Origin of the sequence: Parvularcula marina (genome assembly GCF_003399445.1) — a bacterium.
Classification (GTDB): domain Bacteria; phylum Pseudomonadota; class Alphaproteobacteria; order Caulobacterales; family Parvularculaceae; genus Parvularcula; species Parvularcula marina.
On record NZ_QUQO01000002.1, the window covers coordinates 1 to 57,671 of the forward strand.

General features: G+C 55.6%; 31 protein-coding genes, 1 tRNA gene and 1 pseudogene (1 of these 33 running past the window's edge). 13 read left to right on the forward strand and 20 right to left on the reverse strand.

Annotated features, from left to right (window positions below; genetic code table 11):
- The 6 genes and pseudogenes from DX908_RS16805 to DX908_RS14025 all read left to right on the forward strand — a co-directional run.
- Window positions 1-108: pseudogene (locus DX908_RS16805) on the forward strand (electron transfer flavoprotein subunit alpha/FixB family protein); the annotation flags it as partial.
- A 689-nt stretch (window positions 109-797) separates the two neighbouring features.
- Complete coding sequence (locus DX908_RS14005) at window positions 798-1,892, forward strand: FAD-binding oxidoreductase (RefSeq protein WP_116393118.1); 1,095 nt, start codon at window positions 798-800, stop codon at window positions 1,890-1,892.
- Window positions 1,893-1,990: 98 nt separating this feature from the next.
- Window positions 1,991-4,297, forward strand: a complete 2,307-nt coding sequence (locus DX908_RS14010; protein ID WP_116393119.1) for a TonB-dependent receptor — start codon at window positions 1,991-1,993, stop codon at window positions 4,295-4,297.
- A complete protein-coding gene (locus tag DX908_RS14015; RefSeq protein ID WP_158548822.1) occupies window positions 4,263-4,835 on the forward strand; it encodes a hypothetical protein in 573 nt (190 codons plus the stop codon). The genes DX908_RS14010 and DX908_RS14015 overlap by 35 nt, the downstream gene beginning before the upstream one ends.
- Before the next feature lie 3 nt (window positions 4,836-4,838).
- Entirely contained in the window at window positions 4,839-6,317 is a 1,479-nt protein-coding gene (locus tag DX908_RS14020; protein WP_116393121.1) for a PepSY-associated TM helix domain-containing protein, read from the forward strand.
- A gap of 495 nt (window positions 6,318-6,812) precedes the next feature.
- Window positions 6,813-6,888: transfer RNA gene (locus DX908_RS14025), tRNA-Phe, on the forward strand.
- A gap of 284 nt (window positions 6,889-7,172) precedes the next feature.
- Here DX908_RS14025 and DX908_RS14030 read toward each other — a convergent pair.
- The 3 genes from DX908_RS14030 to DX908_RS14040 are packed head-to-tail and all read right to left on the reverse strand — an operon-like array spanning window position 7,173 to window position 16,578.
- Window positions 7,173-10,460 carry a DEAD/DEAH box helicase gene (locus DX908_RS14030; protein WP_116393122.1) on the reverse strand — a complete coding sequence of 1,096 codons (3,288 nt, stop codon included), beginning with the start codon at window positions 10,458-10,460 and terminating at the stop codon, window positions 7,173-7,175.
- A 3-nt stretch (window positions 10,461-10,463) separates the two neighbouring features.
- Entirely contained in the window at window positions 10,464-13,700 is a 3,237-nt protein-coding gene (locus tag DX908_RS14035) for a DNA methyltransferase (RefSeq protein ID WP_116393123.1), read from the reverse strand.
- A gap of 19 nt (window positions 13,701-13,719) precedes the next feature.
- Window positions 13,720-16,578, reverse strand: coding sequence for an SNF2-related protein (locus tag DX908_RS14040; RefSeq protein WP_116393124.1), 2,859 nt, complete (start codon window positions 16,576-16,578; stop codon window positions 13,720-13,722).
- 199 nt (window positions 16,579-16,777) lie between these two features.
- Between DX908_RS14040 and DX908_RS14045 the strand changes: the two genes are divergently transcribed.
- The gene (locus DX908_RS14045) at window positions 16,778-18,253 is read left to right on the forward strand and encodes a DUF2779 domain-containing protein (protein ID WP_116393125.1); all 1,476 of its coding nucleotides are present in this window, start codon (window positions 16,778-16,780) and stop codon (window positions 18,251-18,253) included.
- 22 nt (window positions 18,254-18,275) lie between these two features.
- Here DX908_RS14045 and DX908_RS14050 read toward each other — a convergent pair whose 3' ends face one another.
- Both DX908_RS14050 and DX908_RS14055 read right to left on the reverse strand, forming a co-directional pair.
- Complete coding sequence (locus DX908_RS14050; RefSeq protein ID WP_116393126.1) at window positions 18,276-18,476, reverse strand: hypothetical protein; 201 nt, start codon at window positions 18,474-18,476, stop codon at window positions 18,276-18,278.
- Window positions 18,477-18,529: 53 nt separating this feature from the next.
- Window positions 18,530-18,862, reverse strand: a complete 333-nt coding sequence (locus DX908_RS14055) for a helix-turn-helix domain-containing protein (RefSeq protein WP_116393127.1) — start codon at window positions 18,860-18,862, stop codon at window positions 18,530-18,532.
- Between the two features lie 95 nt (window positions 18,863-18,957).
- On the opposite strand from DX908_RS14055, the gene DX908_RS14060 reads away from it, so the two are divergent.
- Window positions 18,958-19,344, forward strand: coding sequence for a hypothetical protein (locus tag DX908_RS14060; RefSeq protein ID WP_116393128.1), 387 nt, complete (start codon window positions 18,958-18,960; stop codon window positions 19,342-19,344).
- 333 nt (window positions 19,345-19,677) lie between these two features.
- Here the strand turns inward: DX908_RS14060 and DX908_RS14065 are convergent, their stop codons facing one another.
- From DX908_RS14065 to DX908_RS14095, 7 genes are all read right to left on the reverse strand, one after another.
- On the reverse strand, window positions 19,678-20,574 hold the full coding sequence (locus DX908_RS14065) for an AAA family ATPase (RefSeq protein WP_116393129.1): 897 nt from the start codon (window positions 20,572-20,574) through the stop codon (window positions 19,678-19,680).
- Window positions 20,571-20,717 (reverse strand): AAA family ATPase, encoded by a 147-nt coding sequence (locus DX908_RS16810; protein ID WP_116393130.1) that lies wholly within the window; start codon window positions 20,715-20,717, stop codon window positions 20,571-20,573. The genes DX908_RS14065 and DX908_RS16810 overlap by 4 nt, the downstream gene beginning before the upstream one ends.
- Before the next feature lie 4 nt (window positions 20,718-20,721).
- Window positions 20,722-21,630, reverse strand: coding sequence for a DNA-primase RepB domain-containing protein (locus tag DX908_RS14075; RefSeq protein ID WP_116393131.1), 909 nt, complete (start codon window positions 21,628-21,630; stop codon window positions 20,722-20,724).
- Window positions 21,631-21,645: 15 nt separating this feature from the next.
- Complete coding sequence (locus DX908_RS16815) at window positions 21,646-21,864, reverse strand: helix-turn-helix transcriptional regulator (protein WP_369122917.1); 219 nt, start codon at window positions 21,862-21,864, stop codon at window positions 21,646-21,648.
- Window positions 21,865-21,915: 51 nt separating this feature from the next.
- Window positions 21,916-22,653, reverse strand: coding sequence for a hypothetical protein (locus tag DX908_RS14085; RefSeq protein WP_147303816.1), 738 nt, complete (start codon window positions 22,651-22,653; stop codon window positions 21,916-21,918).
- Window positions 22,607-23,524 (reverse strand): tyrosine-type recombinase/integrase, encoded by a 918-nt coding sequence (locus DX908_RS14090; RefSeq protein ID WP_116393134.1) that lies wholly within the window; start codon window positions 23,522-23,524, stop codon window positions 22,607-22,609. Before DX908_RS14090 ends, DX908_RS14085 begins: the two co-directional genes overlap by 47 nt.
- 665 nt (window positions 23,525-24,189) lie before the next feature.
- The gene (locus tag DX908_RS14095; protein ID WP_116393135.1) at window positions 24,190-27,837 is read right to left on the reverse strand and encodes a hypothetical protein; all 3,648 of its coding nucleotides are present in this window, start codon (window positions 27,835-27,837) and stop codon (window positions 24,190-24,192) included.
- Window positions 27,838-28,122: 285 nt separating this feature from the next.
- Here DX908_RS14095 and DX908_RS14100 point away from each other — a divergent pair, with 285 nt between their 5' ends.
- Genes DX908_RS14100 through DX908_RS14110 form a run of 3 tightly spaced genes read left to right on the forward strand, consistent with a single transcriptional unit; the run spans window position 28,123 to window position 30,267 of the window.
- Complete coding sequence (locus DX908_RS14100) at window positions 28,123-28,521, forward strand: hypothetical protein (RefSeq protein WP_116393136.1); 399 nt, start codon at window positions 28,123-28,125, stop codon at window positions 28,519-28,521.
- 43 nt (window positions 28,522-28,564) lie between these two features.
- Window positions 28,565-28,918 carry a hypothetical protein gene (locus DX908_RS14105; protein ID WP_116393137.1) on the forward strand — a complete coding sequence of 118 codons (354 nt, stop codon included), beginning with the start codon at window positions 28,565-28,567 and terminating at the stop codon, window positions 28,916-28,918.
- 8 nt (window positions 28,919-28,926) lie between these two features.
- Window positions 28,927-30,267, forward strand: coding sequence for an energy transducer TonB (locus DX908_RS14110; protein WP_116393138.1), 1,341 nt, complete (start codon window positions 28,927-28,929; stop codon window positions 30,265-30,267).
- A gap of 504 nt (window positions 30,268-30,771) precedes the next feature.
- On the opposite strand, the gene DX908_RS14115 is transcribed toward DX908_RS14110, so the two are convergent.
- The 4 genes from DX908_RS14115 to DX908_RS14130 form a co-directional block, all read right to left on the reverse strand.
- Complete coding sequence (locus DX908_RS14115; protein ID WP_116393139.1) at window positions 30,772-38,766, reverse strand: beta strand repeat-containing protein; 7,995 nt, start codon at window positions 38,764-38,766, stop codon at window positions 30,772-30,774.
- Window positions 38,767-39,120: 354 nt separating this feature from the next.
- The gene (locus DX908_RS14120) at window positions 39,121-39,858 is read right to left on the reverse strand and encodes a proteasome-type protease (RefSeq protein WP_116393140.1); all 738 of its coding nucleotides are present in this window, start codon (window positions 39,856-39,858) and stop codon (window positions 39,121-39,123) included.
- A 115-nt stretch (window positions 39,859-39,973) separates the two neighbouring features.
- Complete coding sequence (locus tag DX908_RS14125; protein WP_116393141.1) at window positions 39,974-41,005, reverse strand: alpha-E domain-containing protein; 1,032 nt, start codon at window positions 41,003-41,005, stop codon at window positions 39,974-39,976.
- Window position 41,006: 1 nt separating this feature from the next.
- Window positions 41,007-42,428, reverse strand: coding sequence for a circularly permuted type 2 ATP-grasp protein (locus tag DX908_RS14130; RefSeq protein WP_116393142.1), 1,422 nt, complete (start codon window positions 42,426-42,428; stop codon window positions 41,007-41,009).
- A 134-nt stretch (window positions 42,429-42,562) separates the two neighbouring features.
- Here DX908_RS14130 and DX908_RS14135 point away from each other — a divergent pair, with 134 nt between their 5' ends.
- The gene (locus tag DX908_RS14135; RefSeq protein ID WP_116393143.1) at window positions 42,563-45,943 is read left to right on the forward strand and encodes a transglutaminase family protein; all 3,381 of its coding nucleotides are present in this window, start codon (window positions 42,563-42,565) and stop codon (window positions 45,941-45,943) included.
- A 12-nt stretch (window positions 45,944-45,955) separates the two neighbouring features.
- Here the strand turns inward: DX908_RS14135 and DX908_RS14140 are convergent, their stop codons facing one another.
- Window positions 45,956-47,686 (reverse strand): hypothetical protein, encoded by a 1,731-nt coding sequence (locus tag DX908_RS14140; protein WP_116393144.1) that lies wholly within the window; start codon window positions 47,684-47,686, stop codon window positions 45,956-45,958.
- A gap of 92 nt (window positions 47,687-47,778) precedes the next feature.
- The gene (locus DX908_RS14145; protein ID WP_116393145.1) at window positions 47,779-49,110 is read right to left on the reverse strand and encodes an ammonium transporter family protein; all 1,332 of its coding nucleotides are present in this window, start codon (window positions 49,108-49,110) and stop codon (window positions 47,779-47,781) included.
- Window positions 49,111-49,504: 394 nt separating this feature from the next.
- Here DX908_RS14145 and DX908_RS14150 point away from each other — a divergent pair, with 394 nt between their 5' ends.
- Window positions 49,505-50,065, forward strand: a complete 561-nt coding sequence (locus DX908_RS14150; protein ID WP_147303817.1) for a hypothetical protein — start codon at window positions 49,505-49,507, stop codon at window positions 50,063-50,065.
- An 18-nt stretch (window positions 50,066-50,083) separates the two neighbouring features.
- On the opposite strand, the gene DX908_RS14155 is transcribed toward DX908_RS14150, so the two are convergent.
- Complete coding sequence (locus tag DX908_RS14155; RefSeq protein ID WP_116393147.1) at window positions 50,084-55,762, reverse strand: cadherin-like domain-containing protein; 5,679 nt, start codon at window positions 55,760-55,762, stop codon at window positions 50,084-50,086.
- A gap of 200 nt (window positions 55,763-55,962) precedes the next feature.
- Window positions 55,963-57,671: the 3' portion of a CHASE2 domain-containing protein gene (locus DX908_RS14160; protein WP_116393148.1), read on the reverse strand. The gene runs 517 nt beyond the window's last position; the window shows 1,709 of its 2,226 coding nt (coding positions 518-2,226); the start codon falls outside the window, past its right edge — the gene reads right to left on this strand; its stop codon occupies window positions 55,963-55,965.

Below are 57,671 nucleotides of genomic sequence, written 5' to 3' on the forward strand. Positions count from 1 at the left end.
AACAAGGACGAGGAAGCGCCGATCTTCTCCGTCGCCGATTACGGGCTCGTCGCCGATCTGTTCGACGTGCTGCCGGAACTGGAAGGGAAATTGAGCTTGTCACGCTAGATAATCTTCCTACGTACTGCTCCCAAATTTAAGCCACGCAATGAAGTACCGATAAGATCAACTTGAGGTCGTTGATAGTCGGGTTCTATATTCCGCTAGCGCTAGATGTTCGCTATATCCAGTCAGCTGTTTCGGTTGGCTCAGATCCTTGTATCAGCTTTGCTCATTTCAATGAGCTGCAATGAACCAGAAGCCTGCCTAGTAATTGAAGTAAGCTAACTGGGCTAATATCGTCTTTTTTGCTTCTTGTGCTGAAGGACACAAAAACATTTTCCATGGCTCTGAGTCGTGTTTGAGGTAGTGCAATGGCCTGTTCTGAATTGCGACACGGTGTTCCACCTTCATGTTCATTTGTCTGGCAGGAAAGGCCCAGAGTGGCGGTCCCCATGCGGAGGGCTCGGCAAGTCCTTGCGAGGATGTTGTGCCCGATGGCGCGGGCAGCGTCGTACACTCGACGCGCCGAAACTGCAGGTGAGGGGAAGAAAGGCCGGGTATCTGGAGGCATCTATTTTAAAAGCCACGGGGGTTTAGCCGGTCCGTTCTGGCGCAGAGATGCCATTCCAGACGCCCAATTGACAATGAGAGTCGTTCTCAATAACGTCTTTCCGGGATTGGTTTCGGGGCAAAGCCAAAATGCGTTCTTCTATTTCGGTTAGCTGGTTGACCGGCTTCTATAAGGGGCCGTGAAAATGATGATGGTACGTTCACGTCGCCGTCGTCCGACTCGACAATTCCTCGAGCCGGCAAAAACTCCCGTCTCCGAAGAAAATCAGGACACGTACTGGTCCGGCTGTCTGATTGTTGCTGAGATTATCATCGAAAGCCCACAGGTGCGTACGCTGCGCCTCATCTCACCTGAGGGCGGCAGCATCCCGTTCCACTTTCTGCCAGGCCAGTATATCGACGTTGAGGCGGCAATCGATGGCGAGACCTATCATCGCTCCTACTCAATCTCTTCCTCGGCGCGACGAATTGACTGTTTAGATATAACTGTGAAGCGCGAGCCCCATGGGCTTGTCTCACCTTGGTTGTGCGATGCCGTTAAACCTGGCGATAGGCTGAACATCCGTGGCCCATTTGGCCAGTTCACTTTCACCGGAACAGAAGCGCAAAGTGTCGTGTTGGTCGGCGCCGGAGTTGGAATTACGCCATTTGTCAGCATGATCCGTACGCTGTTGGATGATGCCTGGAAAGGGGAGGTTCATGCGCTCTTCGGCTTTCGTAACCGGGAAGAAGCGTTGTTCCTTGAGGAAATGGAGAGCCTTGCTGCCACGTTTCCGACCCTCAACCTGCATCTGACCTGGTCGAAACCAGAAAGCCGCAAGCTACGCCCGAAGGGCCGCATTACGCCGAGACTGATCCGGAAGACCATTCCTCGCTGGCGCGACCGGCTCTACTATCTCTGCGGGCCGCTCGACATGATGGATCATGTTCGGAGCGATCTCGTCTGGCGTGGTGTCCCCGTCGATCGTGTGCTGACAGAGGCCTTCGCCCCACCACCGCGCGATGAGAGCCTCGGGGGTGAATTCAAGATTACGTTCCAGCGCTTCGGTGTCGAAATCACATCTGAGCAGGGCGAATCCCTGCTTGAGACGGCGACCCGCGCTGGCGTCATGATGGATTTTTCCTGTCTCAGCGGCACATGCGGCCTGTGCCAAGCCCGGCTGGTTGAGGGCGATGTTGAGATGATGGCCGATGATGCCCTCAGGCCAGAAGATATTGAGCGCGGGGAAATCCTGACTTGTCAGGCATTTCCCAAATCACCGTGCGTGATTGATGCGTGAAAACAACAAAATCCAGATTCTTTTTGCGAAAGAGTTGCATTCTCACTAATGCTGGAACAAACAGCACATGAGAATTAATCGCAAGTTTGGGGATCGTAATGAGTTTCAAGAAATATGCTGGCGCCGCTAGCATCCTGCCCTTCATGCTCGCCTTTGGTCAGGCCGTCGCACAGACAGACGCTGAACCGGCCAGGCAACGCGACGACGATGTCATTATCGTCACCGGGGAGAAGTTCGACCGATCGCTTCAGGATACGCCGGCTTCCGTGCGTGTCATCGCTGCTGAGGATATCGACAACAACAATATCGACGACCTGCGCGATCTTTATCGCCGTACACCGAATGTCTATGGCGGCGAGAGCACCGGGGATTTCGCCATTCGCGGCATTAATGCGTTCGATGTCTCTGGCGGTGGCTCCAGCTTTCTCGCCTCCGTCTATGTCGATGGGGCTGTCATGCCACGGCGCGGCGTCCTGAATGGTCCGACAGATATCTGGGATATCAGCCAGGTCGAAATTTTGCGCGGCCCGCAATCGACACTTCAGGGCCGCAACGCGCTGGCCGGTGCGATCATTGTCCGCTCCACCGACCCAACTTGGGAATGGGATGCCAAGGCCCGCGTGAAAATCGCCGACTATGATTATCAAGAATATGCCGCCGCAGGCGGTGGCCCGCTCGTCGAGGATGAACTGGCCTTCCGTGTCGCCGTCTCGCACACTGAATTTGGCGGCTATGTCGAGAACACCTTCCTCGATCAGGATTCTGCTTTCAGCGACCGCACCAGCGCTCGCGTGAAGCTATTGTGGGAGCCTGACGCACTGCCAGACTTCCGTGCACTGCTGACCTTTAGCCACAATGATCACTATTATGGGCCTAACCTGTCGCTCATCTCTGCTGGCAGCGATGACCGGGAGCTCAACTTTGATACGCCGACATGGGAATCGATCATTACCAATATCACCACACTGGAGTTGGAATACCGTGTGAACGAGAGCTGGACGCTGGAATCGATCACCTCGCACAACACTGCCGATTACGAGTACCAGTATGATGGTGACTACACCGTGGAACCGCTCGGATCTGTATACGACGTAGAAGACGCCACGACCTTCACCCAGGAACTGCGCGGTCTGTTTGACTACGGTGCATTGACCGGTCTCGTCGGTGCTTATTATTTCGACTCTGATGAGGATGTTTACTATGGCGGCCGCCGTTCGTTGACGCTGCAGGCGCTGGGTGTTCCTCAACTGCTCACCGCCCCGCCTGAATTCGGCGGCCTCGGCTTGCCGCAAGCGCTCGCGGATCAGGTGCTCGGAATCTATGAGCCGGCCAACCCCGTTCTGCTCGATACGTTGACGGAGAACCCGGACAAGGTGATGAGCTATGCACTCTTCACCGATGTGCGTTATGATGTGAATGACAAGCTGACGATCTATGGCGGCGCGCGTTATGACCGGGAAGAGCAGGAAAACTTCTTCTCGAGCCTCATCACAGTTGCCAATATCGACGCGCTGCCGGACCCGGTCTTTTATGGCGCCATCGATCCGCAATTGGGTCAGTTGATCGCAGGGCTCAACGCTCAGCTTCTCGGTCAGGCTGCCGGTGCGTCGGGCGAGGCCCCGGTGGCAGACACTACCTTCGAAGCGTTCCTTCCCAAAGTTGGGGCAACCTGGAATTGGACTGAAGACCTGTCCACCAGCTTCACCGTGCAACAGGGCTATCGCTCTGGCGGTGTCGGCGCCAACATAGCGCGGGCAAGCTCATTCACCTTCGATCCGGAATACACAACGAACTATGAGTTCGCGCTGCGCAGTCAATGGCTCGGCGGAGCGCTGACGGCCAATGCGAACGTCTTCTACATCGACTGGACTGATCAGCAGATTTCGATCCAGCTGTCGGGCAACCAGTTCGACTCAGAGACTGTTAACGCCGGTTCCTCCCACCTTCAGGGTGCGGAATTTGAGGTTTTCTATCGTCCGACAAGTAACCTCGATCTGTTTGGCGGTGTTGGCTATGTGAAGACGGAGTTCGACGAATTTTTCGATGAGCGCAACGGCGTCGTTACCGACCTGTCCGGACGCGAATTTGCCGGCGCACCGAACTGGACAGTGTCCGGCGGCGGCACATGGCGCGGCGCAAACGGCTTGTTCATTCATGCCGATGCCAACTATGTCAGCGAGAGCAATGCGGTAGTAAACCCGGCCGTGTTCAACGTCGATCCCAAGATCGACGCCCGGACGCTTGTGAATGCCATGGTCGGCTGGGAAGGTGAGACGTTCAGCGCCTATCTGTATACGAACAATCTGTTCGACGAGGACTATGTCTATCGTCCGGACTATGATGATGGCCTTGCCACCTACGGGGCGCCGCGTGTCATCGGTGTGCGTTTCGATGTCAGTTACTAGCCTCATCGGTATCGTCGCTATCGGAGCCGGCTGCCTGTCGCTCCGTCGCGGCTGGTCCGGCTCCCATAAATCCACCCTGCGCCGCCTTTGGGTCATCGCAGGGTGGCTGCTCATAGCAGCCGGGCTGTACGTCTACGTCATGCTTTATGGTGCGGAGCGGGGCGCAGCGCTGATGCTTTGCGTGCTCGGCATCGCCGCTTTTGGCGTGGTCGCCTTTTCGTATTCTCGAAAGCCGATCAGGAAGTCGGCAGCGCGTGCGCCGCTGGCGCCATCCATCCGAGGTTCGCGAGTCTGGGCCGGTTTCATCCGCTTCCTTTTGGCTGGACCTGTTTCCTTCATTGCCGCCACCGGTATTGGACTCGCCATCGCAATTCAGGCGCCGATGAATGAAGCTGACAGGCTCATTCTCGGCGGGTCGCTCGTGCCGTTTCTCTGGGGTGGCGGCATGGCATGGACCTTGGCTGATGATAAGGTCATTCGTGCAATGATCGTCCTTCTCGGCGCCGGCGCGGCCGGCTTTGCAATCGCAACGGTGTAACTAATGGCACTCTGGCCGAAAATTCCCTCCGGGTTCGTCCGCTCTGTCCTCGCTGGGCACTCGTCTCTAGGTCTGTTCTTTGCAGGCCTGCTTTATCTTATCTGTCTCTCGGGCACGATCATGGTCTTCCATGAGGAAATGGCCGCATGGGAACAGCCTGGTATGCCCGCCGGGGAGCCAAGCGATTCAGCGGCAATGGCCATGCTGGAGAACGCTCTTGTCGCCGGCGCGGAAAAGACTGGCTCGGAGCTTCATTCGGTCTCGCTGTTCACCCAGTGGCGCGAGGATGGGCACACATCCGCTCATTATTATGCCGATAACGGCGAATACGGATCATGGATCGCGGATCCCGTGACGGGTGAGCTGGTAGCCGATAATCATGCGCCGCTGACGGACTTTATCGAGCAGCTGCATATCTATCTGCGCCTGACCGACTATTATGGCATCTACTTGGTCGGCCTGATCGGCGTTGCCATGTTGTCTCTGGTCATTTCAGGCGTGTTGGCGCATCCGCGTATTTTCCGTGATGCCTTCAACTTCCGGCGCGGCGGTGCCTTGCGCCTGCAAGAGGCCGACGTCCATAATCGGCTTAGCGTCTGGGCACTGCCATTCCACCTGATGGTCTCGTTCACGGGCGCCTTTCTTGGCCTGTCCTTTCTCATCGTCGCGATGCTGGCCTTCGTTGCCTATGACGGCGATCAGGCCGCCGCAGTGCGCGCGGTACTTGGCCCGCAGCCGACGGAAGACCACAGCCCGGCACCGATCCCACCCATGATGGATATTCTCGATGATGCGCGCGAGAGGACAGGACTTGACCGGTTGAACTATATCCAGCTGGAACATCCCGAAACCATGGGCCAGATCGTAACGATCGAGATGGCCGCGCCTGATGAATTGTCTTCCGGTGAGGTCGTCTACTACGATGCCGAGGGCAACTTTATCGAGACGTCGGGGAGCGCGTTCGGCTCGATCGGACCACAAGTGCTGGCAGCAATGGGGCCTCTCCACTTCGGCGCTTTCGGCGGCATGTGGGTGAAAGTGCTCTATATCGTTTTTGGTCTGGCATCGACCGGCGTGACGGTGACAGGGATCAGTATCTGGCTCGCGCGCCGGCGAGAACAGGGACGCCCCGCACCACAGTGGGAACGGATCTGGATCGCGACAGTCTGGGGCGGAGCTATCGCCGCTGTGGCGCCGGGACTGGTGCTTTCAAGAAATGAAAGTCTGGGCGATCCGGTCTTTCTTGCATCGCTCGCCATTGCCCTCATCCTGTCATGGATAATCCGTAGACCGCTACTTCTTTCGGGGACACTAAAGGCAATACTTGCTGCTGTCCTCGTCGCACTCGCGGTCATGAATGTGATGGCTCACGGGGAGCTCGCATTGGGCGGCGCATCGTTGGGTGTCAATCTCACACTTCTGGCCGTAGCGCTCGGACTGGTCGCAAGCCTGTTCATGAGAAAGCCAGCACACGAAATATAGGGAAGCGAACACTCAAGGCCATTCGTGCTTATTCGAGGCGAGGTAGCGGATAAGGTCGATCATTGAGGGCGGTAGGTGTACCGTTCGCGACGTGGGCGAATTTGCGCTTCAGCTTCAGGCACTCACCAGCAAGACCCAGTTCTCAACTTGATCTCCCCCGGCGCGCCATTTCATCAATCCAGAACTTGTTCCCGGGTAAGTATGCTGGGCCCTCTGAGCGGTCAGTTCACATGCTGCTTTACAAAATGCTACGGTGCCGAGAGTGGCCATCTGTCAACAAAAAGGATCCGTCGCTTGACCACCGGAAAGAGCGAGAGAAACGGGTTTCTTCAAGCCATATCTGGTTGTGCTGTAGGGCGATTTGAGGACTGGTGCGTGGTGGAGCAGGCGAGCAGGGCGCCACTCACAAATTTTTGAACCAATCCAACAAGAAATGTGGACAGGGCGCCCATCAGCTATTAAACGCTGCGGCTCTGGTCCTCTTCGGGATCAATTGCCCAGGTAGCTCAGTTGGTAGAGCAGCGGATTGAAAATCCGCGTGTCGGTGGTTCGATTCCGCCCCTGGGCACCATTTAAGCCAAAGAATTCAAACACTTGGAAGCATGTCTCCGTAGGGCTGTGCTTCGTACCTAAGCACAGGGTTCAATTGGGGTTCAACTCGTCGGGTCCTGTCCAAAACCGTGACTGGAACAATGGCAAAGGCCGTATAACCGTATACAGCCACATCAAGCCTTTGGTATGCGCCCGCCCTGAGACTCTAAATCAAATTGGCCCATGAACTTAGGTCAGACGGTCTCGTAGAGGCGGCACGGTCGTTGTATAATTTTCATTGGATGTCCCACACGATTGCTCGCTTCAGGCTGCTGCGAGGACGCCGCTGCTCAGTAGGTGGTCAAAGATGTGGCCAATATAGTCCTCGGCCTGTTCCTCCATGAAATAGACATTCATTTCATTGAGTTGATCGACAGTAAGCCCCCAATTGAGCTTCGCGTGCCGGGTCGGCGTGATGACAAAGCTGCTCAGCGATACGTTGGCATTTCCAAGTCGATCTTCGATCTCCTTGATAGTCTCGTGAAACGATATTTTCTTATGTCCGGGCCCTTCATGTTGAAGTCCGTGGGGCTCGATGAACGCGATACTCTGCTTCTTGCCGTTGACCAGCCACAGCAGAAAGTCGGGATAAAAATTTCCGGCTTCAAAGAATCCCATGCCGCGGCCGCGGCTTTCATTCCGCAAGAGGAATACCTCAGTGCCGTCATGTTTCAGGGACTTCTGTTCGGTGTCTAGATAGATAACCAAATCCTCGACAAACTGAATTTCACTTTCGTTTAGCGAGACGGGAGTGACCTGTATTTTACCGCCTTTGCGCACGTGCAGGATTGGCTCGTAAAGATGTTGGGCGAGAAGACAGCCCTTTAGGTCACCTGAAGTTAGCAGGCCTGGCGTCCCAGCATTAATTTCGGCGCTTAGATTTTGGATGTGAGCAATCAGGGTGTTTTCATCGGCATCGACGATCAGTTGGTAGAATTCCGCGCTCGGAATGTTCGGATCGTCAGCTTCAATCGGGCGCAGTTCCAGCCGAGGCTCGATAAACGCCGCTTTGCGATAATTGTAATATTCCTCAGCATACTTCTGTAGAAGCTCCGCCGCCATTTCCTGCCACAACGCAATGTTTGATGGATCGTCAAAAGTCATCCGACCCGAAGGAACGATAATCTTATACCAAGAGGCATCGGCGAGGAGCGGTTTGAGCTGATCTTTTTGTATATTGAAATTGTGCCAGGTTCTCTCGCGTTTGAAGCGCTCTAAGCGGAAGAAAAGATCGTGCTCATCGAGAAATGCTGCATGCAAACTTGAGAATGTTTGCTCGTTCTTCAATCCGATCGTGTCGCCGCGACGTGATTCCAATGATTGAATTCTTGGATACCAGTCAATTGCGATTATCTTTTCCCGCAATTTATCTGGAACCTCGCCGAACATCGGTACAGCAGCATCGCGTTTGAAGTCGTACTCTTTGCCGTTTGCCTTCTTTCGACGAGGACGGAGGACCATAAGGTTCTGCCCAAAATCATAGGTGACATTGAGCGGGATCTGGAAAACTTCCTTCTTGTCGTTTGAAGGCAATTCTTCCTCTTCCAGAAAAGCCCGAAAGCGCTCCATGAAATCTGCTTCAACGCCAAACACGTTCAGCGTTTCAGCATATTGGATGAAATCTGGCTGATGTGAGGGCGTAGAAAATCCACTCCGCTGCAATGACCAATCGTGTCCCTTTAGGCGTACGCCGCGGCCAAAGAGTTGGATGATCTGTGAGCCTTCGGATTTGCCAACATGCATAAGGCCGAGCGTGCTCACGCGCCAGCAATCCCAACCTTCCACAAACCGCTTTGACCCGATCAGTAGATTGAGTGGCGATGACGATTCATTGATTTGACCGAATAGTGTGTCTGAAAACTCGCTATCCAGTACGGTGACGTTTTCAAAATATCGGTCCGCGATATGGCTGGAAAGGCCTGAAGCGTCGCCAACATTGATAAGGCCAAAGGGCGTTTCTGATTGCCCGACCCGCAGCATAATTTCATTGTCATCGCCTTTGATACGGGCCATTGCCAATTGTCCGCCTGCCGATGACTGAAAAACACGCTGGTGAATGTCTTTAAGTAAGTCTCGCGCAGTCAATCCTTCCGATGTCATCAGTGTGTTCAGATAAGCGAAGCCTCCAGAAAAAATATCGTTTCCGCCCGCATCGAGAAGGCCGGTTTTCTCGCCGTTCCCCGAGATAATATTCTGAATTTCATTTTCGGCGGCTGAACTGTCACTCAAAAATCTCGCTAGAAAAGCGATGATTTTTCCGACGTCCGAAATCGTACCTTCTTCGATTTTTGTCTTCTTACCACCGGTAACGCTCGCGCCGACGAAGACCCAGAGCGGCTTCTCGATATTGTAGTCGGCGAACGCGACCTTCTTGTCCTCATAGAGGCGCAGTTGCTGATAATAAGCGAGCAGGCAGGCGGTCAGGTAAGAAAATTCGACGGCGAGTCGCGCAGCAGGTGATTCCTTGTCCTTCGGCAGGTTGAAGATGCGGTAGTCCTTGCCGTACCCGTCCTCGTAAAAATACCGGTATGAATAATCAAACAGCACCGACTTGGCGTAGGCCGCTGTGATCGCGCTGTTATTGGCGGCGGTGGTCGCTTCCTTGAATGTCGCGGAATACTCGAAAACGAAACCGCGTTCGGCGAGCTTGGCGCGATTGGCGAACCAGCCGCGTTCCTCTGTGCTGCCCATGCCACGATGTGCTTCGTCCACCAGAAGCAAGTTCTGGTCGCCCAGATTGCGCACGGCGATCGTGTTCGGGCCGTCCTGTTCGCCGAGTTTGGTGACTTCGGTGAAGTCCATCTGGCGGAGGCCATTGCGCCCGGTTGAGAGGAGATCGCCGCTATCGGTCATCAGACGCTCGGCGAGGATGCCGCTGGCCTTGAGCTCGCCTGCATGTTGGCGAGACAGGCCCTCATTCGGCGTGATCAGGATGGTTCGCGTCAGATCATCTTTCAGTGCCGACTTACCCGCATAGTGCCGGAATTGCAGGAAATTGACATGCATCAGCAGCGTCTTGCCCGAACCTGTGGCGTTCTGAAGGCAGACCTTGTTCAGCTCGTCGAGCGTGAAGGGTGTGATTCCAGTCTCATACCCTTCGCCTTCCCAATAGGCATTGAACGTCTTCACATAGGCATTCAGATCACGGCGCAGAGCGTGGATGTCGGCGAAATAGCGGTCGAGATAGATCTCCGCGAACAGGAGCGAGAGCCACTGATAATATTTCCAGACAATCGGCCGTGCGCGCTTCTCATTGATCGCCAGCGTATGGCTGACAATGTTCTGCTCATAGCGCAGCAGGTTGGCCTTGGTGATCGCCGCGCCGTCCTGCAGCTCCAGATCGAGATGCTTGTAGAAGCGATGGAGATTGTCCGCATCGAGACCGTCCGCCTTGGTGGCGAGCATGTCCGCGAACGGTTTGAAGGGTTTAAGGCTCTTGTGGCCGCGCTTGTGCTGCAAGAGCGGATCATAGCCGAACAGGCTGACGATCCACTGGTTCAGAACGAGCTTGTGGCCGAAGGGGAGCTGTTTGGGTTTCTTCGCTTTGGCCACGACCTAACCCTCAACATCCCACATGGCCTGGTGGAAGGCTTCTTCGAGGAGGCGGACTTTCCAGCTTTCGCCTTCCTGACGCAGGTTCGGCAGGTTGTTCGAGCCGTTGACAAAGATGACATCAAACTCGGTGTCCTGCGTCGAGAGGCGGTATTTGCGGAACCACTCATCCAGCATCAGATTGTCTTCTTCGAGATTGCCGGTCAGCACGCGCCAGATGACCAGTGTCTTCTCACGCGACGTGTCATCGCCGGGCGTGGTCAGCGTATAGCCCTCCACCTTGCGGAAGCGCCATTTGCCGGCATCACTTTCGGTCAGCTTGCCATCGACGATGAGGCGCGTGGTCTCGTCCTTGGGCAGTTCCGGATCGGGCTCGCGCTTGAATGTGGCGTCAAAGCCGCGCCAGCGATCAAGATGCTCCACATGCAAGCCGATCAGCCAGTTGAGAGTTTCGACCAGATCAATGGCGCGTTCGGTATATTCATCCGTACCCGGTGTTTTGATGTTCAGGCGATAATCGGTCGGGTCGTCAAAGGTCTGGATATTGAGCAGAGACGGGCTGCCCTTGGTCTCAAAATCGAGCCAGTATTTCAGCATATAGTCGCGGCTGAAATCCTCGCCCGCCGCGCCAAGGTCAGGCGACGGCCGCAGCGCGAGATTGTTCAGCGTGTCTTCATAGGATTCGAGGCGGAGATATTTGAAGGCATGGGAGAGGCCGTCGCGAGAGACGGGTTTGCCGTCTTTCCATTCAAGCGAGTAAGCAGCTTTTGTCACACGCGGCCTGGTGACCTTGTCAAAATAGTCTCCCATTTCAGCCAAAACATACTTTCGGGCCCCACCATCGCGGCCATTCAGATCTAGCACTGCTTGTGCGGTCGTTCCTGAGCCAGCAAAAAAATCAAATGTGATGTCTGTTGTCCCTGAAACAGCAAAAATAGAGTCCTTTACGGTATGGACTGATTTTGGAAAGTCGAAAGCCCCCTTTGGAAAGCCCATGTTTGTGAGAACTTTTGTGCCAAAATCACCGGCTATGTATTCATTTCGATCCCAGACAGTTTTGAATTTGTCATGCGTTTTAGGCTTCTTGATCTGAATTATACCCTTTCCGTTGATTTCTACTTTCAAGGTCGGAACAATTCTCCCAACTGTGTCCTGTGCGTAGCGCCACTTCCGCTCCACACCCTCTTTGTCGATTGGATAGACAGCTATCGTGCCGTCCTCCTGTTCAATGTTTGCAGACTCAGGATGAAAGTCATCATCGGACACAGGTCCTACGCCGACAATCTGGTCACCTTTAACAAAAATCGGGTAGAAGCAGTTTCGGGCATCTGTTCTTAGTGACTCTGTCCCCCAGTTTCGCAGATTCGAGTAATCCCAATCCGCCTCGGGAATTTCGGTTTCATTTAATCGGCTGAGCGAAGGGGGCAGAATGAAATACGCAAATTCGTTGTTATATGAAAAGAAGCTGCCTTGAATTCCCTTCTTATTGTGTATCACAGAAACGCAAGTTCGCGCGAAATTAGGAAAGCAGTCATCAATCAAAAGACCGAGGCGCTCAACTTCATTTTCGTCGATAGCGATTACCATCGACCCATCTTCAGACATGACAGACTGAGCGGCGAGCATACGATCGCGCATAAGCGTGACCCAGCTCGAGTGCTTATATGCATTTTTGTAGAGGATCTCGCTGGTCGCTGCGTTGTAAGGCGGGTCTATATATGTGCACTTTACTGTTCGCTTCAGCTTCCGGTCAGCATGGCGTATGGCTTGAAAGTTCTCTGAATGTATAAGCAATCCCCCCAAGCCCGCATCCAGCCCTTGCATTTCGGCCACCATCTGATCCCGGAAGTCCGCGCCGAACAGGGCCGTATCGATCAGCAGCTTGTCATTGGCCTTAAGGAAATCCACCGTCAGCGGCGTTGAATAGCCGTCCAGATCGTCGATGGCGAAGAGGCGCACCCATTCCTCGCGCTGGGCGTCATTTGCGGCGATCTCGGGATAGAAGTCTTCCGGGATACGGTCGAGCGTGATGCAATATTGCGTGTCGGTGACGAATTTTTTCTTCAGCCAGAGCTTTTTCTGGAAGTCCTCCAGCTGGGCGAGGAAGTCGATCAGATGGCGCGCAATGCGGCGCAGCACTTTCACGCGCGCGAGATAGGCCTCCACCTGCGGGGCGTCCGCCGTCTCGATATCATCAAGGCGCATGATCTCGTTCTTGATATAGAAATCGAGCTCACGGCGCAGGAACCCGCCAAGGTCCTTATGGATGAAATAATCCATCGTGTTGCGCGCCGTGTATTGCGCGAGATATTTCTCCAGCAGGGTGCGGTCTTTCTGTTTCTCCGTCGGCGCAGGCGTCATCAGCGCGGCGGTGAAAGCCTCCGCCCCTTCGAGTTTCGGCAGGGCGGCCTTGATGGCCTGGGCGGCTTCCTCCAGCCGCTTTTTCGCCCAGGTGCCGGACTGGCCGGACTTTTTCGGATCGGCGCGATACTCAAACTGCAGGACCAATTCGGGCTCGCCCGCCTCATTGGTTTCGAGCTTTACCGGCTCCGCCTCGTGGATCAAGAAGAAGCGCTCGGTCTGTTCGCTCGCCTTGACATTGTTGTGCTCGCCCTCGCTCGCTGACACGATGCGGGAATGCACGGTCATCGGCTTGGCGGTATCGAGCTTTGGATGCTCCGGCGCCTTCGTCGGATCGAAGGTGAAATTGGTCAGATATTCTGACGTCTTGATGTAATACTGATCGCGGTTCGCCCAGTGCAGATAGACCTCGCGGCCATCATAGGGCACAGCGTAGGGCGCGGCCTTGCCATCCGTCTCGCGCGCGAAGTAGCGCCGCGACATGAAATCCCCGGCATCGTAATAGCGCTCGAAGAAGCGATAGAGATGGTCATAGACATCGCCCTCATGCGTATCGGCATTGCGCACGGCACCGAGCGCGGCCTTGGCTTGTTGCACGGGCTTGAAGTTTTCTATCGCTTCTTCAGGGACGCCATCCGCTTTGGCTTTTTCGCGGGCGTCAGCGTAGGCTTTCTCTGCCGTCTTAAGCGCATCAGTATCGGCCTCACCGAACGCATCCTGAATGATCTTTAGTAGATCATCTTCCAGGAACCGGGACACCTGATCGGCCTTGGCATGCATGATCCGGTAGAGACCGAAATCGAGGTCAGGCTGATCGAGCTGGAACAGCTCTTTCAGGAGGCTGATGAGGCGGGCGCGTTGTTTGTCGTTTTGGGTCATAGTTGTCTTTCAGGCCTGCTCAGATCACTGTCCAGCGGACAGCGAACAGGGCGGTGCGTTCAATGCTTTGTTGAAGGCGCGCTTCGATCTCGGCGATCATCGCGTCGCGTTTTTCGTAAATCTTGTCCTCGACTTCGAAGATGTTCTGGCGAAGCCGGCGTTTGGATTTTTCGATCTCTTGGATTTCGGTCTGGATCTGATGCTGGCGCTGGGGATCGCTTGAGGCGCGCATTTCGCGCTTCAGGTCGCGCTCGCGGTTCTTGGCGTCGACCAGCTCCTTCTCCGCCTGAGCGACAAGATCGTCGGCCCAGCCTTCCAGTTTCTTTGATTCCTCAATCATCCATTCCGATTTGCGCTTCTGCACATCGGCGAGGATGGCCTCTTCGGATGTTGAGACCGCCGTCCGCATGTCGGCTGGTGTCGGTACAGCCTGTTCGGTGATGGTTTTCACCGGCAGGTCAAACAGCCGCCGTGCCGCGGTCTCGGGCAGCACGCGGCCATCATCGGCGCGGGCAACGATAATGATATGGTCCTGATCATCTGATCCCCGCACGGACAGCTTGTGCACCAGTGCCGTACCGCTTGCACCGACAAAGGGCTCCAGCGCCGCCGCCTTGGCAGGCCAGCCGGTATAATCGAGTGTGAGGGACGCACCGTTGAGGCTGCGGCCCGCCGCGCGTTCCAGCACATGCCGCGCAAGGGGATGGCCAAGGCGATAGCGGTGACCTTCGAGGCCTTCCTTGCGCAGGAAGTATCCGCCTACGGGCGCATCTACGCCGTCAATCGCCTGTTTCAGCGTGAAGGTGTGGTGGCCGTCATCAAAGTGCGCCCGCTTGCCGAGCTCATGCTTGGTCAGCGCCCAGAGAATTTTGGTGTAGCGATCGAGATAAGCGCTGGCCTTCTCCATATTCATCTTTAGGCGGTCATGCACCTCAGCGTCGAAATGCTCGAGCAGCTTTTGACGCGTATTGTCCATAGTTTCCGCGATCTGCTCATCCATTTCTGTGCGCAGCGTCTCAAAGGCGGTTTCAATTTCATCAGGCGTGCGACAGCTCTGATAGATTTTCGAGATGCGACGCTCGAAATCGACGCCGGATTCGATTGCGCCAAGGATGTCATCGCTGGCGCCGAACACGCCACTAAATAGTTGGAACTTTTCAGAAAGTAGCTCGAACACACGCTGGTCGGCGGCATTGTTGCGATTGAGAAAATTGACAACGACCACGTCGTGTTTCTGGCCATAACGATGACAGCGGCCTATACGCTGCTCGATCCGCTGCGGATTCCAAGGCAGGTCATAATTCACGACCATGGAGCAGAATTGCAGATTGATGCCTTCCGCTGCCGCCTCCGTCGCGATCATGATCTTCGCGCGATTGCGGAAATGATCCACAAGCGCCGCGCGCATGTCCGCCGTGCGCGACCCCGTCACCTTATCAGTGCCGGCATGCTCCGCTTTCCAGGCCTCGTAGATTGCCTTGGACTGCGCGTCCGCATTCGATCCGTTGAACAGGACCAGGTCTTCGGCATATCCGTTTTCGGACAGTAGTCGGACGAGATAATCCTGCGTGCGGCGGGACTCGGTGAAGATGATTGCCTTTTGCGTCGCACCTAGTTCATCGGCTTTGTCAAAACCGGCAGTGAGCGCGGTTAGCAGTGATTTGCCTTTAGCGTTTTCCGAGATGGACACTGCCAGTTCCTGAAAGCGCCTTAACTCAGAAATTTCGTCCTTGATGGCTGTAATATCATCGTCGGTGAGGAGTTCAGGCGGCGTCTCGTCATCGATCCATTCTTCCGCCGTTTCCTGAAATCCGTCATAATCCTCTTCGAGGTCTTCGGTGATCTCTTCTTCAAGATTATTCTTGACTGCTGCATCGTCTTTCAATTGCCGTTCCAGCCTGTTGGCAAGGGTGTTTAGAGCGCCCGCAATAGCAAAGGTCGATGAGGCCAGCAGCTTTCGAAGGATCAGCGTCATCAGTGTGCGCTGACTTGACGGCAAGGCAGCTAGGGTCGGCCGTCTCAGATAGTCGGAGACATGATCATAGAGCTGTTGCTCTTCATGACCGGGGGTGAATTCCTGCGTGATCGGGATACGGTTCGTGTAGCGAATATATTCGAGCACTTGCCGCCGAAGCGTGCGGTGGCAGATCGGCTCTAGCCGGGCTTTCAGCTCATCGAACTGTCCATCGCCAAGTCGGGCATATTGTGCGCGGAAACTCTTCGCGTCGCCGAAGGTGTAATCGTCGATAATGCTGACTAGGCCATAAAGCTCCATCAGAGAGTTCTGGAGCGGCGTGGCGGTCAACAGGATTTTAGGGACATTGCCGAATGCCGTCTTGAGTGCACGTCCGACCTTGTTGTCCGGCCGGTATACATTCCGCAGGCGATGTGCTTCGTCGATGACGACGAGGTCCCAAGGCGTCACCATGAGCTCGTCGGCATGACGCGCCGCAAACTGGAATGAGCAGATCACAATAGCAGGCTGCTCGAACGGCCGGCTTCCGCCATTCTTGATGATCTTGTTGTAGTTTCGGGTTTCAATGATGAAGCTCGGGAGAAAGAATTTTTCCTCGATTTCCTGCGCCCATTGTTTTCGCAGGCTTGCCGGTCCGACAATCAGTATCCGTCTTTTGCCTTCGGTCCATTTCTGCGACAGCACAAGACCGGCTTCGATCGTCTTTCCGAGCCCAACCTCGTCGGCGAGGATCGCGCCTTTTGAGAGCGGCGACTTGAACGCGAAAAGCGCTGCTTCGACCTGATGGGGGTTGAGGTCTACCTGTGCGTCAAACAGGGTCCCGGCCATCTTCTCGGCATCGGCCACCGAATGGCGACGCGACAGCTCATGAGCGAACAGTTTAGAATGATAGTTTGTAGTCACGTCGCGCCTTTATCCTCGTTTGCTTTCCGAGACAGCACAATACCTTCGGCGGCGCGACCTCATCCTTTTAGTCGGCACTTCTAATTGAGCTATCTCTAGCGCGACTACCCAACATGCGTAGCGCGAGTCATCGCTTGTGGACAGCCGAGAGTTGCCCGGTCAGGATTGGGTTGGGGAAGGAATAGGCAGGAGGGGACCTGTGCAGCTGACCAAATCGCTGATCGCGGCCTACGATCAATGTCCGAAACGGCTGTGGCTGGAAGTGAACGAGGGAACGCCGGATCGCGACGACCCGCAGGGCGACCTTCGCAAGGCGGAAGGCGAACGGGTCGGGGCCATCGCACGTTCGCTGTTCCCGGACGGCGTATTGGTTCAGCCCGCCCTGCCGCCTGGAGAGGCGCTTGGGAAGACGCGAGAATACCTGGCCTCCGACCCCCGCGTCCCGATCTTCGAAGCGGCGCTTTTGTTCGACGACACCTATGTGCGACTCGACATACTCGCGCCGCTACCGGATGGCTCGTGGCACCTGATCGAGGTGAAGAGCGCGACGAGCGTGAAAGATCACTATGCGCAGGATTTGGCCAGTCAGGTCCATGTGGCGCGCGGCGCGGGGCTGCCGATCGGGCGCGCCAGCATATGGCATATCAACAACACCTTCGTCCTCGAGACTGAAGATGTTTACGATGGTCTCTTTACGGACCGATCGGAGATCGAGGGTCTGGACGACTTGATCGCCGGGCGCGCGACCGACATCGCTGACGCCTTCGATCTTCTGGACCGGGATGAACCGGCGCACGATATGGGTGATCACTGCACCAGCCCTTATGATTGTCCGTTTCAGGAGCGATGCGCCTCTGCACTGCCCGCGCCACCTGAATGGTGCACCAGTATCCTCCCGAACGCCAACGGCAAAAAGGCAGCTGCCGCGCTCGCAGAAGAAGGTGTAGACGATCTTCTAAAGGTACCGGTCGGATACTTCGACAATCCGGTCCTGCATCGCATCCATCAGGCGACAGTGTCCGGAGTACCGTTTCACGAAGCCGACGCGATCAAGGCCAAGGTTGGTTCGTGGCATTATCCGCTACATTTTCTCGACTTCGAGACGATCCAGTTCGCCGTGCCTCGTTGGATCGGCACGCGGGCCTACGCGCAGATCCCGTTTCAATTTTCGAACCATATTCTTCAAACTGACAGCACGGTCGTGCACCATGAATTTCTGGACCTGTCGGGCAATGATCCCCGGCGCGCCTGCGCGGAGGCGCTAGTTGATATTCTTTGTACCCCCGAGGTCGCTGCGGGGTCGGTCGTCGCCTACTTCGCAAGTTTTGAGAAACAGTGCATCAAAGCATTGGCACTAGCGTTCAGCGACCTGAGCGACGACTTGATGGCCCTGCATGACCGGGTCGTTGATCTACTTCCCATCGTCCGGAACCATTATTACCACCGCGATCAACGAGGCAGCTGGTCGATCAAGGCCGTTCTGCCCACCGTTTGCCCACAACTCAGTTACACCGATCTTGAAGTAAAAGACGGCACCAACGCACAAGTCGCTTACATCCGAGGGATAGATGGGCAACTGAGCGAATTAGAAAAATCAGCAGTCAGCGATGCGTTGCGGTCATACTGCCAGCGGGACACGCTTGCGATGGTGGAGTTGTTGCGAACTCTATCATGACCAAATCTATTGATTGCCTGCATCAACTAACGAGCAACGATCGCGCCTCCTTCTCCGCCGCTGACCCCTTCGTCCACTCCCAAACATCTCCGGGTTTGTGGGCTTTCTTCAGTTCAGGGAACTTCTTCGGATCGGAACAAGCTTCTCGAAGCAGCTTACGAGCCTCTCGAGGATCAACTTTGAGCTCGATGCAAAGGGCTTTGAGGGAAATCTTCTGTGTCATGTCGCATCTCCAATTCTGTGACGATGCGATTCTAAGACGTTAACTGATGAATGTCAGGAAGAACTCTTGCGACGTTGTAGGAGATCGATGACACCGAAGAGAAACTCACGGTCGCGGGGAGAAAGCGCCATCGCACGTTTCTGAAGCGTTGCGTCAAATCCCTGTGACTTGACCGTCATATCGGCGAAGAAAGCTTCTGGCGGCACATTCAATGCCTCGGCAAGCTGGCCGATTGATCGAATGCTCGGAGTCGTTTTGGCCCGCTCGAAATTGGAGATGGTCTCAAGGCTCTTACGAGTCAGCTTAGCGAGCTCCGCTTGTGAGAGCCCAGCTGCCTTCCGGAGTGCTTTTATCCGAGACGCGACGTGTTTGGTGATGTCATTCATCACCTACAATTTGTCGTGATCCTACGGGTCCGTGCATTGAAGTAAAGTTCCTCTTAAGAAAAACGGCTGATGGTTGCGGGCATGGAGTATGCCTGATGTTTGAACCAGTTCATCTGACACAATGGATTCCATGGGATCAGCGATCATCGCTATCGCGGGGACCCGGCCTTTACCTGATCGGGAAAGGTGCCGGACTCGACGTGATTTACATCGGCATGACTGTTGGGCGGAAAGGTATCCGGTATCGCCTCTCTCAATTCCATCGGTCCGCGACAACGGGTCAGCCGGGTCATGCTGGTGGTGTGACCTACCACAACAAACTCGGGTCTGACGTGACGGAGCTGTGGGTACGCAGCCATATCCCTCACGGAGTGGCCACAGACGATCAGGTCATGGGTTGCTATGTGGAATATGCTGAACGCGCCCTGATCTGGCAGCATGTTCGAGCGACAGGGCAGCGCCCGATCTGCAATACGCAGTAAACGGCCACAGACACCCGAGGGCGATCTCGAGAAAATTTCTGGTGGTCAACAGTAGACAGATCATTTTCGCGCGCCCACGACCCTTTGACGGGCGTTTTGAACCCCAAATCGAACCCCGAGGTCAGGCGAAAGTCCTTCCGCTCACGAAAAAAGCGAGCCGAGGATTATCTCCCAGCTCGCCTTATCTTCTTTGTAAAGACGGATAGTTAGTCCGCGTGTCGCTCTCGATCTACATCCAACTGTGCCAACATCGCCAACTTGCCCCATCAGAGAGATGGTAAAGTTCCAAGAATACCAGCTTTATACTTGGGTAAATTGGCGAGGTTGGCGAAGTTAGTCCGCGGCCAAGGCCATGAACCACTTCTTACCGACTTTTTTCTTTTCGACGCCAAGCTCTTGCCGAGCTCGATCGATTGTACGTTTCGAGAACCCCACTTTACTCGCATTCGAATAGACATCGTTGGAAGACACGTTACCCTCAGCAAGGGTGTTCTCAAGGAAGGTCATCGCTTGGTCGAGAAGTGAAGGAGATCCCTTCGTGCCTCCTGCCAATTCCTCTGCCGAGATTGGAGAACTACCTCGCCACTCGAATCTGGGTTGGTCGGACCCTGGAACTTCGACGAGCTCATACATGAAGCTCTCGCCGCGCTTACCGATATTCGTTTTGGAGTGTGCGGCAACGATTAAGTTTGGTTGTTCCGGATGTCTTTCGACCATCAACATAGACCGGACGACACCCGCCACGTCGATTGCTCCCTGTCCGCGGTAAATCGCTTTCGAAGCATCGCCTTTTCTTAAATGACGTAAGACCAGAACAGCGGCGTCGACGGACCGGGCGGCACGGAGAATGCCGTACAAGAATGGCCTGATCGTGGTGGGACTGTAGGGGTTTTTTTCACTATCCATATAGGCATAAAGAGTATCGATCACGATCACGATCACGATCACGATCACGATCACGATCACGATCACGATCACGATCACGATCACGATCAGGGTAGGGTGGTATTTTTTTACCGTTGCCCTCATGCGCGTCAGACCATCACCAACCAATGGCTCGTATATGTACTGAAGACGGATGTTGTCCGGATTTCCACCCAAAGCATCGACTCGCGGTCTAATTGTGTGTTCAGGATCATCTTCGACACCGAAGTAAAGCACTTTGCCCTCGTCGACCCGGTCCTGGTCCATGATCAAGCCACCAGTTGAAATAACGGAAGCGATCTTCATTGCCAGAACGACTTGCCGACTCCGGGGTCACCCTCCAAAATTGTCATTTGCCTACGGGCTATAAATGGTTTCCACAGCCATTTGGTGATTTTGGGTTTGATGCTCGACAAGTCGCGATAGCGGGCTGGTTTGTGTCTCTTCATGGTTTCATGACTCCAATTTTTTTAGAATTCTGGATACTTCGGAAACAAGCTTGGTTTCGTTCTTCCCGTGCTTTTGGATAAAGTGGGGCTGTTCCCAGACCGCAGATGCAATTTCGTCTGGAGACGCCCCGGCGTGATGAAGTGACGCCACAATCGCGTAGATGACGCCAGATCGATCACCATCCACAGCATGCACATCCGTGCGTCTCAGCAGGTACCGAACTTTATCAGATAATTTTGTCCGGTACTTTCTCAGTACGTCTTTCCGGGTGGTCACTGACGGATTCAATTTCCTTGTACTGACCTGCGCGTTCGAGACTATTGCCGTAGGAAAGTCATCCGTACTGAAGAAAATTGGCAGATCGTACGCCAACCTGACGAAGGGGCGGTCGTATTGCGGCTTGTGATTATACGTATACGGGATACGCATCATCTTTGTGATCGACCATCCATTCCTGCCAGAACCAGAACAGTAAGCTAGGGCCTTCGAGCGAGCTTCCGCTTCCTCAACGGGTATAAGCTCGTTCAAAAGCCACAATCCTTGATATCGCCCTGGTGAAGTCTCGATCAGCTGAGAAGGAAAAATCTCGAATTGATTTGGATCAGCGTCATCGATATCGACATGTAGATAGCACGTAGACAAAGCAAACTGACGCTTCCGTTGTGTCTGTGCAAAAACATGTGGACAGAAATAGAGGTCGAATTTTGTGCGCGGGTGATCACGAATAAATGAAATCATCCCTTCGTAGTCGTTTGTCTCAAAACACCGTTCGGCCCATCGGCCAGTTGAGCGGGCCATGGCTGCCAAAAATACATGGCCGCCAGGTTGGCCCTCATAGACCATTTCAAGAAATGGTTTGATTCGCTTCAGCCAGTGAGGCTGGGGCTTTTGGCGTCTAGTCTGCTTAGCCATAATCAGTACTGACTATTATTTCGACTGAGAGAACTGGCGATCTATCCACGCCTGAATCTCCGCCTGATCCCATGCCACGCGGAAGCCTGCCAATTTGGCGCGCTTTGGAAACAGCCCCGCTGCCTCCCATCGTAGTAGTGTTGAGGGTGACTCTGTTATACCCAGATCTGGTAGTTGGTCCTTACGCAGTAGTTTTCTCAAGATAGCCTCCATTATGCGCGCGAATTCACGCATGAGAAAGAAACTACTTAGACAGACAAAATGGTAGAAAATGCGCTCTGCTTCTCACGCTGAATTTGCGTGAGAACGATCGGGAAAATCCTTGGCGACCTGCCGTAGCAGGTGAAGGCTAATTAGCGCGTCGATTGGGAAAATGTGATCCGTCACGGCACGTATAAATGTATATAGATATGAGCTCGGATTATCTTGCCTGTCATAGCTACTAGTTTCAGCAGGATGCATACTCAGCCGACTACGAAACAGTTTCAGTAGCTCACTTCCAAGAGCCATCTCAAATTCAGTGCGATTTTTTCCTCGATCTGAGGCACGATCATCGAGTTCCGCTATCGTCTCTAATGCCCATTCATGCAGAAGCTCTAGCTGCCTTGAAAGATCCTTCAATTTAGGAGGCTTCGCGTTCATCAAGTTTGGCCAAACAGAGAGGAGGCCAAGCTTTTGCTCGGAAAGCACTGACTGAATTTTTTCGATAGGCTTGACGATATCAGTTTCTATACGTCTATATCGTTCGTTATTCGTTAGAGCAGCCGGACCATCCTGTAGGCCTAAAGGGGAGGTGAGCGCGATTTTCAGGAAAGCTTTCGCTAGGACCCGAAGGTCCTCAGCAAGGTCTGTTAGGGGACTATTTTCTGGAAGCCCCAGTTTCCTTGCCAATCCAGACATCATGTCATCTTTAAACAGATCAATGTCAGGATGACGCCCCTCCGGATACTGGAACTCTGGGCAATACCACAGTGTTTCAAGCCATTTGGTGTAGTACGGATTGTGCTGAGACTTTCTCAACATGGTCACTCCAACATTCTAATGAGGCTCGTTTCTCCTCGGCATAAGCATATCGATTATAGGTTGCTGCGACACCGCTGACGATACCTGACTTGTGGTTCAGTACAGCCTCAATGATATGTGGGGCTGTACCGAGCTTAGCCAAGCCAGTGGCCGTAGTCCGTCGGAGGTCATGCAGTCGCCAGTTGGCCACACCAGAGGCTATATCGAGCCGCTTCTTAAGCCTCCCATACCCCGATATCGGACTCCGGCCTGTAGTGGTGAAGACGTAATCAGAGCCAAGGAAATTTGGGGCTAATCGTGTGATTGCAAGCGCCGACTCTGCGAGGGGAACCTCATGGGCACAACCGTTCTTGGCCTGATCGGCTGCGATCGTCCAAACACCTCTGCTGAAGTCCACATCGCTCCAACGCATTCCGCCGACCTCTGACCGTCTCTGACCTGTGAGAATGAGCATTTGAACCAGCGGTCCGAACGGAAATCCTTCAGCTTCGGCGGCGACCCAGATCCGACCTAGTTCATTATCGGTCAGCACTCGGTCACGGGGGACCTCTTTCACAATGGCTCGCGCGTTTGAGATCGGGTTGACCTCGACATATCCACGATCAAGCGCCCAGTTGAACAACTTTCGAATGTTCGCGAGCGTTCGGTTCACGCTAGCGCCATTACCTTTCGCACGAAGCTCGTCGAGCACATTGAATATGTCTCGGCGGGAAATGTCGGTAACTTCCCGGGCATCGAATTGAGAAAATTTCTTGAGCCGAGAGATATAGTTGCGGACATCCTTGCAGTTCTCCCGCACGTGCAACTGGATAAACCTCTCACGGACTTCACCGAAAGAGGGGGCTTGCCGCTCGACTTCTGCTGTCAGCATCGAGATACTCAATTCATGAGCGCGCTTCCTTGCGCCGGCCAAGCTGAGGCGAGGGTAGTCGTCGAACTTTCTACGGATATTCTTTCCATCCACTAGCTAACGAATATACCAGGATTTCGACCCATTCGGCTGGACACGGACGGCTAGATTCTTGCAAGCCGCATCAGCAACGAAGTAACGCTTCTCTTTGGGTTTCAGCCCCTGAATGGTCTTGTCTGTCAATCGAACTGGCATACCAAAACATAAGACATTGGTATGTATGCGTCAGGCTTTTTGTTGAGGCTTTGTGGGTTATGATGAAGTGATTTAAAACAGACTGATCAAAAATAGCGTGTACTTACAAATTGGTAAGCAGCTTGCCGTCCCGACTAGCTAACCCCGAACGTGCTCACAATTCGCTCTAAGCGAAATAGTGAGCAAGTAGAGTGGGGGAGAGTGAAATTTGCAACAACCGATAACTTGTGGCGCAGCCATGCCGTCTTCATATGCGCGTTAGTGAATTTCGACTTCTACATGGAACTCTGTCTGCCACCTAAACGGCAGCCTAAAATAGGAAATTCCAGCTCAGTGTGACTCAAGTTTCGGTAAGCAGGTCAGATGGAAAGTTACATAAAGTGGATGCCTAATAAGCTTAAATCGGCCTACTATCCACTCCGAACATCAGCCTAAGAGTCGGGGCTGACTTCATACTTCGTCTGCTGATATTCTGCTAATTGAACCCATAGCGCTCCATGAAAACGTTCCGCAAGCACTCTAAGCATATCCGCATCGCGCTTTCCATTTTTCCTCCACATTTGCGCAGCTTCACTCTGATTAGGCTTGACTCTAAGCTCATCGTACATTCTGTAGGATAGCTTCGACCGCTCTAAGAGAAACCGCGCTCGCAATCTTGTCACTGGCGAAAATGAAAACACTAGCGTTTCGGCTCTAGCTAGAAGTGAGAGTGCCCGCTTTAAATACAAAATCGAATCATGTGGGCGTTGCATGAGCCGCGTCATCATGGCTTCGATAACGTAGATCACCGCTCGCTCCCTGTCATAAATAACATGTGTACGGATTAACTCATCAAGCATTAGCCTGGCGTACTGTCCAAAGACACGATACTCCTGATTTCCCGAGTAGCTGCTTGTTTGCTCATGTTGAAGAGCATAATTCTCTAGCTTTGCCGCTACCCTGATGGCGTTGCGCGTCGGGTGACCAGAAACGGAAAAACCTGGCTTGCCAGGAAACGCTCGGCGACCAATCATCCTTACGATTTCTGCAACCTCATAAACAGCAAAAGCGTGGGCGAATAAGTGCATTCCACCCTTGAAGTTGACTTCCACCCCGGTTGGACATCCAAATTCTTGGACAATCAATCTGTGAGCATTATAAGTTCTTAGCCACTCCTCCTTATCCAAAAGCCTCTGCAACTCTGCCGATGTTGCAATGATTTCTGCATAACGGTTGAGAACATTTATCGCATGCGAAACATCAGATATTCGCCCTGAAGAAATATATTCATTCAGTATGCATTTTATATCGCTAACGTTGGAAGCAATTGCGACTCCAAGCAACTCTCCCCCGCCACCACTTCTGGCCAATTGCTCAATTATTGAGACCTTTTTCGACGCATACTGAAGTAAATCATTACACAATTGAGTGCCTGCAGCTACCATTGATTCATCAATATTTACGTCAGGAAATGACCGACTCTTGAACTGCTCAAGGCGATGATAAACCTTATCTCCAATGTTGGGAAATTCAAGGATTGCCTTGTCAAGTTCTTGCTTGTGCTGTCTCTCCAGAACGCCCAAGCTCACATGTCTGCTAGATGCAGCGTCAATGTCATGGCAGGTTGCAGAAGAGAAATTCAGATTGAGAGCTCTTAATGCCTGGCCTTCCGACAGCATAATGATTTCATAGGTAGATTTCTTTGAGTGCTCTGGAAACTTCGGGTCATCAAGTACAGATTGCTCTCTATTCGGCTCATCTATGTCGGCGCCTTCCAACAATAACCAAGGACGCAAAAAGGCGGTAAGCAATTCTATCTTGGCCTGGTCACGGCCAAAAACCCTCGACAGCCTCCAATTTGGAATATTTTCAAGTAAGCGAAGATATATGTCATTGAATAAATACTCCCAGAGGTCATAAGGCATGTGAGGGATCTGCAGCGTCTCTCCAGTTCTGACCAATGACTTGTCCATCGACTTCGCACGTACTAATCCGATGGCTGACAACCCGTGTAAAATCGCTTGAAATAGTCGTCTCTGAGATCTCAATCCGTGACGCTCCGCCGGCTCTGCATGCAAAATATGGACTGAATACTGAGATAATGCTTCTTGACAGAGCAGCACGTGAATTGTTCTGAGAACAGAGAAGTTTTCACGATCAGAAAGAAATGAGTCTAAAAAGATCTGTCTGATACTACCGTGGCGGAACTCAAGTACTCTTTCTGGCGACCCCTGCTCAGCGATCAGATCATCGGGTATGCCACGCCCTAAATAATCTGCATACCTTCCAAATGTAGCAATGGGCGCAAGCACAGATTGCATCACCCCAATCGAACTTAATCCAAAATCATCTTGAGCCACCTCTTTAAGATTGGCGCTTCTTTGTGCTTTAGGTCGTGCTTTAGCCCGAAAATCTCTGGTCAATCGGTTAAGTGTATTCGGCTGCACCCCATCTGGGGTAGCAATTAGAGTTACCATCCAAAACCACCAGACGGGCTTATTGTCCTTGAGCATCTCCATGATTAAACGGGACACTTTTCGCGCTCTATTCTTCTCGTGTATAGAGGCTAGATATATGCTCTCGACACGCGTCCTTAATTGTTCCCTATCAAGCGACAAGCGGTCAGAAAGCGAGATGGCAGCATCGAGAATACGAAGAAGATTCTCCGATGTTTCAGACTTGATCGCCCTTTCTTTCCACATTATCAGCGTCTTTAGATTAGTATACTGATGCGATTCATCGATCTTTTTCATATCATTTTTATGTGCCTTCGGAAGTATACTCGCTCTACTGATCAAATGAGATACTTTGCGATACCTCTGTAATCCATTTGCTGATTTTTCCGGTTCAGACTCGTCAGTCTCTTTCAAAGGCTTATTGCTGACGACCAAGATTCTATTCAATCTCCATGTGTCCAAGTTCACAGGCTCGCCATTAGGCATCATAGTTGGCGGCTCTAATAGTGCCGGAACCAGCGTAGTCAGGACATGATCGTCGCGGATGATCCGGAAAACTTCATGGAAAGTTGAATCACATTCCGTATGCCCCCAAAAAATGATGAGCGCTGGCTTGTTGACGAGCGAATTTCGGATCTCTTTGATCATTCGCGCCAATCGTGCATCACCAATTGGCACGGCAAGAGCTTCGGATGATGGCCATGATCGCTCATGGGCAAATTCATGGAGTATTTTGACGATCTGATGGTAGCTATATGGGGCAGCCGTCATATCTGCAGCACTCATGGGCAAACAGATAACCCTTAGGTCAAGGCCACTTATTTTGGGCACCATTTGACCAATATGCTTGGCTAGTGCCCCTTGTCCTTTCATCGTCGTTGGGGCGAAGACATTAAATACACGCTGATCGCTATGCTCACAGAGCCACTGTTTGATCTCTTCGATCAGCGTTTCCCGATTCAACTTGAAAAATGGCCAGTTTCCTGGATCAAAAAAACCAGGCGTCACAAAGTCATCGCTCGAGTTGGGCTGAGCAGGCTGCTCTACGTACACCCCGGTAGCAAACCATTTCTCAAAATTTTTAATGGCATCTTTTCCAGCGAAGCTCAAAGTAAGAAAATCACGGGGGTTTATATATTCCGTGTGTGCATATTCTGGAAGGTTATTCCGCCAATCACAGAGGACATTCGCGATCTCCTCAAAGACACTCGCCGGAAGAGTTAGGGCGCTTTGTGACTTTGGGTTAAAAAATCTGTGTAAAGCAACTTCCTCGTCTCCTGTATTTATTGCCGAAACAGGTTTCTTAGAATTTGTAGTTCGTTCACATACGAAGCCCTCAAATCGGGAAGTCCCAGGCTCTGGTAGTTTCGCGGCATAAGCTCGGATGCGACTACAGATATCGCCGCAGTCCTCTGGCCTGACCACGTTTAGTGCAGCATTGATGCGAAGGACGATGCCCAAGCCATGTATGTCCAAAAACCGATCCAGGGGGTGTGGCTGGTGAGGGACGCTACAAACGTGCCTTCCCTCCCTTAGGAGCTTTTTCAGGGCATCATAAGTTTCGCTAGTGGGTGCCGTTTGATTCGCGTCACACAAAGCCGCCCAGAGCTTTTGGCAACCCACTTCATAATTAATGCCTGACATAGCCCCCCCCCAGCGCCCCCAACATCGATATGCATTTTTGCGCATCCGTGTGTCGGACCGCTTATGCCCCAATGAAGGGAAATGCATAAATGAAGGCGGGTCAAGGCAAGGCATATGCATTTATGAAGATTTACACAAAACCGTCACAAAAAATAATCTGATCCGTTCTTTGGCAACCGTGCAGTCCAGCCATTTGTGGCGAAAATAGAAACCGGGCGCTGAAGAAAGACTGAACCCGTCAGCAATCAGGGCCCCTAACCACGCGCTTTCCAAGGGAGACCCATTATGCGCAATATCCTTAAAAGCTCTGCAGCCGGCATCGCCGTCTTTTCCATTTCCATCTCAATAGCGGCAGCTCAAGAATTCGATGTCGGCGAATGGGATCAGACTTATCAGTCTGAAGATACGATCATCGCTGGCATTGGCGGCGGTGACGTCAACATCGGTATCAATACAGTCAATGCGGAAGAACTGCGTGCGGATCGTTTCGAGCAAGTTTTCCAATCAGAAGATACGATCATTGCTGGCATTGGCGGCGGTGACGTCAACATCGGCATCAATACTGTCGAGCTTGATGAACTGAATGCCGGAAGCTTTTCGCAACGATTCCAGGCAGAAGACACAATCATTGCTGGCATTGGCGGCGGTGATGTCGATATTGCCATCAATACCATCAATCGTTGATCACAAGGGATAGGGGGGCTCTGCCCCCCTTTATACCAAGATCATGAAACGCCTGATCGGTATTTCACTTGGGGCGATGGCGCTCGCGTCGTCTCAAGTCTCCGCGCAAGATGGTGAGGTTGCCCGTCTCGAGGCGGAATATCTCCGCGCATACGTAACGCCACTCGGTGTCAGGGGTGAAATCGATTTCGATCCAAATCAAATCCCGAATGCCTCAAACGGTAGCGTGTTTGATGATGGGACCAGTTTTCTCCTAACGGATTCGGTAATCGATGTCGGGTGCTCAGATATCGTAATTGGTGGGTCTGGCCAGGACGGCAGTTTAGGCCTGGCCCTGCCAAATGAAGAAATCAGCACAGTATTGGTCGATGTGACCATTGTTTCGTTCTGCGATTGAGGTGGGGAATGCGTATTTCGTCTATTGGCATCTTCTTATTTTTGATCGCCTCTCTGATGGGGTGCGCAGTTCCCTACTATACAGAGGATAATCCGCCGCCTGAGGCAAAAAACCCCATCGAAGAAGAGGCTTGGGGTAAGCTTGGTCCATCCCCAAGACAAATACGGCCTGTCGAGCAATCGATCGATGGGTTCGTCGCCTGTATTGGAAACGATATCGCAAGTCGGGCGCCCACGCAGGTCAATGAGATATTTCAATGGCCCATCGCGGACAAAACAGGGGCGCCTAAATTCCTGAAGAAGGCCTTTTCAGAAGGAGCGAGCGATTGGCTGCCAGGAGTCACAAACATGATGGGTCGTGAAAACTTCAAGGTCCTCGTGTTGAACCGTGGAAAGATCAATGCCGATGATGTCTCTAACATGCTCATTTTTTCAGGGGCGTGGACTGAATATGACCGCGTGACGCTATCGCAAGCGCGTGCTTTAAAATTGAAAATTATGGGGGCCGAACTTAGAGCTGGTGGAGACACTAGCTTTGACTTCATAGGCCTTGACCTAACGTACCGCACAAATAGTAGTAATCATTATGAGGGGCATGTGGCAGTTCGTGCGCTTGTGGGGACCACCTCGGGTAATGTGGACCTTCTGTACGAAGATGGTGGTAATGGTATCGCGGTAAGTGGTCGATACAGAGACGTTGAGGGGCTCCATTCTACACAGCGGGCCCTTTACACTTATGGCATAACGCAACTGCTGGCGCGTGCGCGCGGCGTCGATCCATTGCATTGCGCTAGACAGCCCAATCAAGCGTTGAGTGCACGTGCCGACCTCATGCGCCAATACGATAAGCTGCCATTGGCTGAACGGCATATGCTTGCCCAGAGATGGCTACGTCACGAAAGTTTCTTCGAAGCGACCATAACGCCGAACTGGAACCAGGCCGCATCCATGGCCCTCTACCGTTTTCTGGTAAGTGTCGAACAAAAGCCAACTTATGACCTAAGCGCACCTCAATTTGTTTTGCTTGCACAGCGTGCAGAAGATCGGCGGTTAAATTTTCTTACTCGAGGCCGAGTGCCTGTTGAACCAGTTAAGGTCGAGCGCCCCGCCTTCCCTTACAATTGCCTAGGACGCCGGATTGAAGGTTTTGCTGTGGTCCAATTCGACATCACTGGCGCTGGCGGTGTCATCAATCCCTTCATACGTGAAGCTTCGCACCCCTGCTTCGCTGAAGCCGTGAGTGAATCCATTTCCAAATGGAAATATCCTGTTCACGTGGGAGTCGCGCCTTATGAGGTCACTCAAAGAAATCTCGAGCAGCGTTTTGAATTTCGATTCACAGATTTGTGAGATTGTCCTAGCCCCCTAAAACGTATCCACTTTTCAATCTAAGATTTATTTGACTTGCACCCGTTATTTGGGCCACCCGGCTGGAAGATTTTCCGTGATCAAGGGCGTGTCGATTTTGCTTCGTTACGGGGTTCAATTTGGGGTTCAACTTACCCTGCGCTTGACTGCTTCAGGATGAAAAGAGCTGAAACTGGATGCATTCGTTAAAACGTAATCCTGCAGCCGATTTAGCACCGAAATGACGTGATCTGAAGCAAGCTGCAAAGAGCCTGAGCCAGATTGAAAATCCGCGTGTCGGTGGTTCGATTCCGCCCCTGGGCACCATTTTTCTTATCCCTATAGATCCGCTGATCGATCTCAATGGTTCGGACTATTGCCCGTCCTTGGTCTGGCTGCCGTCAGCTACAGACCGAAGAGAGCAGGGCGCAAAGAAAAGGCCCGCTTCGTTGAAGCGGGCCTCTTGGAATTTCCCAGCCTTACCGACCGCTGGAGCCGAGCGACATCTTAGTGGAGGAACTCCGCAAAGATATCCATCAGCTCGGTCTTGGTGAAGTCGTCTGACGGAATGTCGAACGGGCCGACCTCCATGACCGGACGATCCATATCCATGATGGTCTTGTCGACGCCCGGCACGAAAGGTTCGTCATATTTGTCGAAGCCATAGGTGAGGACTTCCTCATCCGTCTGCCAGAAGCCTTGGAAGTTCTTCGGCGTATCCGCAAACGGATTAAGCGAGAGGACTTCATCGAGCTCGAAATTGGTATTCGGGCTGACATCAAGAATGCTCAGGATACTGCCATCGCTGAAGGTAATCGACAGGCCATTGTCCGTCATCAGAGTCGGCATCTCTGCGAACGGACCCGCAGCGATAAGGGCATCAATGCTGCCCAGGGTCGTGAAATCGTCCAGCGCCTCGAAGAAGTCCGCGGCACTGAAAGAACCAACACTGCCATCCGTCAGGACAATGTCGAAGCAGATCTGGTCTTCCTGATTGCCATCGAAATCGACAATGAAGTCGACCCCGAAATTGCCGGTGATGTCAGTGATGTTGCCGCTGGCATCCGTGGTCACGAGAATTTCGAAGACAAAGTCATCGGCGCCTTCTTCGCCATACATGATGTCAGTCCCTGAGCCGCTGACAAGCGTGTCATCATGCATCCCGCCATAATAGACGTTGAAGTTCGCGCCATCCGCACCGCCAAAGAGCAGGTCATCACCGTCACCCCCGTAAAGGGCATCATCTCCGTTATTGCCGAAGAGCGTGTCATTGCCTGCGCCGCCGAAGAGATTATCGCCGCCGGTATAGGTCAAGACGCCATCAATGACTTCGACGGACTGGAAGCCATTGTCACTGCCGCCGTCGATGAAATCATCACCGTCATTGCCGTGGACAATGTCATTGCCTGAGCCGCCCTGCAGGACGTCATTGCCAGCATTGCCGTAGAGGACATCATCCCCGGCGCTGCCGTCGATCATGTCATTGCCGGCGCCGCCTGCGACATAGTCATCGCCGCCTTCGCCATCGAGGCAGTCGTCATCAACCCCGCCTTCGATGGAGTCATTTCCATCCGCACCGAGAATGGTGTCGAGGCCTTCACCGCCAAGCAGCGTGTCAGCCGATGCGCCGCCATCGATCTGGTCGTCACCGGCATCGCCGCTGATCACATCGAAGCCGTCTTCGCCGCGCAGGATGTCATCGCCATTACCGCCGGAAATCGTGTCATCATGATTGCCGCCATCGATGAAGTCATTGCCGTTGACGCCTTCGAGAACGTCATTGCCGTTCTCGCCGAAGATCTTGTCATCGCCATCATCGCCGAAGAAGCCCGGCTCGACGTCAAAGGCATCCGACCCCGAAATCGAGTCCGCGCCATTGCCGCCCAGCATGGTGTCATTGCCATGGCCGCCGCGGATATCATCGGCGCCGTCTTCGCCTTCGATGAAGTCATCATCATCATTGCCGTTCAGGTTGTCATCGCCTGCGCCGCCAAAGATCTTGTCATCGCCGGCACTGCCATCGATGTCGTCATTGCCGTCTTCGCCGAAGAGGATGTCTTCGTCCTTGCCGCCATCGATGTCGTCCGCACCGATACCGCCGAGGATCGTATCCTGCCCGTCCGAGCCCTGAAGATTGTCTTCGCCGCCTTCACCGAAGATGAGGTCATCGCCGTCATTGCCGGTGATGTCGTCGCCGCGGCCGGTTTCATCCCCGCCGACGATGATGTCATTGCCGGCATCCCCTTTGATGGAGTCGATCCCGGCTCCGCCAAAGAGAAGGTCGTCATCATTGCCGCCGCGCATGGTGTCGCGGCCATTGCCGCCCAGCATGGTGTCATTGCCGTCTTCACCGACGAGGCGGTCGGCCCCATTGTCGCCAAAGACGAGATCATCGCCGAAGCCTGCACGGATGATGTCGTCGCCTTCATCACCGCAGATCTCGTCATTGCCGGCGTTCCCGTAAAGCCGGTCACGCTCGGCACCGCCGGAGATCAGGTCATCACCCTTGCCGCCACGGATCGTGTCGACGCCGTCATTGCCCTGCAGCTCGTCGTCGTCGTCGCCGCCTTCGATCGAGTCATCCCCGCCCTGACCAGCGATTTTGTCATTACCCGCATTACCTTCGAGCGTGTCATTGCCGTCAGGCCCTTTGAAGATGTCCTTTCCGGCCGCATCACCGACGATAATGTCATCACCGCCCTGACCCTTGACGAGGTCATCGCCCTTACCAGCGGCGACCGTGTCATCGCCGCTGCCTGCGGTGACATCATCATCACCTGTCAGCGCATAGATCAGGTCATTGCCGCCGCGGCCGTCGATCCGGTCGCTGCCATAAAGATCTTCGCCCAGCCCCGGGAAGGTTTCCGCCGTGTCGTCACCGATAATGACACCGCCATTAAACGTGCCGGTGACGAGGGTGACGGTTGCGGTGTCCGTCCCGCCATTGCCGTCATCGACAAGGTAGGTGAACTGATCAACGCCCTTGAAGCCGCTATCGGCCACATAGGTAAAGCTGCCATCGCTGTTGAGCGTCAACGTGCCATGAGAGACATCCGAGACTAGGCTCGTCGTGAGAACGTCGCTGGCGTCCACATCGGTGTCATTGTCGAGGACGTTCCCGGCAATGATCTCTCCGACAGGGCTGTAGCAGTAATCGTCCTCGGCTTCGGGCGCGTCATTCACGCCTTTGATGGTGACTGTCACGGTCGCGGTGTCAAAGCCGCCATTGCCGTCACTTACGGTGTATTCAAACGTGTCCGTCGCTGTCTCACCGACGGCCAGATACTCGAACTGGCCATTCGGATCATAGGTGAAGGTGCCGTCCACATTGAGCGTGACCGAGCCGATCGTCGCGCTGTCATCAAAGCTATCGACAGTCAGGACATCAGATGTATCCGGATCGGTATCGTTGGACAGGACGTTAATGGGTGCAGACGGATTATCCTCATCGGTCACCGCCATATCATCATTGGCCGTTGGGACATCGTTCACGCCGCTGATCGTGACTGTCACGGTCGCCGTATCAAATCCGCCATTGCCGTCACTTACAGTGTATTCAAACGTGTCCGTCGCCGTTTCACCGACAGCCAGATATTCAAACTGACCATTGGGATCGTAAGTGACAGTGCTGTCCATATTGAGCGTAACAGAGCCAGTCGTGCCGCTGTCATCAACACTGCTGACGGTCAGGACATCGGATGTATCCGGATCAGTATCGTTACCAAGCACGTCAATCGGCGCGGTCGGATTGTCTTCATCCGCCATCGCCACATCAACATTGGCCGTGGGCGCATCGTTCACGCCAGTGACCGTCACCGTGACGGTCGCGGTGTCGACGACGGCGTCAAATGTCGCCCGGCCGAACAGGACATAGCTCTGGCCTGAGAGAATGCCGTTCGGCGTTCCCGACCTTGCGCCGATGAGGAGGTCGTCAATGCCGTCCCCATTGACATCGCCGGCCGCGGAAATGGCATCACCAATGCGGCCCGCTCCCCCGCCGCCCTGGATGATGAAGCCGTTCGTCCCGTCGAGATCCGCGCGGGTATAAAGAGCCGAAAAACCACCAGCCTTCCCGAACAGAACATATGTCTGTCCGTCCGAGAAGCTCGACCCAGCACCATAGGCACCGATCAGCAGGTCATCATAGCCGTCGCCATTGATGTCCCCTGCATAAGAGACGCTTTCCCCGAGATTTTCAAATTGTGCGAGACCGCGGAAGATGAAGCCATTGGTGCCGTTGAGTGAGCTGGCATCGATGGTTGAAGAGAATGCCCCCGCCTGACCGAAGATCACATAGGCTTCGCCAGTACCGCTATTGACACGGCCCGTACCGACCACAATGTCGTCGATACCATCGCCATTGATATCGCCAGCATTCGATGCGGAAACACCGTTGCGGAAGGACGTACCCCCCGTAAACGTAAATCCGTTGGTTCCGTTCAGCCCACTGACATCTATCGTAGAGCTAAAGGGCTGATCCGAACCGAACACAACATAATAGCGCCCGGCAATGCCGGAGATGACGATATCGTCGATACCATCCGCATTCACATCACCTGCATTCGAGACAGCATTGCCTGAGAGGTCGAAATTTGCGTTTGCTCCATTGACGGCAAAGCCGTTTGCGCCGTTCAAAGAAGACAGCTCGACACTGGCGCCGAAACTGTTGCCGCCGAACACGACATATGTTTTGCCGTTCTCAGCAAAACCATTGGAATCTGCAAAATTGGCCCCGACGATAAGGTCGGAAAATCCGTCATTATTGACGTCACCGCCGCCCGAAACGGAAATGCCGCTTAAATCGAATCCGTTCGCACCGTTCAGGACAAACCCGTTCGTGCCATTCAGCGTGGAAAGATCAAGGACTGGCCCCAGCGGCGAGGTCGTGCCGAATACGACATATGTTTTGCCTGAAAGAGCGCCGTTCGGGGCAGCAACATATGCGCCAACAATGACGTCATCGATGCCATCGCCATTTACGTCTCCGGCATTGGAGACCGAGAACCCGGTCCTGTCATCAACATTGATCCCGCGCAGCTCAATGCCGTTCGTGCCATCGATGCTGGAAAGCTCGAAAGCCGGGTCGAAGCCCATATCGGTTCCGAAGACGATGAAGGCGGATCCCGCCGAGTCGTTATCATTGCTATAGTTCGGGGCACCGATGATAAAATCATCAATACCGTCACCATTGAAGTCACCGGCGGCGGAAACCGATACTCCCGCTTCGGACCGCTCCTGAGGGCCATTGATGACAAATCCAAGCGAGCCATCACCGCCATTTGCCGCAAACAGCGAAGAGAGAAGGATCAATTGCTCAAATTCACCAGCCGTCTGGACTGTGCCACCGTCAGTCACCTGGTAGGTGAAGGTCTCGGTGGTGCTTTCCCCAACCGCCAGATAGTCAAACTGGCCGTTCGGGTCATATGTGAATGTGCCGTCGCTGTTCACCGTCAGCAGGGCTCCTGAAGCCAGCGTGATCTGCTGATCCACATTCGCTTCGTCGCCATTGACCGCATTTACCGTCAGAGGATCGCCGTCTGTGTCAGTATCGGGACCATTGCCGTTATCGACAAGGACATCCCCCATGACGGCGTTGTCTTCGTCGGTGGTGAACGCGTCATCTTGCGCAGTCGGCGCATCATTCACGCCCGTAATCTCGATCGTGACGGTCGTGGTATCCGTCGCGCCATTATTATCCGTGATCGTATAGGTGAACGTGTCGGTCGCGGTCTCACCAACGCCAAGATACTCGAACATGCCGTTGGGGTCATAGTTGAATGTCCCGTCCCCATTGCTGGTGATCAGGGCGCCGGCTGTGCTGGATGCGTCAAAGGCGGTGACACTGAACGTATCGCCCATATCCGGGTCGTAATCGTTGGAGAGGACATTCGCGGTGGTGAACGCCGTGTCCTCATCGGTCGCAAAGCCCATTCCGCTGTCATCGACCGCGACAGGGGCGTCATTCACGCCATTGATGAACAGGTTGAGGACAACACTATCCGTCGCGCCCTGGCTATCGGTCGCGGTGAGGCTATAGGTGAGTTCGAGTTGATCGCCCACCTGAAGGAAGTCGAATACACCCGGCCCAGACGAAAAGAAAACGACCATCTCACCTTCCGTCACCCCCGCACCGATAATCGGATTACTGGCAGGCGACAGGTATGGGAGGAGCTGGGCATTCGACAGCGTACCCGCCTTGTCCCCTGATTGGACAACCCCTGTTATGGAGAGGTTGACGACATCGGAGACATCAACGTCCAGAACATCAGGCATACTGGGGAAGCCCAGGGCGAACCCTGCGTTAAACGCATCTTCGGTGTTCGTGAACATATAGCCCTGCGGTACCGTGAACATCGGCGCGTCATTAACGCCGGTGATGGTCACGGTGACTGTCGCCGTATCAGTTGCCCCGTTATTGTCCGTGATCGTATAAGTGAAGGTGTCGGTCGTGCTTTCACCAACGGCGAGGTAATCGAACATGCCATTGGGGTCGTAGTTGAACGTGCCATCGCCATTGCTGGTGATCAGCGCGCCGGCCATGCTGGATCCGTCAAAGGCGGTGACGCTGAACGTATCCCCCAGATCCGGGTCGTAATCATTGGAAAGGACATTCGCGGTGGTGAACGCCGTATCCTCATCGGTCGCAAAGCCCATGCCGCTGTCGTCGACGGCGACAGGGGCGTCATTCACCCCACTGACAATTGTGGATACAACGGCCGTATCAACGCCGCCATTTCCATCCGATACCGTGATCGTCAGATCGAAGGTCAGGACATCTCCCGCCTGCAGGAACTGGAAGAGCGGGTCGCCATTCGCGTTATAGGTGAGCCAGATTGGGCCAGAGTCGGTTTCGCCGGCCTCGATGACGGTCGCGCCGCCCCTAATTTCGAAATGGGAGAGAATTTCTGCATCGCTGACAACGCCTGCCTTGTCTCCAGACTGGGTGACGCCGGTGATCGACGCCGTCACCACGTCATTGACGTCAACATCGGTGATCTGGAAGGCATTCGGAAAGCCCAAGGGAGACAAGTTGAATAAGTCTTCGTCCGGAACATAGGCGTTCAGGATTGTAAGGTCAGGCGCATCATTCACGCCGGTGATGTTCACCGTAACAGTCGCTGTGTCGGTGCCGCCATTTCCGTCGGATACGGTATAAGTGAACGTATCGGTCGCCGTCTCACCTACGGCGAGATGATCAAACATGCCGTTGGGATTGTAATTGAACGTGCCGTCGCCATTGCTGGTGATCAGAGCGCCAGCCGCACTGGTCGCGTCAAATCCGCTGACGGACAGAACATCCCCCATATCGGCGTCGGTGTCATTGGCCAGCACATTCGCGGTGGTGAAGGTGGTGTCTTCATTCGTCGTGAACCCCATTCCGCTGTCATCGACCGCATCAGGATCATCGTTCTCGCCAGTGATGTTAAACGTCACGATTATGCTGTCCGACGCGCCTTGCGAGTCTGTGGCGGTGACCGTGTAGGTCAGGGTCAGGACATCGCCGGCCTGCAGGAAATCGAACCGTGTCGGATCATTATCCGTACCATGATTAAATCGGAACACACCGCTCGGAGATGTGGTTTCAGTCGCGTCGATCAAGGGGCCGCCGTCATTACTGACAAATTTTGCGATGCTAAGTAGAAGCGCATCACTCAAGACGCCCGCCTTGTCACCAGACTGCACGACATTGGTCACTGAGCCTGTCACCACATCGCTGACATCGACATCAGTAACTACAAATGCCGGGCCGCCAATATTCCGGCCATTATTGTTTGCGCTTTCAGTACCGTTGATGGTCGTGGCCGCGCCAATTTGCGGAGCGTCATTCGCGCCGGTGATAGTCACGGTCACAGTCGCGGTATCTGTAGCGCCATTGCCGTCCGTAATCGTATAGGTGAAGGTGTCTGTCGCGGTCTCTCCCACGGCGAGGTATTCGAACTGTCCGTTCGGATTATAGGTGACGCTGGTGCCGTTATTCGTCACGGTGCCGCCATTGGCGCCTTGCGTTATGGCGGTCACTGCATTCCCGGTTCCGTCATCATTGGCGAGAACAGATATCGTTGTGCCGGCATCCTCTGAAGTGGAGGCGCTGTCATCCATGGCATCCGCAGCGCCGGGTACAATAGGAACAAAAATATCAGCATACGGAAAAGAAGTAATGATGGTGTTTGACGTAATCGTGAACGCTGATCCTGCATTGAACGTGTTATAGGCGATTTCATTCGTCGGAATGATAATGCCGCCACTATTGCCGACACCAACCATCCACAGGCCCGTGCCGCCATTCGACATGGTGAAGGACCGCATTTCGAGGGGGCCGGCGTAAGCGCTCGGACCAGCGGGGATGCCCACAAAGGTGAATTCATCACCCTGGCCGACATTGATATTTCCATCATCGGTCGGCGAGGACATGGCGTTACGCGGTCCGCCAAAAGGGGCGGGGGCCGCGGCAAAGGCGCTCCAGATGCTCTCAAACGTCGCCCAGACTACAAAATTGACCATTTTAGAATTCTCCCCAAATTCTTCGCCGCGAACGAATTTCCGTTATCGGTCAGGGAGTTGTCTCCAGACACTCCCCCAAAAACTGCAGACTCGCCAAGAGTGTAGCTGATCGGGTTTTGCCGCTCCCCCCATTTGGGGGGGCGGCACTGCTGAAAGGCGCAAATACAGTAGGAAAATCGAGAGCTGGAGAGGTTGTCTGGGGAACTGCTCAGCTCAATGCCCGCATTTGGCATCAAGCGGGCGAGAAACGTTGGTCACGAAAGGCGATTTTGTCGTTAGCTAGGGTGAAAGCCGCGCAGGGCGCGACAAGTCTTTTTCAGGACGAGTAGCGCGTTCTATTTGAGCTCTTTCTGCTCAACTCCATTTCGGCGCTTCACGCATCTTGGTGAAGGCTTCACGCAAGGCTGCCGACCATGCATCGCTGAAAGCATGGAAATTCTTGTCGTCCGCTTCGATCCGCCGACGGACGGAAAATTCGAGTGCGCCATTCGGGATCACGGCCACATCAAGCGGCATGCCGACCGACAGGTTCGAGCGAAGGGTTGAGTCCATCGAGACGAGACAGGCGGTCACGCCATCCTCGATTGAGGAGTCCGAAGTGATGACGCGGTCAATGATCGGCTTGCCATATTTGAACTCGCCGAGCTGGAAGAAGGGGGTGTCTTCGGTCGCCTCGATATAGTTCCCGGCCGAATAGATCATGAAGAGCCGCGGTTCGGCCCCGGCGCGCTGGCCAGCGAGGATCATCGTGGCCGCGCTTGATTCATTCATGCCGGTCAGGCCCGGGCCCCACTGGTTTTGTTGGCCCTGCATCAGCCCGCCGAGGAGAGCTGCCGCGCGCGACATGGTCGGCACGTTTAAAAGGGTGTCGCCCTGATGATTGGGATCGTCGATCGCTTCCTGGATCTGGGCGATCACAGCTTGGGTGACGGCGAGGTTGCCCGCGGTCATGATCGCCATGGCCCGGTCACCGGGGACGGTCCAGGTGAACATCTTGCCGAACCGGGCGATGTTATCGACCCCGGCATTGGTCCTTGTATCGGACAGAAGAACCAGCCCGGCCTTCAATTTGAGGGCTACGCAATACGTCATTGATGAGAACTTTCGAGTGGAATGGGGCGCTCGGCTGAGCCGCGGCGCGCATTCATCAAGTAGGTACCCTTAACTCCCAGCGTCAACGGTGCCGCCACGCTGAATTATACACTTCTCAGGACATGGCCTGATTCAGGGACTGTTCCGAGACCTCATCTAAATCTTCGTCTTCCGGCTTGGGGTCAATGGGCAGCGCCATATTGGTAAAATGATAATCGCGCCCAATCTGGGAGGACAGCCAGTTATTGCGTGCGATGAAACGGGTGAGGAATTCGTGCAGGCCGCTTTCGATGACCGCTTCGGCATCATTCTGGCTCAATTCCGTCGCTATACTGGCGCAGATTTCATGGCAGTCGTGGCGTTCAGCATAGAGCCGGGCGAGGCGGTTGAGGTGCTCTGTGATATTCTCGATGCAGAAAGCGAGCGAGCGCGGGCTCCGTGTGTTCAGCACCAGAAAGTCGATCATGTTCTCAAGATCATAACCGCCGCCATAGACCCAGTTATACGCGCGGGCTGAGGAGGTCGCGCGCAGGATCACGGCCCAGTGATAGGTGTCAATCGGGCTGTCGGCGGCGTCTTCGGGCTGGGTCAGCGCGAAATATTCGACATCGAGAAGGCGGGCGGTACAGTCGGCGCGCTCGACAAAGGTTCCCAGACGGAGGAAATCGTAAGTATCATTCCTCAGGATCGTTGAATCGGCGACCCCGCGGAAAAGGGCACATTTCTGCTTGACCGTATCAAGGAAGGGCAGGAGGCGTCCGTCACCCGGTTCAATCGGGCCGGTGCCGAGCAGGCTGTGCCAGAACTCGTTGATGGCTTCCCACATGTCGATGGTCATCGCCGTGCGGATCGAACGGGCATTGGCACGAGCGGCAGCAATCGCCGAATAGATCGAGGACGGATTATCCTGCGAGAATGCCATATGCGCGACGGTATTCAGCTGGTTCAGCTCGGTATGCTGTTCCTTGAATGTGTGCAGGACCCCGGCGGCGGAGAGGATTGCCTCCCATGGCGGCGGCTGGTCGGCAACGCGCGGAATGGCGCTCATCCGTTTCCCGCTTTCAAGCAGGCGGGCCATGTTTTCTGCCCGCTCAACATAGCGGCCAATCCAGTAGAGATTTTCAGCAGTCCGGCTCAGCAGTGCCATTTTACTCTCCCTTGAGGACCCAAGTGTCTTTCACTCCGCCCCCCTGGCTTGAATTGACGACCAGCGAGCCCTCACGCATCGCCACACGGGTCAGCCCGCCCGGCGTGAGGGAGACTGTCATCTCTCCGTTTTTCGATCCCACAAGAGCGAAGGGCCGCAAGTCAACATGGCGCGGCGCGATGTCGCCTTTCGCAAGGGTGGGGCAGGTCGACAGATCCAGCGTCGGCTGGGCGATATATCCCTTCGGGTTCTTCTCGATCGCCTTGGCGAAGACCGCGCGCTGCTCATCAGTCGCATGCGGACCAATCAGCAGGCCATAGCCGCCCGATCCGTGGACTTCCTTGACGACCAGCTCGTCGAGCTTCGAGAGGACATGCGCGCGCTCGGCCGCATCGCTGCATTTCCAGGTCGGTACATTCGACAGGATCGGCTCCTCATCGAAGTAAAACCGCACCATGTCCGGCACATAAGTATAGACCGCCTTGTCATCGGCGATGCCGGCACCCGGCGCACTGATCAGGGTGACGCTGCCTTTCTCGAAAGCATCGATCAGGCCAGGGACACCGAGGATTGAATCCGGGTCGAACCGCTGGGGGTCAAGATATTTGTCGTCGATCCGGCGATAAATGACATCCACTCGCTGCGGCCCGCAGGTCGTCCGCATATAGACAAGGCCATCTTCCGTATAAAGATCAGGACCTTCGACCAGTTCCACGCCCATCTCGTCGGCGAGGAAGCCATGCTCGTAAAAGGCGCTGTTAAACGGACCCGGTGTTAGAACGACGATGGTCGGCTCGCCTTCGCAGAGCGGCGGCTTCACGCTGCGCAGGGTCTCGCGCAGCTGGGAGGGATAGGTGTCGACCGGCAGGACGTGGTTATCTTCGAACAGTTCGGGGAACAGCCGGATCATGATCTCGCGGTTCTCCAGCATATAGGAGACACCGGAGGGCGTGCGGCAATTATCCTCAAGGACGTAGAATTCTTCCGGCCCTGTACGGACGATGTCGATGCCAATAATATGGCTGTAGATCCCTTGCGGCGGATCAATGCCCTTCATCGCAGGCAAATAGGCATCATTCTGATAGATGAGGTCCTCGGGGATGATGCCGGCCTTGATAATCTCCGCATCGTGATAAACATCCCAGATGAACCGGTTGAGGACGCGGGCCCGCTGGTCGATCCCTTTGGAGAGGGTCTCCCATTCGCTATTGGTGAAAATGCGCGGGAAGATGTCGAACGGGATCAGGCGCTCAGGGTCACCGCCTTCGCCATAGACAGAGAACGTGATGCCGACCTTCCGGAAGATGGTCTCGGCTTCATCACGTTTCTGCTGGAGGATTTTCGCCCCGGTCTTCTCAATCCAGGTATTGATTGTCTTGTACGGGGTACGGACCGCAGCACTCGGTCCCATTTCATCAAACATGTTTCCTGCGTTTATTTTTGCACCGCGAAAACTTTCGCACATTTCTGTTAGTTGTGCGAGATAGTTAGCAGAGCCTTGAGCGGTTCTGTGTAAAAAAGTGCACATAAACTAGCGAAGCTGGAAAGGGCTGGCCCATGAGCATCGACGTCGCGCTGACGCATCGTACGCGTTACGTATATGACAAGGCGATCTCGATGGGATCGCAGATTGTCAGACTGCGCCCGGCACCCCATTCACGCACGCATGTGAAGTCCTTCGGCTTGAAGATCACGCCGGAGGAGCACTTCCTCAACTGGCAACAGGACCCGTTCGGCAATTACCTCGCCCGGCTGGTGATCCCTGAGAAAACCAAGAGCTTCGAGGTCGTCGTCGATCTGGTTGCGGATCTCTCGCCCATCAACCCGTTTGATTTCTTCCTTGAAGAAGAGGCGAGTGAGACGCCTTTTGCCTATGACAAGGGGCTCTTGAAGGAACTCGCGCCCTATCTTGAGCTGATCGAGGGCGGCTCGTTGTTCGAGCGGCTCGTTGTTGAAGAGCGCCGCAATTTCCAGAAGGGCGACGGTACGATTGATTTCTTTGTCGGGATCAATCAGCGGCTGGAACAGGCGATCCGCTACACGACGCGGATGGAGCCGGGTGTCCAGACGCCGGAGGAAACCCTCAAGCTGGCGGTCGGCTCGTGCAGGGATTCGGCCTGGCTGATGGTCGCGCTGATGCGGCGGCTCGGCATCGCGGCGCGGTTCGTCTCGGGCTATCTGATCCAGCTGAAGGCGGATGAAAAATCTCTCGAGGGGCCATCCGGGCCGGAAGAGGATTTCACCGATCTTCACGCGTGGACGGAAGTCTACCTGCCCGGCGCGGGCTGGGTCGGGCTTGATCCGACCTCGGGGCTTTTTGCGGGCGAGGGGCATATCCCGCTCGCGGCCACCCCGTCACCGCAGAGCGCCGCGCCGATCTCCGGCGGGCATGAGCCAGCCGAGGTCGAGTTCGATTTCGAGATGTCGGTCACGCGGGTCTATGAGACGACACGGGTGACGAGCCCGATGAGCGAAAATCAGTGGGCGGCGATCCGCGAGGCGGGTGAGAAGATCGATGAGCGCCTAAACCGGAATGATGTGCGCCTGACCATGGGCGGTGAGCCGACTTTCGTGGCCTCAACTGATCGCGATGCGGAAGAATGGAATATCGACGCCGTCGGCCCGACCAAGCGGATCTATGCCGACAAGCTCATCCGCAAGTTCCGCGACCGATTCGCGCCGGGCGGGCTTTTGCAATATGGGCAGGGCAAATGGTATCCGGGTGAGCAATTGCCGCGCTGGGCCTTCGCGCTTTACTGGCGGCGGGACCATGTGCCGCTGTGGCAGGACCCTTCGCTGATCGCGACGGAGAACGGCCCGCGCGAAGCTGGCGCGCCGGAGGCGGAGCGTTTCATGTCGACGCTCTGCGGAGCGCTCGGCATTGATGAGGATTATGCTCAGCCGGCCTTTGAGGATCCGGCGGCCTATCTTTTTCAGGAATCGAAGCTGCCGCCCAATGTCGATCCGCTCGACAACAAGCTCGAAGATCCTGAATCGCGGGCGCGCCTCGCCAAGGTGTTCGACCGGGGGCTGAGTACCCCTGCCGCTTTCGTCCTGCCAATTCAGGTACAGCAAGGGCGGGCGAGAGCCTCGCGCGCCTGCCGCTGGGTCAGTGAAAAATGGAAAACCCGCCGGGGAAGGATTTATCTTAATCCGGGGGACAGCCCGTCCGGCTTCCGCCTGCCGCTGACGTCGCTGACCTATCTTGATCCAAGACGGCGGCCCGATGTCTATCCGCTTGATCCGTTTGCCGCGCGCGGCGCGCTCCCGGCGCGCGAGCCGACCATGCAGCGGCCGATGGGGGCGGGGGGCGATGCCCTACCGCCAGAGAATTTGCCCGATGAGATCGAGCCTGACTGGCCTGATATGATGGATGTCGAGCCGGGCATGGCCTTTTATGGCTCAGGGCCTTTCATCCGTACCGCGATGACGGTCGAGCCGCGGGACGGCGTGGTCTGCGTTTTCCTGCCGCCGGTCCGCTCCGGCGATGAGTTTGCCGACCTGATCGCGGCGATTGAGGAGACCTCCGAGGCTACCGGCCTGCCGATCCAGATCGAGGGCTATTCTCCGCCGCCGGATCACCGGATCGATGTCATCAAGGTGACCCCCGATCCAGGCGTCATTGAGGTCAATATCCATCCCGCCCATTCATGGCGCGAGCAGGTCGATGTGACCCGCTCGGTTTATGAAGCGGCGCGGGAATGCGGGCTTGAGGCCTCGAAATTCATGATTGATGGACGCCCGACGGGCTCGGGCGGCGGCGCGCATATTGTGGTCGGCGGCGCGACCCCGGCGGACAGCCCCTTCCTGCGGCGCCCGGACGTTCTCGCCTCGATCATCCGCTACTGGCAGAACCATCCGTCTTTGTCCTATTTCTTCTCCGGCCTCTTCATCGGCCCGACGAGCCAAGCCCCGAGGCTGGATGAGGCGCGTCAGGAATCGCTGTTCGAGATGGAGATTGCGCTCTCCAAAGTGCCCAATCCGCTGGCTTCGTCAGGCGCGGACTGCCCGCCCTGGCTGGTGGACCGGCTGTTCCGGCATCTCTTGACCGATGTCACAGGGAACACCCACCGCGCGGAGATCTGCATCGACAAGCTCTTCTCGCCGGATGGGCCGACCGGGCGGCTGGGCCTTGTTGAATTCCGCAGTTTCGAGATGCCGCCACATTACCGGATGAACCTTGCCCAGCAGCTATTGCTCCGGGCTCTGATCGCCTGGTTCTGGGAGAAACCCTATGAGGGCGGTCTGACCCGCCACGGCACGTTGCTGCATGACAAATTCATGCTGCCTTACTTCCTCAAACAGGATCTTGCTGAGGTCATGTCCGATGTCTCGCGCGGCACGGGGATCGCCTTTGATCCGGGCTGGTTCGATGCGCAATATGAGTTCCGTTTCCCGAAACTCGGCGAGCATGAGATCGAAGGCACCCATATCGAGCTGCGCGCGGCGCTCGAGCCGTGGCATGTCCTTGGTGAAGAGGGCACGGTCGGCGGTACAGCGCGGTTCGTCGATAGCTCGCTGGAGCGGGTTGAAGTCAAGGTGCGCGGACTAGATCATCAGCACTATGCGCTTTTGTGCAATGGCTATGAAGTGCCGTTGACGTCAATCGAGGAAGATGGCCAGCATGCGGAGCTCGCCGGTATCCGCTTCCGGGCATGGTTGCCGCCATCCTGCCTGCACCCGACGATCTATCCGCATGCACCGCTGATCTTTGATCTTTATGATCGCAAGAATGGCCGGGCCGTGGGCGGAGTGACCTATCACGCGCATCACCCGGGTGGCCGGAATTATGAGACTCAGCCGGTCAATGCGCTGGAGGCGGATGGCCGCCGCCGCTCGCGTTTCTCGACTTTCGGCAGCGCCCCGGGGGCAATGAGCCCGCGCCAGCCGGTGATGTCGCCGGAATATCCGACCACGCTGGATTTGCGGATCGCGTAACGCCTTTCGGGGTTATTTCTTAGGACGGCGGTCGATACTGCGCCGCTTGACCCAGGCATTGCCGTTCGACATCAGCCCCGCAATGCGTTGCTCCGCGGCGGGCTTGCGGCTGCCGCCGACTTCCGCAGGCAGGGGGGCAGCCTTGCGCACCGTGCTGATCGTATCCGGCGTCTCCGCCCTGACGGAATTGTCCGCCTTGCCATGGGTGAGGAGGGCCGTCATCCGCGCAAGGCTGTTCTTTTTGTATCTGTAAAGATGATAATCAGTCGGCAGCGGGCGCGAAGCGTCATGATGTTGCCGCTCTGGCAATTTCTCGCGCCATTGCCCGCCGCTGTAACTCTGGTTGAGCGGCGTTAAGAGCCCCGCATCAGCCAGCACCATCGCGGCCAGCGTCAACCGTTGGGCGGACGAATAAGCCTCTGGGCTCGTCCGGCTGGCGGACGGAATGGCAAGATAATAGGCGCCGCGCCACCAGAATGTGTGGTAGAGAAGCTCCTCATGGGGCGGCTTGTTATCCTCATCCCCCATCAGATGCTGGATCGAGGCTGATTGCTCCATATAAGCAGGATGATCCTTGATCGAGCGTGCAGGTTTCCGTCCGTGCAGGGACAGGATCAGGATGAAGAGGTCGATGGCAATGGCAACGCCCAGCGGAATGTAATCCCGCCCCGCCATCAGCTTGGCGTCACTCTTGCCGCGAAAGGGCGCAAACATCGTATTGGCGAATTTGCCGAAGGCCGCGACGGTCGCATCCGGGCCAAGCGGCACATCCAGCGCGACCTCGGGCAGCTCGGGCAGGGCGGACAATGCACTGACCGCCTGCGACATGATAATATCAAGCTCCCGGTCAGGACAGGAGAATGTGATATCGCCATCGGTCATCGGGGCCTGTCCGGCGTCGATCCGTCCTTCGAGCAAGGTCACTGCGCTGTGAACGGATGGTCCGGTGCGAAAGGCTTCGTATCGGGTCGCGGTCTCGGCCATGACCTGCTCGGTTTCCTTGAGCAGGCGCCGCGTGCCTTCCTCATCAAGGGAGGCGAAGGCCGATGGCGTCAGCCGGCCGAGTTGTTCGGAAAGCTCCGCTCGCAGGGCAAAAAGGCTGCCCGGCGTCATCTCGGCGCCTTCGCCGACCTGCACCGCAATGCGTTTTCGAAGCGCGGTCATGGTCGCGGCATCCTGGGTCCGCAGCCGATAGCGGGGGCCGGGACCGGCGAGTGTTTCAGGGCCGCAGGTACCGCCTGCGCTCGTTTCCTGATCGGCGCGTTCGACCGACAGGGTGGCGAGCGCATCAAGAGCGGACAGGCTTTCATCCAAGCGGCCATAGGCGAGGGCGAAAGTGCGGTTCAGCCGGTCGACCTCATATTCGGCGGCGCGCTGTGCGGCGCTGTGGGATTCGATATGCTTCCAGTAAAAGCCGTAACCGAAGCCGACGGAAATAACGGTCAGAAGGACGTATCCGAACAAAAAGAGCGGTGTGAGCAGGCCGGTCTGCCCGCTGCTCAATCTCTCGAGTGTCCAGGAAATCAGAACGGTCAGGATGGCGACCGCAAAGCCGATGGTGATGATGGTGGCAGCGCCGGGATAACCATTCGCGGCGGTGATCAGGCCGATCAGGCCTTGAGTCGTCGACCACCAGGAGAGAGCGAGGAGAGCGGTGAGGAGGAACCCCCGTGTCCACTCAACGCCAGACAGGCGGTCAAGGATGGCCGAAGTGATACGCGTACGGCCGGCATCCGAACTCATTCCCTGCCCCATGAGTTATTCGTACTACAGAAGAAAGAAGTGCGGTGGAGCCTGGAAAAGGAGAGGCTCCACCGCGCATGGTGTTCTACCGGTTATTCGGCCGGGTAGTGGGCCTTGACGATGTTGATACCCGGGGCGCCGGTTTCGGCGATGTCGAGACCAACATCCTCATGTTCCGCAGTCGACCTGATGCCGATGGTGAATTTGAGGAAGAACCACAGAACAAGGCTAACCCCGAAGACGAAGCCCGCATTGGCGAGAACGCCTGTGCCTTGTGCGATGATGGAGACTTCCTTGTTCGACAGCGGCACGACCAGCGTGCCCCAGATGCCGCAGGCGAGGTGAGCTGGAATAGCGCCGACCACATCGTCGATGCGCAGTGCATCAAGCAGCGGGGTGACGAGGAAGACCAGCGTGCCGCCAATGGCGCCAATGATCACGGCAAGGAGGATTGAGTCCATGACAGGATCCGGCATCAGCGGCTCAGCCGTGATAGAGACAAGGCCGCCGATCGCGCCATTAAGCGCAAGCGGAAGGCTGATCTTGCCCAGAAGCAGCGTTGAAAGGACAACGACGGTCACGACACCAGAGGCAGCTGCCATATTGGTGTGGATGAAGATGTCCGAGACTGCGATTGAGTCATCAAGCGAGCCGAGCGCGAGCTGCGAACCGCCGTTAAAGCCGAACCAGCCGAGCCACAGGATGAAGACACCCAGCGTGGCAAGCGGCATGGAAGCGCCGTAGAATTCGTGCTTCTCGACAGTGCCGTCATATTTCCCTTTACGGGCGCCCAATGCGATGGCCCCGGCAAGAGCTGCCCAGCCGCCGGTCGCGTGAACAAGAGTTGAGCCTGCGAAATCCGAGAAGCCTTTGGCGTCGAGCCAGCCGGCACCCCATTCCCAGCTTGCCTGGATCGGATAGATAAAGCCGGTCAGGATTGCCGTGAAGATAAAGAACGGCCAGACGCGGATCCGCTCGGCCAGTGTGCCGGAGACGATCGACGCGGCGGTCGCCACGAACACCATCTGGAAGAACCAGTCGGACCCCGCCGAATAGCCCGTGCCCAGAGGATCAGAATCGTCTGCCGACCAGACATTGTTCTCAAGAAGGTTGTTGACGTAGCCGCCTTCTTCGATGCCGTAGATCATGTTGTAGCCGCACAGCCAGACCATCAGCCCCGCGATGGAATAGAGTGTGATGTTCTTCAGGCAGATTGCAGCCGTGTTCTTGGCACGGACAGAGCCCGCTTCAAGCATGCAGAAGCCTGCCGCCATGAACATGACGACCATCCCCATGATCAGGAACAGCAGCGTGTTGAAGATGAAAGTTGTGTCTGGCGCGGGGGCCTGCGCATGCGCAGTGGCGCCCCCGGCCAGTATCACCGCAGGCAGGGCGGTGAACAGCTTCGATCGAGTTATCCGCATCGATAATCCCCTTTTGACTTGCACGGATTGGCGCCGCCCATGAGCGCCGTATGACAGTATGTTTACATTTTTGCGATGCAATATCCAGCGCGATAATATGATTTTTAATGCTGCATTGCGCTATCAAAAGGCGAAGTGTAGTGATATTGCGGGGTTAAACGGGGCAAACACCCATAAAATAGTTCAAGATTGGCATAAAATATCAATGCTTTTGGTGGCCCGGTAGGGCGGCCAGCGGGGTAAGGCTCCCGGGAAGTGCAGCATTCTGAGACAGATCGCAGCCTTCTTCGGGTCGTCTGGCAAGTGGGAACCGGGGATCAGTAGAGGGGTAAAAATGCCGGTGGGCAGGGCAGAAAACCGCCATGAGGGAAGCCGCGACCGGGGAGCCGCGCATATGGCGGGGCTGCGGCCTGTCTTCCTGTCGGGCGGTATGCTGTTCGGCGGGGCGGCGATCCTTGGCGGATTGCTTTTGGTGATCCTCCAGAGTGGCGCAGGCATTGGCGGGCTAGCCCTGATGGGATCAGGCGCGCTGCTTCTGATCTCAATGGCGGTGCTTGATCATCTGTATAAGGAGAGGCCTCAACTGCGGCGCGAAGCGGAGGCGATCTGTGTTCCCAGCCTTCTCGCTCGGCTGGGTCCCTCCCGTTTACCGTCCCGGCGCGTCGTGCATGATGCCCTTATCTGGCTGGACGGCCGTGCGCATCTCGTGATTCCGCTTACCGGACCTTATGAGCGTGCGCGGGCGGATTATCTCGAAAGCCTGATCTCTCTTACGCATCTGATGACGGAGGAGGGGCTCGCAACGCCTGCCGATCCGCTCGAAGGCGGTGCGGGGCGGCGCGAAGCCCTGCGGCGCATGGAAGGCTCAAGCGCGAGCTGGCCGTTCCGCAAACGCCATCTCTTCTTCCGGCTCGGCGATGGGGTCATCACCGAGCTGCTAAGTGAGCTGCCCTGACGGGCGCTGCATTCCTGATCAGAGAAGCAGGATAGAGATGTCTTCGGGCTCGAACACCGGCGCGTAATCCGGTGTCGATCCCATCTCAGGCGCAAGATCCTCGAAGGCTTCGCTCGCGGCCGTATCGGGCAGAACGATTTCCGCCGTCACAGGGGCTGGCACTTCGATGCTCGATGCCCCGCCCTCGAAAGTGAACTCGACCACCGTTGAAGAGCCGAGCACATTCTGGATCGTGCCGGCATCGCCGCTGTTCTTGTCGAATGACGTCACGTCCTGGAAGTTCAGTGTCGGGACATTCAGATTATCGACAAGAGTGATCGAACCGCCATCGAAGAAGCTGATATTCAGATCATCAGCCTGTCCGTCACCGTCAAAGTCACCGCCGGCAAAGGCGACGAAATTATCGATCTCGCTGAACAACAGGTCTTCGAGATCGCCGCCCGGTGTCGCTCCGTCAAAGGTGACATGGAAAGCGATCTTATCGCCGTCAAACGAGAAGAAGCTTTCGAGCACACTATGTCCGGCTTCATTGGTGATGCTAGTGATCGCACCGCCGACCACCTTGACGGTCAGCTCGAAGAGATGCGTGTCGCTGCCTGCGCCGCCATTGAGAGTGTCATCACCCTCGCTTGCAATCAGCGTATCATTGCCGTCGCCACCGAACAGCATGTCATCGCCATCGCCGCCGTCGAGCTCATCGTTTCCTGTGCCGCCATCCAGCGTGTCATTGGCGCTGCCGCCGCCCAGCGTGTCATTACCTTCGTCCCCGTACAGAAGGTCGATACCGCCTCCGCCGAAGAGGTCGTCATCATCCTCTTCACCGCTCAGCGTATCGCGCCCCTGACCGCCAATCAGCGTGTCATCGCCTGTGCCGCCGGAAAGCAGGTCATGACGGTCTTCGCCCTTGAGCAGGTCGTCGCCTGATCCGCCAACAAGGTCGTCGTCGCCATAACCGCCGCGCAGCTCGTCATTGCCAGCATCACCGCGAAGGACGTCAAAGCCGTTATTACCGATGAGCAGGTCATCGCCGCTGCCGCCAGAAATCTGGTCGTCATTCCGGCCACCCTTGATCGTATCTTCGCCGTCGCCGCCCATCAGCGTGTCTTCACCCTGATCGCCGAGGATGCTGTCATTGCCGTTACCGCCTTCGATCTCGTCATCGCCGTAAGCGCCATCGAGCGTGTCATTGCCGCCCTGACCGAAAATCGTGTCATCGCCAGCTGCGCCAAAGACGTAGTCATTGCCTTCGGGTGCGGTATCGTCCGGCCGAGGTGCATCGCGGTCGCCATAGATAAGGTCGCCGAGCCGACCGCCAACAAGGCTGTCAGAGTCTCCACCGCCGATCAGCGTGTCCTTGCCATCGCCGCCATCGAGCGTGTCATTACCGCCGAGCCCATAAATCAGGTCATTGCCGTCGAGGCCGGAGAATTCTTCGGATTCATCCGTACCGATCAGGGTATCGTCCTTCGGCGTTGAGCCCGAGCCATCGCCAAGCCCGATAATCGTGATGGTCACGGTTGCCGTGTCGCTGCCGCCATTCCCATCACTGACGGTATAGGTGAAGGTCTCCGTCGCGGTCTCGCCTGACTCCAGGTCATCGAACTGCCCATTCGGATCATAGGTGAATGTGCCGTCGCCATTGGAGACGAGCACGCCCAGCATGCCGGTGTCGTCATACCCGACAAAACTGATCGTATCGGTGCTGTCGATATCACTGTCATTGGCGAGCACATCAAAGACGGCTGTTGCAGTCTCCTCGTCGGTCGAGAGCATGTCATCGACCGCATTCGGCTGGTCATTGATGCCTGTTACCGTGATCGTCACGGTCGCTGTATCCGTGCCGCCTTTGCCGTCACTCACCGTATAGGTGAAGCTGTCAGTCGCTGTCTCGCCTACACCCAGATAGTTAAAGGCCGCATTCGGATTATAGGCAAAGGTGCCATTGCCATTGTTGATGACAATGCCTTGCGTGCCGCTCGTATCGAAGCTGGCGATGGACAGGGTGTCCATGTCCGCATCCGTATCATTCGCAAGAACAGCGATGGTAGAGATCGCACTGTTCTGGCTGGTCGAGACGCTGTCGGCGACTGCCACCGGATCGGTGTTCATCACATCGCTGACACCGGTGATCGTGACGGTGACCGTCGCTGTGTCGGTGCCGCCATTCCCGTCGCTGACGGTATAGCTAAAGCTGTCGGTCGCTGTCTCGCCTGCTTCGAGATATTCGAACTGGCCATTGGTGTCATAGGAGAACGTGCCGTCGCCGTTATTGGTGACGACGCCGATCGTGCCGGTGACATTCAGCCCGGTGACGCTCAGGACATCGCTGATATCGACATCACTGTCATTGGCGAGAACGGAGATGACAGCGATGGATGAGTCTTCATCCGTGGTCGCTGTATCATCCATCGCGTCAGGGTCATCATTGACGCCGGTAATCGTGATCGTGACGGTCGCGGTATCGGTGCCGCCATTCCCGTCACTGACGGTGTAGGTGAAGCTGTCCGTCGCCGTCTCGCCCACGGCGAGATAGTCGAACTGGCCATTCGGATCATAGGCGAAGGAGCCGTCACCATTATTGGAAACAAGCCCCGCCGCGCTGGCTGCATCAAAGCTCATGACACTGAGCGTATCACTTGCATCAACGTCACTGTCATTGCCGAGGACAGAGATGGCGGCGAGCGTGCTATCCTCATCGGTCATCGCTGTGTCGCCAGCGGCGACCGGGTCGTCATTCACGCCGGTGATGGTCACAGTGACGGTGGCCGTATCCGTGCCGCCATTCCCATCGCTGATCGTGTAAGTGAAACTGTCCGTCGCACTCTCGCCAACAGCGAGATAATCAAACTGACCGTTCGGGTCATAGGCAAAAGTGCCATCACCATTATTGGTGACTAGGCCCAGTGTACCCGCCGCATTGAAGCTCGTGACATTCAGCACATCGCCCATATCGGGGTCGCTGTCATTATCGAGAACGGAGATGACGGCGATGGCGCTGTTTTCATCCGTCATCGCCATATCATTTCCGGCGACCGGATCGGCATTCATGCCGCCCGTATTGTCGTTGACGCCGATAATGGTGATCGTGACGGTTGCGGTGTCGGTCCCGCCATTCCCGTCACTAACGGTGTAAGTGAAGCTATCGGTTGCCATCTCACCGGCATTCAGGGCTTCGAACTGGCCGTTCGTGTCGTAAGAGAAGGTGCCGTCGCCATTATTGGTGACAACGCCTACCGTGCCAGTCGTGTCAAAGCCGGATATGCTGAGCACATCCGACGCATCGACATCCGTATCATTGGCAAGAACTGAGATCACGGCGATGGATGAGTCTTCATCCGTAGACGCCGTGTCATCCATCGCGTCGGGGTCATCATTGACCCCGGTGATAGTGATCGTGACGGTCGCGGTGTCCGTGCCGCCATATCCGTCACTGATCGTATAGGTGAAGCTGTCGGTCGCGGTCTCACCGGCGGCCAGATAGTCGAACTGGCCATTCGGGTCATAGGTATAGCTGTCGACGCCGGTCTCCATGACAAGGCCGGTCGTGCCGGTCGTATCGATGCTCTCGATCAGGATGACATCCGACGCATCAGGATCAAAATCATTGCCGAGAAGGCTGATCGAGACGGCGGCCGTATCCTCATCGGTCGTGACCGCATCATCGACGGCGACAGGCTCGTCATTTGCGCCCCAGACCGAGATCGTGACGGTCGCGGTATCGGTGCCGCCATTCCCGTCACTGATCGTATAGGTGAAGCTGTCAAAGGCGCTTTCGTCCGGCGCAAGATACTCAAACTGGCCGTTCGCATCATAATCGAATGTGCCGTCACCATTCATCGTGACGAGGCCGATGGTCGAAGACGTGTCAAAGCTGACGACGCTGATCGTGTCGCTGGCATCGATATCGCCGTCATTATCGAGAACGGGGATGCCTGTGCGGATCGTGTCTTCATCGACGAGGAAGAGGTCATCGACCGCATCCGGATCATCATTGACGCCGGTGATAGTGATGGTGACGGTCGCGGTCTCGGTGCCGCCATTCCCGTCGCTCACCGTATAGGTGAAGCTGTCGGTGGTAGTCTCACCGACGGCCAGGTAATCGAACTGACCATTCGGGTCATAGGCGAAGGTGCCGTCGCCATTATTGGTGACAAGGCCGGTCGTGACGCTCGTATCAAAGCCGGTGACACTCAGCACGTCACTCGTATCGACATCGCTATCATTGGCGAGAACGGAGATGACGGCAATGGCGCTGTCTTCATCCGTCATCGCCGTATCATCAACGGCATCGGGATCATCGTTCACGCCGGTGATGGTGACGGTAACCGTAGCCGTGTCAGTGCCGCCATTTCCGTCGCTCACCGTATAGGTGAAGCTGTCGGTCGCGGTCTCACCGACAGCCAGATACTCGAACTGGCCATTCGGATCATAGGCAAAGGTGCCGTCCCCATTATTGGTGACAAGGCCTGCCGTGCCAGTCGTGTCAAAGCCAGAGACGCTCAAGCTGTCTGACGCATCGACATCACTATCATTGGGCAGGACCGAGATGACAGCAATTGCGCTGTCTTCATCCGTAGACGCAGTATCATTGTTGGCGACCGGATTGTCATTGACGCCGGTGATCGTGATGGTGACGGTCGCCGTGTCGGTGCCGCCTTTCCCGTCGCTAACGGTATAGGTGAAGCTGTCCGTCGCGCTCTCGCCTACGGCGAGGTAATCGAACTGGCCATTGGGGTCATAAGCAAAAGTGCCGTCCCCATTATTGGTAACGACCCCAGCCGTGCCGCTGTCATCAAAGCTGACAACGCTCAGCGTATCTGCGGCATCCGCGTCGCTGTCATTGGCAAGAACAGAGATCACCGAAATGGCGCTGTCTTCATCCGTGGTCGCTGTATCATCGAGCGCATCCGGGTCATCATTGACGCCCGTGATGGTGATCGTGACGGTTGCCGTGTCGGTGCCGCCATTTCCGTCACTCACCGTATAGGTGAAGCTGTCCGTGACAGTCTGGCCTGCGGAGAGGTAATCGAACTGGCCGTTCGGATCATAATCAACCGTGCCGTCCCCATTATTGACGACGAGGCCGACTGTGCCAGTCGTATCAATGCTCGAAACGGTGAGCGTGTCGATCAGGTCTGGATCTGAATCATTGGCGACAAGCGAGATGGAAGTGAGGGCGGTATCTTCGTCCGTGCTCGCTGTATCATCCGTGGCGGTCGGATCGTCATTGCGGCCAGTAATGGTGATCGTCACCGTGGCGGTATCAGTCAGGCCGCTCCGGTCCCGGACGGTATAGGTGAAGCTGTCGGTCGCGGTCTCGCCGGCGGCAAGGTAATCGAACTGGCCATTAGGGTTATAGGTGAAGAGGCCACCAGACAGGGTGACCGTGCCGATTGTCCCGGCAGTGCTGAAGGAGCCGACGGTGAGCACTTCGCCGAAATCTGTATCGACATCATTGGCGAGGACATCGATGCCGGTGACGGCCGAATCCTCATCGGTCGTCGCGCTATCGTCGTTGGCGTCTGGCGGATTGTTCAGCCCGAACATGTTCTCGGTCGGGCTCGGAATCTGGGAGAGGCCGAAGACCGGGGAAGTGGGGCTGAAGCCCTGCGGAGAGCTGAATGAAATCTCATTAAAACCGCTCTGCATCCCGTAATTGAAAATGCCAAAGCTCAGATCGGATGGCTTCTTGTCCATCGGAGTCCCCCCAGGTAACCATAAACCGCCGGTATTCTGCGATAATCTAGCAGAAACATTGGCTTAGCTTGGAGGCTGCGGGGTGCCTCCCCCCAAATGGGGGGTAAGGCGCAAGAGAGGCTCCCGTATCAGGGAAAAGCCACACTTTTAAAGGGTGTTAGTAGGTGCGGTTTCGCGCGCTGCCAGAATGTTTTGGCAGTTCAGGCCGCAACAGCACCGGATTTGGACTTCCAGATTTCCGCCGGAAGGTGCGCTTCGGCCCTGAAGCCGCCGCCTTCGCGCTCGCCAAGCTCGAGCCTGCCGCCCTGCAGTTTGAAGATGCCGTCGACGAGGAAGAGCCCGAGCCCGCAGCCTTCATGCGACCGGGTACGCGAGCCGTCACCCTGCTCGAAGAGGGCGGTCAGTTTCTCAGGTTTGTCGGTACGCGGGCCGGGGCCATCATCCTCGACGATCAGCGCGTGGGTCTCGTCATCCGCGCGGATCCAGACCGTGCCGTCCTTGCCGGCGAATTTCGAGGCATTGTCGAGCAGGTGATAAAGCGCGGTAACGGTGAGGTCATAATCTCCTGACATTTCGGTCTCGCCGACCTCGATCTTGACCGTGGGTGACGTCCAGGCCTGTCGTGTGGAGGCCCGCTCCAGCGCGGCTTTGGACGCCTCCTCTAGAGAGAAAGTCTGTGTCCGCATTTCCTGATCGCCAGACTGAAGCTGGGTTGCGAGCAACATGTCGTTGACAACGCCCAGAAGCTGACGGCCAGATGAGCCGATCATCTCGCCGAACTCGGTATATTCCGGCGCGGAGTGCTCTCCGAAGGCGGCTTGTGAAATCAGATCAGCAAATCCGCAGACGGAGTTCAGCGGCGTGCGCAGCTCATGGCTCATCGTGCTGATCAGGGTCGATTTGGCAGCGGAGGCCTGAGCGTGCATTTCCTTGGCGTCGCGTTCGGCCTGTTCGGCCTGTTTCTGCGCCGTCAGGTCGTGCATCGTGAAGAGCTTGAGGAACCGGACCTCCCGGCGCTGTTCATAGCGCGAGCGTGCAACTGGCAGTTCCACTTCCGCTCGCGATACCTCGACATACTGCATCTCGCCATCTGCATCAGGCATTTCGATCAGGGCAGGGCCGTCACTGTAATCAGCCTCGGTCAGGCTCGGTGCGGCGACTTCGATCGGCTGATCGATCATCTTGCGGCACTCGCAGCCTAGCAGTTTGGCTGCCTGCTCATTGCAGCTTTCGACACGGCCAAGTCGGTTGACCAGAACGATGCCGTCATGGTTGCTCGACATCATGGTGTCGAGAATGGCCGCGTGCTTGCGCACATGCATGTGGGACCGGAAAATCTTGGCAGCATAATCATCCGCAGCCGCACAAAGCATGAGGGAGATCATGGCCAGCTGGCTGATATGGCTCATGCCTGTTTGGATCACGAGATCAAACACAGCCTGGCTAATGAGGCCGATGACGAAGATCGCCGCCAGCGCCGAGAGGTTGAGGATCGTATAAAGGCGAATGCCCCGTCTTGAGATGCTCTGCGTGGCAAACAGCATCCCGATCACGACAAAGCCTACGCTGACCCAGAGAGGGGCTGTGTATTTTTCAGTGTGATGGCGGATCGTCTCATATGCCATCGCATTGAGGATGACCCCGCTCTGCAGACCATGCCGCGGGATAGCGAATTCATCTCCTAATTCGAGCGCAGTAGAGCCGACGAAGACCGTCCGGCCACGCACATATTCTGAGATATCCGCTCCATCGAGGACATCGACGAATGAGATCACCGGCAGTTCACGAAGGTCGTGTGCGAAATTGATCGTCCGCAGGCCCTCGAATGGCTCCCGCTCGTTCAGTGCGAGCGCAAGTTGAGGCACATTGCCGTGAGAGAAGGGGTCATAGGCCGGCATCTCGCGCACAA

Excerpts from the sequence above, each read along its gene's own strand:
- DX908_RS14155 (WP_116393147.1), bottom strand. The coding sequence starts at position 55,762 with ATGGACAAGAAGCCATCCGATCTGAGCTTTGGCATTTTCAATTACGGG.
- DX908_RS14145 (WP_116393145.1), bottom strand. The coding sequence starts at position 49,110 with ATGCGGATAACTCGATCGAAGCTGTTCACCGCCCTGCCTGCGGTGATA.
- DX908_RS14005 (WP_116393118.1), top strand. The coding sequence starts at position 798 with ATGATGATGGTACGTTCACGTCGCCGTCGTCCGACTCGACAATTCCTC.
- DX908_RS14050 (WP_116393126.1), bottom strand. The coding sequence starts at position 18,476 with ATGACACAGAAGATTTCCCTCAAAGCCCTTTGCATCGAGCTCAAAGTT.
- DX908_RS14115 (WP_116393139.1), bottom strand. The coding sequence starts at position 38,766 with ATGGTCAATTTTGTAGTCTGGGCGACGTTTGAGAGCATCTGGAGCGCC.
- DX908_RS14075 (WP_116393131.1), bottom strand. The coding sequence starts at position 21,630 with ATGGCTAAGCAGACTAGACGCCAAAAGCCCCAGCCTCACTGGCTGAAG.
- DX908_RS14110 (WP_116393138.1), top strand. The coding sequence starts at position 28,927 with ATGCGTATTTCGTCTATTGGCATCTTCTTATTTTTGATCGCCTCTCTG.
- DX908_RS14010 (WP_116393119.1), top strand. The coding sequence starts at position 1,991 with ATGAGTTTCAAGAAATATGCTGGCGCCGCTAGCATCCTGCCCTTCATG.
- DX908_RS14135 (WP_116393143.1), top strand. The coding sequence starts at position 42,563 with ATGAGCATCGACGTCGCGCTGACGCATCGTACGCGTTACGTATATGAC.
- DX908_RS14120 (WP_116393140.1), bottom strand. The coding sequence starts at position 39,858 with ATGACGTATTGCGTAGCCCTCAAATTGAAGGCCGGGCTGGTTCTTCTG.
- DX908_RS14140 (WP_116393144.1), bottom strand. The coding sequence starts at position 47,686 with ATGAGTTCGGATGCCGGCCGTACGCGTATCACTTCGGCCATCCTTGAC.
- DX908_RS14130 (WP_116393142.1), bottom strand. The coding sequence starts at position 42,428 with ATGTTTGATGAAATGGGACCGAGTGCTGCGGTCCGTACCCCGTACAAG.
- DX908_RS14100 (WP_116393136.1), top strand. The coding sequence starts at position 28,123 with ATGCGCAATATCCTTAAAAGCTCTGCAGCCGGCATCGCCGTCTTTTCC.
- DX908_RS14060 (WP_116393128.1), top strand. The coding sequence starts at position 18,958 with ATGTTTGAACCAGTTCATCTGACACAATGGATTCCATGGGATCAGCGA.
- DX908_RS14020 (WP_116393121.1), top strand. The coding sequence starts at position 4,839 with ATGGCACTCTGGCCGAAAATTCCCTCCGGGTTCGTCCGCTCTGTCCTC.
- DX908_RS14065 (WP_116393129.1), bottom strand. The coding sequence starts at position 20,574 with ATGAAGATCGCTTCCGTTATTTCAACTGGTGGCTTGATCATGGACCAG.
- DX908_RS16810 (WP_116393130.1), bottom strand. The coding sequence starts at position 20,717 with ATGAAGAGACACAAACCAGCCCGCTATCGCGACTTGTCGAGCATCAAA.
- DX908_RS16815 (WP_369122917.1), bottom strand. The coding sequence starts at position 21,864 with ATGCGTGAATTCGCGCGCATAATGGAGGCTATCTTGAGAAAACTACTG.
- DX908_RS14035 (WP_116393123.1), bottom strand. The coding sequence starts at position 13,700 with ATGACCCAAAACGACAAACAACGCGCCCGCCTCATCAGCCTCCTGAAA.
- DX908_RS14085 (WP_147303816.1), bottom strand. The coding sequence starts at position 22,653 with ATGTTGAGAAAGTCTCAGCACAATCCGTACTACACCAAATGGCTTGAA.
- DX908_RS14095 (WP_116393135.1), bottom strand. The coding sequence starts at position 27,837 with ATGTCAGGCATTAATTATGAAGTGGGTTGCCAAAAGCTCTGGGCGGCT.
- DX908_RS14090 (WP_116393134.1), bottom strand. The coding sequence starts at position 23,524 with ATGCTGACAGCAGAAGTCGAGCGGCAAGCCCCCTCTTTCGGTGAAGTC.
- DX908_RS14105 (WP_116393137.1), top strand. The coding sequence starts at position 28,565 with ATGAAACGCCTGATCGGTATTTCACTTGGGGCGATGGCGCTCGCGTCG.
- DX908_RS14055 (WP_116393127.1), bottom strand. The coding sequence starts at position 18,862 with ATGAATGACATCACCAAACACGTCGCGTCTCGGATAAAAGCACTCCGG.
- DX908_RS14125 (WP_116393141.1), bottom strand. The coding sequence starts at position 41,005 with ATGGCACTGCTGAGCCGGACTGCTGAAAATCTCTACTGGATTGGCCGC.
- DX908_RS14150 (WP_147303817.1), top strand. The coding sequence starts at position 49,505 with ATGGCGGGGCTGCGGCCTGTCTTCCTGTCGGGCGGTATGCTGTTCGGC.